This is a genomic window from Glycomyces halotolerans (genome assembly GCF_054779575.1).
Genome location: NZ_BAAGXZ010000006.1, coordinates 112,298 through 169,086, shown reverse-complemented (window position 1 = coordinate 169,086; position 56,789 = coordinate 112,298). Strand labels below are relative to the sequence as shown.

Genomic DNA, 56,789 nt, shown 5'->3' with positions numbered 1-56,789 from the left:
GACGGCGATCATCATCGCGCACCGGCTGTCGACGGTCGAGATCGCCGACCGGGTGGTGGTGCTCAGCGGCGGCCGGATCATCGAAGACGGCTCGCCCGAGTCCCTGGTCGACTCCGGCGGCGACTACGCCGAACTCCACCGCCAATGGGAGGACAGCCTCGTCTAGAGAACGCAAGCCCCACTCGGGTGCATCGTAAATCCAAGGATCTATAAGTCAACATCGGACGATCGATAGTGTCCGGAACCCGACTGAGCCGATAGCGACACACGGCCGCTGAGGGCACGCTCCGGCACAGCGTATGGCTACGTTGACGAGGTGAAAACAATGTCACGAACAGTCATCGACCTCGACGACGAGCTCGTCGCGCAAGCGGCCGAGATCCTCGGAACCAAGACGAAGGACGACACGGTCAACACCGCGCTCAAGGAAGTTGTGGCTGTCGGCGAAGCCGACTGATCCCCCGGGGGCCGCCCGAGAGCTGCGCCGCGAATCGGCCGAAGCCGGTTCGCGGAACTCGACTACAGGATTTCGAAACCGCGGGAGCGGGCCACCTCGGCCTGCTCCTTGTCGCGGGACGCGAAAGCGAACGGCTGATCACCGGCGAGTTCCGGTACGACCAGGGACGCGCACGCGAGGTGCCAGGCGTCCATCGCGCGAATGCCGTAGGTGACCACGATATCGAGCGCATCGGCTTCGACGGCCGTCTGCGGAGCGGAGAGCACGGTGACCGGGCCGTCCGGTGCGCTGTCGCGCTCCCAGGAATGCAGGAGCAGCATCTGGTCGCCGCGGTGCGCGCGGGCGGCGCGCACCAGCGCGCCCGCCACCTCGATCCGGGTCCAGGTTCCGGTGACGACGACGGTCTCCGGATCGCTCAGCAGGCCGGCGGCTCTTCGGTGGTCCCGTTCGTCCGGGAGATAGGCCCTGACGAGCAGCGATGAATCCGCATAAACGATCAAGGCGGCCCCGATCCGCGTCGAGGATCTCATCGATGATCGGACCGGCCCCGCGCATCGACTCGATCGCACGGTTCCTGAGTTCCTCGATGTCGTCTTCCTGGTCAACCGGGCGGAGCGGTGGGGCGAGCATGCCGAGCGAGGCCGCTCGGGCCTTGACCCGCTCCGTTTCGGAGCGACCGTCTTCGGCTCCCACAACGGCGAGGATCTCGTTGGCGATCGCGTTCACCGACCGGTGTTCGCGTTTCGCGCGCTCGGTGAGCCGCGCATGCAGCTCGTCGTCGACCCGAAGGAGCAGCTGTTTCATACCTCCGATTATATCGCTTACGGAAGAGTGATATCGCCGCTCTGGCGGCGGGGCATGTTGTTCAGGCCGCGTAGTCGGGCCACCGGGGCGGTGGCCCGACTACGCGGCTGCGGATTCGGGGTCAGTTCGGTTCGGAGGCGACTTCGACGCCGATGTCCCAGGAGTCACCGTCGACGCCGGTGAAGGTCACGGTGGCGTCGTACTCGTTGCCGGACGAAGGGTCGGTCAGCAGGCACTCGACTTCCTTGTCCATCGAGACGATGATCGCCTCGTCGCCGCAATCGATGTCTGGGCGCGAACCGATCTCGGCCTCCAACGCGTCCTCCGCGGCCTCGGCCAGGCTCTCACCGGAGACCGTGGGGCCGGCTTCGGCGGTGCACGCCGAGACTCCGATGAAAGCGAGAGCGAGGGGCAGCGCCGCCAGTTTTCGTGTGGGCACAGGATGGCCTTTCGTTCGGTTGACTGCGACTGCCGAGTGTATGGCCCCGCCGCAACTCGAAGGCCGGCCGGCGGTTCAGCAGGCGCAGCCGGGCGCTTCGGCCTCGCTCTTGCGGCCGATGGTCGGCATCCCGAGGCTCACGCCGGGGAGCTTCGGGGTGCGCCCGGCCTCCCAGGCGTCCCCGGCCCTGGTGCGGCGGTGGCTGCGGATCGGCGAGTCGGCCACGAGGTGGTGCGGCGCGCCGTAGGTGACGGTGGTGGTGATGACGTCGCCGGGGCGGACGCCCTCGGTGTTGTCGAGGGCGTCGCTCTCGCGCGGGGTCACCGCGAAGTGCACCAGGCGGCCGTCGCGGGCGCGGCCCGAGAGCCGGCCGGTGGCCTCGTCCTTGCGTCCCTCGCCGACGGTGACCAGCAGCTCGACCTCGGTGCCCTCGAGTTTGCGGTTCTCCTCCCAGGAGATGCGCTCCTGGAGTTCGACCAGGCGCTCATAGCGTCCCTGGACGACCGCCTTCGGGATCTGGTTCTCCATCTCGCCGGCGGGCGTGCCGGGGCGGATCGAGTACTGGAAGGTGAAGGCGCTGGAGAAGCGGGCGGCCTCGACCACGTCGAGGGTGGCCTGGAAGTCCTCCTCGGTCTCACCGGGGAAGCCGACGATGATGTCGGTGGTGATCGCCGCGTCCGGCATGGCGTCGCGGACCTTGTCGATGATCCCCAGGAACTTCGCCGAGCGGTAGGAGCGGCGCATGTCCTTGAGGATCTTGTCGGAGCCGGACTGCAGCGGCATGTGCAGCTGGTGGCAGACGTTCGGCGTCTCGGCCATCGCGGCGATGACGTCGTCGGTGAAGTTGCGCGGGTGCGGGCTGGTGAAGCGGACCCGCTCGAGGCCGTGGATCTCGCCGCAGGCGCGCAGGAGCTTGCCGAAGGCGTACTTGTCGCCGAACTCGACGCCGTAGGTGTTCACGTTCTGGCCCAGGAGCGTGATCTCGGAGACGCCTTCGTCGACCAGCGCCTGGACTTCGGCGAGGATCTCGCCGGGGCGGCGGTCCTTCTCTTTGCCGCGCAGTGCGGGCACGATGCAGAAGGTGCAGGTGTTGTTGCAGCCCACGGAGATCGACACCCAACCTGAGTAGGTGGACTCGCGCTTGGTCGGCAGCGTGGACGGGAAGGTCTCCAGGGCCTCGAGGATCTCGACCTCGGCGGAGCGGTTGTGCCGGGCGCGCTCCAGCAGGGTCGGCAGCGAGCCGATGTTGTGGGTGCCGAAGACCGCGTCGACCCAGGGGGCGCGGTCCACGATCTCGCCGCGGTCCTTCTGGGCCAGGCAGCCGCCGACGGCGATCTGCATGTCGGGGTTCCGCCGCTTGGCCCCTCGCAGGTGGCCGAGGTTGCCGTAGAGCTTGTTGTCGGCGTTCTCGCGGACGGCGCAGGTGTTGAACACGACCAGGTCGGGCGCCTCGGATTCGCCCGCGGGGACATAGCCGGCCTGCTCGAGCAGGCCGCCGATCCTCTCGGAGTCGTGGACGTTCATCTGGCACCCGAACGTCTGGACCCTGTAGGTCCGCGCACTGTCGACGTCAACCACTGAACCAGCATAGCCACCGGCGGATTCGGGCCGATCGGGCGCGGTCGGCGAGTAGCCCCGCCCACCGCGACGCGACCGGACGGCGAATTCTCGGACGTGATTCACGTCATTCGAATTGCTCGTCGATCGTCCCAAATGATCGATCACATACGTTCTAGTTGGGCTTGCAGGTAAAACTCCGGATGGCCGCTCGACCGACGATTACGACCATTCCAATGCCTTTTCGAGATATCGAGAGGTTCGCTCTTGTGTCAGTTGATCCGTCCCGATAAGGTGTGCTCCGTGCCGCCAGCGGGACCCCCACCGTCCGATCCGCGGGCGGACCCGCTGTCGCCCCCATCCGTCAGTGACACAAGGAAGAACATGCGTTTCTACAGAACCTCAGGCACCCTTGCGGCCGCCGCCGCCCTGCTCACCTCGGCCGCCTGCGTCTCCGAGGACTCATCGGCGGACCAAGCCGACGACTCCCTGGTCGGCACCGGCACCGGGCCCGAATGCGCCATCGAGGAGACCGTCAAGATCGGCGCCGTCCTCAGCCTCACCGAAGGCGCGGCGTTCGCCGGCGAATACCAGCGCGAAGGCATCGAAATGGCCTTCGAAGAGCTCAACGCCGAAGAGGGCGTCGAGTACGAGGTGATCTTCGAGGACGACAAGACCAGCGTCGAAGACAGCGTCGCGGCCTTCGAGAAGGTCATCGACCGCGACAAGGTCAGCGCCATCATCGGCCCGACCCTCTCCAACATGGCCTTCACGACCTACACCGACGCCCACAGCGCCGGTGTGCCGGCCGTCGGCATCTCCACCACCGCCGAAGGCATTCCCGAGATCGGCGACTACATCTTCCGGGCCTCGCTGCCCGAGGAGGTCGCGCTCGCCGCGAGCATCCCGGCCGCCAAGGAGTCGCTCGGCATCGAGAACGTCGCCGTGCTCCACGACAGCGCCGACGACTTCACCGCCTCGGCCTACAACACGATGATGGACGTCCTCGCCGACGAGGGCGTCGAAGTGGTCGTCGACGAGAGCTTCGAGACGGCCGACACCGACTTCAGCGCCCAGCTGAGCAAGGTCCAGGAGACCGAAGTGGACGCCGTCATCCTCTCGGCGCTCCCCGGCGCGACCGTCCCGCTGGTCAAGCAGGCCCGCGACCTCGGCATCGAGGCGCCGATCGTCGGCGGCAACGCCTTCAACTCCCCCGTGCTGGTCGGCGCCCTCGAGGACGCGGCCGAAGGCCTCATCGTCGGCGGCGCCTGGAGCGCCGCGGCCGAGACGACCGGCAACGCCGAGTTCATCGCCGCCTACACCGAGAAGTACGAGCGCGCTCCCGACCAGTTCGCCGCCCAGGCCTACACCGCGGCCCACCTCATCGACGAGGCCGTGCGCGCCGACTGCGACGCCAACCGCGAGGCCATCAAGGACAACCTCGGCCAGATCCTGGAGTTCGACTCGATCCTCGGGCCCATCTCGCTCGACGAGAGCGGCGAGGTGACCCAGGAGCCGTTCGTCCAGATCATCGAGAACGGCCAATTCGTCCTCCTGGAGAACTGACCGAGCCGCTCGGTCGGATTCCCCTCAACCTCCGTCAGGGAACCCCCAATGGTGCAGCAACTGGCCAACGGCGTCTTCGCCGGATCGATTTACGCGCTCTTCGCGATCGGTTTCACGCTGGTGTTCGGGATCCTCCGACACCTGAATCTCGCCCACGCCGCGATCTTCACCGCCGGCGCCTTCGCCGGCATCGAGCTCGCGGCGCGGTTCGACATCCCGGTGTGGGCGCTCCTGCCGATCGTGGCCGCATTGGGGGCGATCATGGGAGCGCTTCTCGAGCGAACGGCGTTCCGCCCTCTCGCGGGCCGCGACGACGAGCACTTCGCCGGACTGATCTCATCGGTCGCGTTCGGCGGCGTGCTCATCGCACTCCTCCACGCCCGCTACGGCACTGAACCGCAGAGCTTCCCGCGGGAGTACTTCCCCAACCGGCTCTACGAGATCGCCGGAGTGCGCGTGACCCTGACGCAGATCGTGACGCTGGTGCTCGCACTGGCGCTCATGCTCGGACTCGCATGGCTCGTCTCATCGACCCCGATGGGAAGGGCCATGCGGGCCGTCGCCGAGAACCCGCAGGCCGCCAAGGTCCTCGGCGTCAACGTCTCACTGGTGACCGTCGGGACCTACGCGCTGTCCTCGGCCCTCGGCGCCGTCGCCGGAGCGCTGCTGGCGCTCAACCTCGGCCAGACCGACCGCGGCCTGGGCGCCTCGGTCGAACTCATCGGCTTCGCGGTCATCATCCTCGGCGGCCTCGGATCGCTGTGGGGCGCGATGGCCGCCGGACTGATCCTCGGACTGGCCGAGGCCATGACCGTCCACTGGTTCGACTCCACCTGGAAGGGCATGGTCGCCTTCGCCCTGCTGTTCGCGGTCCTGGTCCTGCGCCCGCGCGGCCTGTTCGGCCACGTCAAGGTCAGGGAGGTCTGATGCTCGCCGGATACGACACGCTCATCACCACCATCGCGCTCGGCGCGATCCTGGCCTACTCCTTCCACGTGGTCCTCATGGCCGGGCAGCTGAGCCTCGGCCAGGCCGGCTTCGCCTCCCTGGCCGCCTACGTCTCCACGCTCGTCGTACCCGTCGAGCCGCTGTTCGGCTCGCTGTCGCCGGTCCTGGTAGGACTGCCCGTCGGCGCGGCCGTCGGCGCCGCCGCGGCGTTCGTGCTCGGACTGCCGGTCCTGCGGCTGCGCGGAGTCTTCCTCGCGATCGCCACCATCGCCTTCGGCGAGATGGTGCGGGTGGTCATGACCAACTCCGAATGGACCGGCGGCGCCCTCGGACTCCGGGTCGAGAAATGGGTGACCGTCGACTTCGCCTGGATCATCGTCGCGGTCCTGGCGTACCTGTTCTGGCGGCTCGGACCCTCCCGGGCCGGCCGCGCCTTCGCGGCCGTCCGCGAAGACGAACTCGCCGCGGGCTCCATGGGCGTCAACGTCGTCCGCACCCGGATGACCTCCTTCATCGCCTCCGGCGCCATCGCCGGGGTCTACGGGGTCCTGTTCGCCTACTTCTTCGGCCGCATCACCCCGGGCGCCTTCGACTTCACGCTCATGCTCGACGGCCTGGTCACCGCCGTCCTCGGCGGCTACCTCGTGTTCTTCGGGCCCGTCCTCGGCAGCGGCTTCCTCACCGCCGTCCCCGAGCTCCAAGAGGCCCTCGGCCTCGAGGCCGGCTGGATCCACCCGCTGGTCACCGGACTGCTCCTGCTCGCGGTCGTCATCTTCCTGCCCGGCGGCCTCTCCAGCCTCGTCGCCCGCGCCCGCCGCCGGCCCCGGCCGATCGACCCCGACACCGCCGACCTCGAAGCACTGCCGCCCCTGCCGGAGGCCGGCACCCGCATCGCGCGGCTGCGCGGCCTCAGCAAGGACTACGGCGCCGTCCGCGCCGTCCACGGCGTCGACCTCGAGATCCGCTCCGGCGAGATCCTCGGCGTCATCGGACCCAACGGCGCCGGCAAGACCACCCTGGTCAACATGATCAGCGGCCTCGAGACGCCCACCGGCGGCGAGGCCGACGTGCTCGGCGTCAAGCCCGGCCCCGCCGGCGCCCACCGCTTCGCGACAGCCGGCGTCAGCCGCACCTTCCAGCACTCCAAACTGTTCGACCGGCTCAGCGTCCTCGACAACGTCCTGGTCGGCGCGCACGTGGTCAGCCGCCCCACCTACCTGCGGCGGCTGCTGTGGCTGCCCTCGGCCCGCCGCGACGAGCGCCGCGCGCTCGCCTTCGCCTGGTCACAGCTGCGCCGCGTCGGCCTCGAGGACCGGGCGCACCTGCGGCCCGGCGCGCTGTCCTACGGCGACCAGCGCCGCCTCGAGATCGCCCGCGCGCTGGCCGCCCACCCCACGCTCCTCATCCTCGACGAACCGGCCGCCGGCATGAACCACGTCGAGGCCGCCGACCTGGCCGACCTCATCCGCGACCTGGCCGCCGACGGCATCACCGTCCTGCTCATCGAGCACAACGTCCGCATGGTCCTGGACACCTGCACCCGCCTGGTCGTCATGAACTTCGGCGAGGTCATCGCCGAGGGCGAGCCGCGCGAAGTGGCCGCCGACCCGAAGGTCGTCGAGGCCTACCTGGGCGCCGGAGACAGCGGGGAGAGCGAATATGTCTGATCCGATCCTCTCGATCGAGTCCGCGCACGTCTCCTACGGCCGCGTCGACGCGGTCCGCGACGTGTCCCTGGAAGTGCCCGAAGGCGGCCTGGTGGCCCTCATCGGCGCCAACGGCGCCGGAAAGAGCTCGGTCCTCGCCGCCGTCGCCGGACTCGTGCGGCCCAGATCCGGGACCGTCCGCCTCGACGGGCGCGACATCACCCGCTGGCCGACGCACCGCCGCGTCGCCGCCGGACTGGTACTCGTCCCGGAGGGACGCCAGATCCTGGGGTCCCTGACCGTCTCGGAGAACCTCCGCCTCGGCGCCCACCGCAGGCGCGCCGGCGCCGCACCCGAATCCGAGATGTACGACCTGTTCCCCGTGCTGCGGGAACGACGCTCGCTGCCGGCCGGTTCGCTGTCCGGCGGCGAGCAGCAGATGCTCGCCATCGCGCGGGCCATGATCGCCAGGCCGCGCGTCGTGCTCCTCGACGAGCCGTCGATGGGCCTGGCGCCCAAAGTCGTCGACGAAGTGTTCGCGGTGATCGAGCGGATCCGCTCGACGGGGGTCACCGTGGTGCTGGTCGAGCAGAACGCGCGCCGGGCGCTGCGCGTGGCCGAGACCGGATACGTCCTGGAAACCGGCGAGATCGCCCACAGCGGTCCCGCCGCGGCGCTGCTGTCCGACCCCAGAGTCGTCAAGGCCTACCTGGGGGTCGAGTGACACCGCCGCCCCGAGAACCCGAAGGAGCCCCCGCCATGGTGGAGGAGACCCCCGCTCCCGCCGAGCCCTCCCCGGGCCGCGACCGACGATGGTGGTCGTCGATGCGGATCCGGACCAAGCTCGCGATCATGCTGCTGATCCCCGCGCTGACGCTCACCGGCATGGTCGGCGTCCGGCTGGCCGAGTCGGCCGCCGAGGCCCGCGTCGTCGGCGACACCGCCGAAGTCGTCGGACTGGTCGGCACCGTCAACGACGTCGTCCAAGCAGTGCAGGCCGAGCGCTTCGCCGCGGCCATGCTGGTGTTCCAGGAGAACAGCGGCCTGGCCGACCCCGAGACGCTCGTGACCGAATTCGACCAGATCGAAGCCGGAGCCGACGCCGCGCTCGAACGCCTCGACGCGGCCAGGTCCGCGCTGGACCGGGACCTCGACTCGGAGGTCTTCGCCCTGCTCGACCGGGCCGACAAACCGCTCGACCGGTTGGGGACGGCGCGGCGGGCCGTCCACAACGGCACCGTCGCCGAAGTGCACCTGACGGTCTACAACTCGATCATCACCAGGCTCTCGGCGGTCCTCGACCGGGCCGTGGACGTCGCCGGAACCGCCGACCTGAGCCGCGAACTGCGCAGCGGCAGCCTCCTGCTGGACATCGACGAGTACTCCGAGCAGCTGCGGATCCTCGTCCTCGGCTTGGCGGACGGCAAACCGCTCGCCGGGGACTACCGGCCGTTCATGCGCCTCGCCGCCGCGCGCGAGGAGGCGCTCGGCGAGTACCGGCGCGTCACCGCCCACACCGACCCCGACGCCGCTGTGTTCAAAGTGGGCGGACTCGGCGCCGGCGAGGCCCGCCCGGCCAACCGGCTCGAAAGCGAGGTCGCCGGATCCCGCTCCGACGACGAGCAGGAGATCGACCACGAAGCGCTGATGGCCGCCTATGACGCCCGGCACGCGGCCACCGCCGACCTGGTCGACGAATCCCTGGCCGAGACCGAGGCCATGGCCGACGGCATCCGCGAGGCCGCCGTCCAGCGGCTCCTGCTCGAAAGCGCCATCGCCATCGCGGCGCTGGCGATCACGGTCCTCATCGCCTTCGGCATCGGCCGCTCGGTCACCCGAGGCCTGCGGCGGCTGTCCGGATCGGCCCGCCGCATCGCCATGGTCGACCTGCCGCGCGCGGTCAAGCACGTCGACGAGCAGGAGGGCCTCGGCGGCCTGACCCCGTTCGAATTCGCCGCCCGGACCACTCCCCCGCTCAGCACCAAGGGCACCGACGAGCTCGCCGAGGTCGGCGAGGCGTTCAACATCGTCCACCGCGAAGCCATCCGCATCTCCGCGCAGCAGGCGCTGCTGCGCTACCACGTCGGAGCGATCTTCGTGCGGCTGGCGCGGCGGGGCCACTCGCTGACCGGCCGCCTCACCTCCGAACTCGACGAGGCCGAACGCAACGAGCAGGACCCCGAACGCCTCCAGCGGCTCTTCCGCCTCGACCACCTCATCTCCCTCATCGGCCGCACCAACGACAGCCTCCTGGTCCTCGGCGGCTCCTCGGCCGCGAAGGTCCGCACCACCGACGCGAAGATCTCCGACGTCCTCACCGCCGCGCAGAGCCGCATCGAGTACTACACGCGGATCGAGCTGGCCGCCGACGACGGCGCGTGGGTCAACGCCGACGCCGTCGACGACGTCGTCCAGCTCCTCGCCGAGCTGATGGACAACGCGACCCGCTACTCCGAGACCACCGCCGAGGTCATGGCCCGCGTCCTCACCGGCCGCGTCGTCGTCCAGATCCGCGACCACGGCATCGGCATCGAGCCCGACCGCATGTCCCACCTCAACGACCGCCTGCGCCGCCGCGTCCCGGTCGACCTCGAGGCGATGCAGGCGATGGGCCTGACCGTCGTCGGGCACCTGGCCGTGCGGCACGGCATCGAAGTCGAACTGCGGCCCTCCATCGGCAGCGGCACCATCGCCGAGGTGGCCATCCCCGGCAGCGTCCTGTCGTTCACCGAACCGAAGCCGAAACCCAGGACCGCGGAACCGGCCGCCATCGCCTCCGGCGCGGCGCCGCCGCCACCCGACCCGGTGAACCAGCGTCGCAACGCCCCGCTGTTCGAGCAGACCGCCGCCGGGCAACCGGCCGCCCCAGCGGGCGCCCCGGCCCGAGGCGTCGCCACGGTCGGCGCTCACCGGACGCCCGCCATCGACGCCCCCACCGAGATGCTCACGCAACTGCCCGAACTCAAGTTCGACGTGCGGTACGTCCACGCCGAGCCGTCCCTGCGGGCCGGGCATCCGCTCCCGCAGGCCGAGCCGGCGGAACCGGCCTTCACCGAGCAAGGGCTCCCGATGCGGCAGCCGATGGACAACCTCGTCCCCGGCGCGATCGCGCCGACCCGCGAACGCGCCGGCGAGCCGATCCACCGCGACCCCAAGACCATCGGCGCCACCTACTCGGCCTACGCTCGCGGCCTCTCAGGCAGCAGAACCCAAACCAGCCCCAGCAACTGAAGGACAAGTCAATGACCAGCGCGCAATTGGACTTCCTGCTCAACGACTTCGTCGGCCGCGTGCCGCACGTGACGCACGTGATCGCCGTGGCCGCCGACGGACTGCTGATCGCCTCCAACGACACGCTGCCGCGCGACGAGGCGGAGCGGCTGTCGGCCATCGCCTCGGGCTTGACGAGCCTGCTCGCGGGAGCGGCCCGGTCGCTCCAGGCCGACCCGGTCATCAGCAACCTCACCGAGATGAACGGCGGCTACATGTTCTCCATGTCCGTCTCCGGCGGCGCCAGCCTGCTGGCGCTGGCGGGCCTGCACTGCGACATCGGCCAGGTCGGCCACGAACTGGCGAACCTCATCAACCAGGTCGGCCCGGCGCTCACACCGGCCGCGCGCCAGGTCGCCGCCGCCCGGCCGCAGTAGCCGCGAGCGGCTCAGCCCGGCCCGTCCGGCTCGTAGTCGATGCGGATCGCGCGGTCGAGGTGGCGGTGGAACCGCTCGGCCTCCTCGTCGGAGGCGTGCGACGAGAGCACGAAGGCCGGGTAGCCGGTGAAGTCCGGGTAGGGGCGGACGACGTCGCCGGGGTGGAGCATCTGGACGAGGTGGTCCACTTCGGGCCGGGCCCGGACCTCGTCGAGTCCGCCGATCGCGCGGATCCGGCCCGATCCTCCGCAGGGGACGATGTAGTTGGCCGCCGCGCCCGCCGCTCCGGCGCGGCGATGGGGCGGTTCGGGCTCGAGGCCCACCGCGAGACGCAGCGCGTCGGCGGCCAGGTCGGCGCCGACGGCGTGGTGCGCGATGTAGTGCGAGACGCCCGATCCGCCGACGCGGGCGCCGATCTCGAGCAGGTGCGGGCGGCCGTCGCGCAGGCGCAGCTCGGTGTGGGCCGGTCCTTCGGTCAGCCCGAGAGCGGCGTGGCCGGCGGCGACTTCGCGTTCGATCGCGGCGACCGTCTCGGCCGGCAGCCGGGCCGGAGCGCGGTAGACGGTCTCCTCGAAGTAGGGGCCCTTCGGCTCGCCCTTGTAGCCGACGGTGAGGACCTCGACCTCCCCGCGGTGGGCGAGCGACTCGACGGCGTACTCGGGTCCGTCGAGGTACTCCTCGACGACCAGTTCGGCGGCCCGGTCGAGCTTGTCGCGGCAGACGCGGCGGACTTCGGCGACGGCCGAGTCGAGTCCGGCGGGGTCGTCGACGCGGACGACACCGAGACTCGAGTAGCCGTGCGCGGGTTTGACCACCACCGGGTAGGCCAGGTCGCCGGTGTCGGCCGGCGCCTCGGGGCCGTCGAGGCGGACGAAGCGCGGCACGTTGAGTCCGGCGGCGGCGAAGCGTTCGCGCATGACGCGCTTGTCCTGGGCGGCGCGGGCGGTCGCGGCGCCGATGCCGGGCAGACCGAGCGCTTCGGCGGCTTCGGCGACGAACGGCACGGCCGGGTCGTAGAGGGTCACGATGCCGTCGAAGTGCCGCCGGTGGCGGCGCAGCCGTTCGACGGCGTCGGCGCCGTCGTCGAGATCGAGGCGGAGCACGTCGACCACGGCCGGCGGCAGCCGGTCGGGAACGCGCTCGTCGGGCCTGGGGACCAGGACCAGGTCGATTCCGGCGCGGTCGGCGGCCTCGAAGATCCACGGCAGCGAGACGCGCTGGTAGACGAGGACGGCGGTGGGTCTGGCGGCGGTCATGGAGTTCCTTGTTCGGTGGTGACGGTGCCGACCGGCCTCGCGGGCGCGGGCCGGCCGGCGCGGACGGTGAGCCACACGCCCGCCGCGCACACGGCGAGCAGCGCGATCGGGGCGGGCCCCGGAGCCGGTGCCTGGCCGAGCGCCCACTCCCCCAGGCGGACCAGGAACGGCACCAGGAGCGCGACGGCGGAGGTGTAGAGCGGCCCGCGACGCAGGATCAGCTCGTGGGCGATGACGAAGACCGGGGCGGTGAGGACCGCGCCGAGCACGGCGATGCCCGCCCAGTCGGCGCCGGACAGGTCCCCGAGGGGCACGGCGACGGCCGCGACGACGCCCAAGGCGACGGTGGCGACGCCGGTGACCGCGGGCAGCGCCGCCAGCGGCGAGAGGTCGCCGAGCCGGGTGCGGTAGACGTACCCGTAGAGCGCGTAGGCGACGGTGCCGCCGAAGGCCAGCAGGGAGCCGGTGGCGATCGCGCCGCCGGTCGCGTCCTGGCCCGCGCCGATGGCGGCGTATCCGATGGCGGCGGCCACGGCCAGACCGGTCCCGAGCGTCTTGCGGGCCGTGGCGCGCTCGCCGAACGCGAGGATGCCGATGGCGAAGGTGATGCACGGCAGCAGCGAGACGATGAGGCCGACCCTGGAGGCGCCGATCCGGTCGACGCCGAGCAGCGTCCCGATGTAGTAGGCGACGAAGCCCAGCAGCGCGAGGTAGACCACGGCCCATGGCCGCGACGAGCCGGCGCGCAGGCCGACCCTGACCGCCGGGAGCGCGGCGGCGATCGCGGCCAGGACCACGAACGCGGCGGCGGTGCGGCCGGCGGCGACGGCCAGCGGATGGACGCCGTCGACCAAGTGCCCTGAGAGGAGCCACCCGGCCGCGAGCAGGAGCACCATGAGGGCGGACAGGACCGTCGTCCGCCCTCCCGAGGCCGGGTGCCGGTTCACCATTCGGCCGGGGCGAAGCGCAGCGGCGGGAGCCGGTCGAGTCCGCCTTTGGCGCGCAGGAGCACCGACTGGTCGTCGGTGAAGGCGAAACGCTGCCGCTCCGTGCCGGGCTCGAGGTGCTCGCGGACGAGTTCCCTCGCCTGCGACCGGTAGTCGTCTTCGTCGGCGACGCGTTCCTCCAGCGCCTCGATGGTGTCGACGTAGTCGCGCAGCGCGGCGACGGCGGCGTCGCGGTCCAGTCGCAGGCGGCCGTCGGCGGCGTCGGTGAGCGCGCCGCGGTCGCGCAGCCAGCTGTAGAGGAACACGCCGGTGCCGGAGTCGAAGTTGCGGGTCGCGTCGTCGGCCAGCGGGTAGCGGAAGACCCGCTCCAGCAGGATCATGTCGATCTGCTCATCGGCGTGCGGGACCCCTTCGTCGACGCAGGCCAGCACGGTCTTGGCGTCCACCTTGATCTCCTCGAGCAGACCGACGAACCAGTTCATCTTGAGTCGGATGTGCCGGTCGAACGGCCATCTGCCCCGGAAGTGCATGGAGTCGTGGAGGTAGCCCCAGGTCGACCGCGCCTCGTAGCACTCCTCGGGCTTGAGTCCGGACGAGGCGCGCGGCAGGCTGTCGCCGGTGAGCACGGCCTCGGCCGCGGGGATCGCGTAGGTCTGGTGGATCTTGCGGAACTTGCTGAAGAAGAACATGGCGTACGCCTGCTCGCGGACCGGTTCGCGCGCGGCCACGTTCTCGGGGAAGAACACCAGGCAGTTGCCTTGGGCGAGGCCGGCGCTGGCGGCCAGGACGATCAGGGACTGGCAGTTGTTCTTCGGGTGCGGGTGGCTGCGGGCCAGTTCCGTGAGGGCGTCGGGCTCCTTGCGGAGGCCGAAGAAGCATTCGAGGCGTTTGCCGACCGGCGGCGCGCTGTTGGTGCTCTGGAGCGGCGCGAGGAACAGCACGGTGTCGCCGTCGTCGGGCGCTTCGAGCGCGTCGCGCGAGCGCGCGAAGTCCGGGGCGGTGTCGAGGCCGGCGCCGAGCCAGTCGTCGATGTCGGCGACGAGGGCTTCGGCTTGGGCGTCGCGGCCGGCGCGGCGGTAGCGGTCGCGGGCTTCGTCGCGGATGGAGCGGAGCAGGTCGGTCTCGGCGTCGGTGGGCGCCGGGACGGTGCCGTCGCCGTCCTGCCGGGACCGGAACCGGTCCACTTTCGGCAGCAGCGAGCACTGTACGGCGCCGGCTTCGGCTTCCAGGTCGGGCGGCAGCGGGATGATCTCGGTCATGAGAGCGCTCCCGGTTCGAACGGGCCGACCCGGTGGACGGTGAACGCCATCGGGACGGGCCCGAAGTCGCGCAGGATCCGCAGCCCGTGCCGCCGCGCGGCCACGAGCGTGGTCACGCAGCCGTCGGCGCGGCCCTCGGCGCACTCGATCGCGGCCTGGGCGTTGCTGTGGGACTCGACGGCCTCGGCGCCGGCGGGCACCAGGCCCTTGGGGGCCGGGTGGGAGGCGACACGGGCGGGCGCGTCGCTCCCGGCGCTGGCCAGGACCATGCTGTGGGTCGGCATGATGAAGGTGTCGACCATGCGCAGGCGGTGGAGGTTGGCGAAGACGAGCGTGTGGAGGGCGGGGTAGACCGCGCAGGCGGTGATGGCGTTCCGGCCGTCGGCCGGGACGGTCTCCAGTGCGGACTCGATGGTCTCGTGCAAGTCGACGGTTCCATCGATACCGTTGCGGCGCAGCCATTCGTGGGAGGCGGCTTCGAGGTTGGTGCCGGTCGGTCCGAGCGTGTGCAGGTGGCGGATGTCGGGTGGTCCGGCGTGGGTGGCGGCCAAGTTCGGCTTCCTTTCTCTGGGTTCCGGCGGGGACCGGGTCAGATGTTCGCGAAGGCGCGCTCGAGATCGTCCAGCAGGTCGTCGTGGTCTTCGATGCCGACCGAGAGCCGGATGAGGCCCGGCGGGGTCTCCAGCGCGGTGCGGTTGGCGGAGGCGTGGGTCATGCTGTGCGGGTGCTCGATGAGCGATTCGACGCCGCCGAGCGATTCGCCGAGCGTGAAGTAGGAGGTGGCCTCGCAGAATTTGCGGGCGGCCCCGGCGTCGCCCAGGTCGAAGGCGACCATGCCGCCGAAGCGGCGCATCTGCTTGGCGGCGACCGCGTGGCCGGGGTGGTCGGCCAGTCCCGGGTAGCGGACCGCGGCGACCTCGCTGCGCGAGCACAGGTACTCGGCGACGGCTTCGGCGTTGTCGCAGTGGCGTTCCATGCGGACCGGGAGGGTCTTGACGCCGCGGTCGGTCAGGTAGCAGTCGAGCGGGCCGGGCACGGCCCCGGCGGCGTTCTGCAGGTACTTGCAGGCCGCGTGGAGCTCGGCGTCGTCGGTGATCAGGGCGCCGCCGAGGACGTCGGAGTGGCCGCCGAGGTACTTGGTGGTCGAGTGGATCACGAGATCGGCGCCGAGCGCGAGAGGCCGTTGCAGGTAGGGCGAGGCGAAGGTGTTGTCGACCGCGACGCGGGCGCCGCGGGAGCGGGCGGACTCGGCGGCCGCCTCGATGTCGAGGATCGACAGCGAAGGATTGGTGGGGCTCTCGAGCCAGACCAGGCGGGTGCGTTCCCCGACGGCGGAAGCCAGCGCCTCCAGGTCGCCGGCGGGCACGGCGGTGTGGTCGATGCGCCAGTCGGTGAGGACGCCGCGCAGCAGGCGGAAGGTGCCGCTGTAGGCGTCGTCGGGGATCACGACGTGGTCGCCGGGGCGCAGGAGGGCGCGCAGCGCGCAGTCGACGGCCGCGAGCCCGGAGGCGAACGCCAGTCCGTGGCGTCCGCCTTCCAGGGCCGCGAGCTTGGCTTCGAGGGCGGCGCGGGTGGGATTGCCGGTGCGGGCGTAGTCGTATCCGCCGCGCGGGACGCCGCAGCCGTCCTGGGCGAACGTCGAGGACAGGTAGATGGGGACGTTGACCGCGCCGGTCGATTCGTCGGGGCGGTGTCCGGCGTGGATGGCGGCGGTGGCGAAGCGGGGTGCGTCCATGGCTCTCCTAGGGGGACGGCGGCGCGTCCCGGTCGAGGGTGACGGTCATGCGGATCTTGCCGCGGCCTTTGGTGCGGCGCTTGACGTCGACGCGGCCGGTGATCTCGGTGAGGTCGTTGACGTGGGTGCCGCCGCAGGGGATGGAGATGTCCTCCAGCTGCCACAGCAGGGCGTCGTCGGCCCCTTCGATCGGGGTGACGGTCGCGGTGCCGCCCTTGGCGAGGCGGTCGTTGATCCATTCGAGGACCACCGGGACGTCCTCGGGGGTGATCTCGTTGTAGAAGTCGAAGCGCGCGCGCTCGCCTTCGATGAAGCAGCCGAGGGTGTGGCGTTCGGCTCCGCGCTGGGCGAGCACCTCGCCGACGGCGGTGAACAGCAGGTGGGCGAGGGTGTGCATCTGCATGTTGCGGAACCGGCGGTCCCAGTCGAGGTGGCAGGTGACCTGCCGGCCCTCCTCGAGCGCGATCTCGTCCTCGGGGTGGTCGAGGGTGTGGACGAAGACGGTGTCGACGTTGACGATCTCGCCGTTGGGCAGCTGGAAGGGGCGTCCGCCGACCTTCTTGACGTCGACGACCCGGTAGTCGTCGATCCGGCCGTGGTCGGCGACCTGGCCGCCGGATTCGGCGTAGAACAGGGTCCGGTCGAGTGCGACGAGGTTCCCGCGGCGGCGGACGACCGTGGCCTCGCATTCGGTCGCCCTCGGCTCGTGGTGATAGAGCTTCTCGGTGCGGGACAGGGCGGTGAAAGCGGCGATCTGCGATTCAGGCTGCGTCATCGGGAATCTCCAATAGCTCCGGTCCATAGAGCTCGCCCCGGTCGGGAAAGAAAGTGAGAATTCTTCCTTCATTGAGCGTGTCCGCGAGTTCGAATGCGCCGCTCCAGCAGACTCCCGAGGAAGGACCGACGTGGACTCCTCGTCGCGCCAGATCGCGAACGGCCGCGTACGCGTCGACCTCGGCGACCTCGAATACGCCCTTCACCCTACCCATGGCCGCGGCGATCACCCCCGGCACCCCGTGCTGGTTGCCGGAGCCGCGAATCCGGCTCGGAGCGGGCTCGCCGCCGAACGTGGTCGAGCCGGCCCGGTCGGCGACATAGGAGGGAATGCCGAGCGAATCGAGCACTGCTGAGAAAGCTGAGAAATGGCCGCCGCTGCCGACGCAGAATATGCCGGCCGAATAGTCGCGCGCGACGATTTTCGGCAGCAGTCGCGGCACCAGGAATCGCCGATAGGTCTCCGGATTGAGCGGCGAGTCGTTCTGGCGCGTCCAATACCAGTCGGGGTGTTCGTCGAGGAGCGACCGGACCTTCTCGTCGCGCGACAATTGGAAGCCGCCGTCGGGGTGCGGCCGGTCGACCAGGTGCAGCCGGGCTCCCAGCAGCTCGATCTTGCGCTGCGTGATCGGAGGCATGTTCACGTCCGAGACGAGGACGATCGGATGCCCCAGCAGCCGGCCGGCCGCCGACAGGCCCACCCCGAGCGAACCCGAGGTCGACTCGATCACCGTCTGGCCCTCGGACAGCTCGCCGCGCTCCCGCGCCAGGAGCAGCAGGCCGAGCCCGAGGATCGACTTGAAGCTCGACTCGGTGGCCGGCGAGCCGAAGACCGCGTCGACCTCGACCCCGCCGGAGCCGATGGGGCCCAGGGCGATCACGTCGAGATCGCAGAGGCGCTCCATGACCGCCGCCGCGCGCGCCGGTCCGGTCGGCGGCCCGTCGAGGGCGACCGCGCCGCCCGGACCGGTGGTTTCGATGCCCGTCACTTCGATTGACCCTCCAGGATCAGGCGGACCCAGTAGATCGAGACCAGGACCGCGGCCATGCCGAGGATTTGCAGGGCGGAGAGCGTCTCTCCGAAGAACGCCAGTCCGTAGAGCGAGGCGATGACCGGCTGCAGCAGCACCAGCACGACCGCGACCGGCAGCCGCAGGTCCACGATGGCGTGCGCCATGAGCGACTGGCCCATGACCTGCGCGGTGAAGGCCAGGACCACCAGGACGCCGACCCCGGCCAGGCTCGTCGGGAGCAGCGGCTCGCCGAGCACCAGGCCCGCGGCCAGACACGTCAGGCCGGTGAAGACGCTGCCGCGCATCATGATGTACGTCGAGTCCAGGCGCCGGCGAAGGTGCTTGACCGACAGCAGGAACGCCGCGTAGAAGAACGCGGTCAGCATCGCCAGCAGGTTGCCGAAGAAGTGGTCGCCTTCGAAGCCGCTGCCGCCGAGCAGCAGCACGTAGAGTCCGCCGCAGGCGATGAGGGCCGGCCACAGGACCCGCGCGGGGATGCGCTCGCCGAACAGCAGCACGCTCAGCGGCGCGGCGATGAACGGCACCAGGTTCGCCAGCAGGTTCGACTCCCCCAGCGAGGTGTAGTCGAACGAGATGTGCCACAGGATCAGGTCGGCGCCGAGGAAGACGCCGGACAGGACGATCCACAGGTTGTCGGCCCCGGTCGCCCTGGCCTTCGCCGCGGGCTCCTCGCCGTCGCGGCGCCGCCCGGCGATGATCGCGGTGACCCACAGGATCGGGATCGCCAGAAGCGCGCGCCAACCGCCGGTGGCCGCCGGACCCACCTCGCTCCAGCGCACCAGCACGCCGCTGAGGGCGAGGAAGGCCACCGCGACCACGACCAGGGTCGAGGCGCGCAGCCGCCGGGTGCGGTCAGGAGCGATGCTGACGGCCTGAGCCACCGGGGCCTCCATCGGCGATCGAGAACAGGTTGACGGGGAACTGCTCGGCGGCCAGCGCCCGCGAGGCCGAGACGATCTTGCGCGCGTGGTCGGGGTCGTGGCCGGTGAACAGCAGGCCGATGACCGAGCCCGAGTGCGCGGCGACGATGCCGAGGGACTCCGAGGCCGCGCCGATCTCGGTCATCATCGACCAGGTCTTCTTGGGGTTGACGTCGTTGAACAGCTCGGCGCTGCGGGTGGCGACCCGGCCGACCGCGGCGGGGTCGCTCTCGCGCAGCGCGGTGTCGATCTCGTCCCACAGGCGGGCGTATTCGAGGGCGTGGATCTCCACTTCGGTGAGCTGCTCGTGGAGCAGGTCGGTGCTGACCTCGTAGCCTTCGTCGATGCCGAGGACCAGAAGGCGCAGGTCCGTCTCGTAGGTGCGGACGCGCTCGTGCTCGCGTTGGTGGCAGGAGCTGATGCCGAACGAGAGCACCTCGTCGCCGTATTCGATCTCGCGGGCGCAGGCGCGGATGTCGGCCTCGTCGATCCGGCCGGGGAAGGCCAGCTGGAGGGCCCGGGCGGTGGCCATGACGTCGGCGGTCGAGGAGGCCATGCCGCGCCCGACCGGGATGGTGCTCTCGATGGTCAGCCGCGCCCCGGCCGCATCCAGTCCGGCGCGGTCGCACAGGGCGGCGAGCATGCGCAGCGCGAGGGTCCGATCGGGAGGGTCGACGGTGGGCTCGCCGCCGCGTCCGAACTCGACGCGCGCGCGGGCCCACTTCTCGGTGACCGGGGCGGTCACGAGGAAGTGCCGCCAGGTCTCCCGTTCGCCCACATAGCCTTGCAGCAGTTCTCCGAAGGTGCCGTGAATCCTGGGGCCCCAGCTCGTGCCGGGGGTTCCCGTGACTGACATCGGCCGTTCCTCAACCTGGGTGGAGGGCCCTGGGGCCCGGAGCCGCGGCGGGATGCCGGGTCCGCCACCTACAGTACGAAACGCCGGAGTTGTCGCCAATGCGCGAGGGTTGTTGCGCGACAACTCCCCGGGCGGCGCCGGCCGATCCGGTCGCGGCGGGCCCTTGACTTGTCGGAAAAAGATTGGCAAACTTCGATATGAAGAGTGGGAGCGTTCCCCTCGTCGAGACCGACCCGACACCGATGCTCGAACGAGCGCAACAGAACCTCGCCCCGACAGCCGCTGGACCGGCTGGCAACCGAGAAGAACGAAGGCTAACGAATGACGCAAGCAACTCGAAGGCGGCGCCTGGCGGTCGCGGGCGCGGCAGTCGCCGCGCTCGGCGCCGGCGCGCTGACGATCGTCGCCGCTGGCAGCGCGAACGCCGAGCCCGGCTGCGAAGTCGACTACAACGTCGTCAACGACTGGGGCTCGGGCTTCCAGGCGAACATCAGCATCACCGCCGGAGACCCGATCGACGGCTGGACGATCGAGTGGGACTTCACCGGCGACGTCTCCAGCGTCAGCGCCTGGAACGTCTCGGACCAGTCGCTCAACGGCTCGCACTTCACCGCCAGCGACACGGGCTGGAACGGGTCGGTCTCCTCCGGCCAGACCCGTGAGGTGTTCGGCTTCACCGCGAACGGCAGCTCCGGCGACATCACCAACGTCACCATCAACGGTGTCGCCTGCGACGGCCAGGTCGACCCGGATCCGACCGAGCCCGACCCGACGGAACCCGAGCCGACAGAGCCGGAACCGACCGACCCGGCCCCGTCCGGCACGCCGGTCGAACAGCACGGTCAGCTCCACGTCTGCGGCACCAACATGTGCGACCAGCACAACAACCAAGTCCAGCTCAAGGGCATCTCGAGCATGTGGCTGCACTGGCAGACCCAGCCGTACGCCCAGAACCGGTCCGCACTGGAGTGGATGCGCGACAACTGGAACATCGACGTCTTCCGGGCCGCCATGGGCGTCGAGCCCGAAGGCGCCTACCTCTCCGACCCGGCCTGGTCGCGCCAGCAGGTCGAGACCATCATCAACAACGCGGTGGACGCCGGCGTCTACGTCATCGTCGACTTCCACGCGCACGAGGCGCACCACCACCAGGCCGAGGCGGTGAACTTCTTCTCCGACCTCGCGAGCCGCTACGGCCACCTGCCGAACGTCATCTGGGAGCCCTACAACGAACCGGAGCAGGCCTCCTGGGACAACGACGTCAAGCCCTACCACGAGGCCGTCGTCTCCTCGATCAGGTCCCAGGACCCCGACAACATCATCGTGCTCGGCTCCCCGACCTGGTCGCAGGACGTCGACGTCGCCGCCCGCAACCCGGTCTCGGGCACGAACCTGATGTACACGCTGCACTTCTACTCGTGCACCCACGACCAGTACCTGCGCGACAAGGCCGACACCGCCATCAACGCCGGCCTGGCCCTGTTCGTCACCGAGTGGGGCGCCAGCCACGCCGACGGCGGCCTCGACGGCCGGGCCTGCTACGACGAGGCCCAGCGCTGGATCGACTGGATGAGCGCCAACGGCGTCTCCTGGACGGCCTGGAAGCTCGACGTCGGCTCCGACACGACCAACCTCCTGTCCAGCGGTGCGCCCGTCACCGGCGGATGGGACGACTACCTCCACGGCCACGCGCCATTCGTCGTGGAGAACCTGAGGTAACACCCGCGGGCCGGGGAGTCGTTCGACTCCCCGGCCCGCTCGCGTGCCACCCGTACGGACGACTCACCCGTAGAGGTCGGTCAGTTCGACCAGTCGGAGATCGTCCCGTTCCGCGGCAAGCCCGGTCAGACGATCGCTGAAACCGGATCCGGACAGGCACAGCAGCCGCGTCGAGGTGGTGTCGAACCTTCCCGAGGCCCGCAGCAGAGCCCGGACGTGTTCGAGCCGTTCGAGGTGCGCCCGCCCCATCACGTCCTGCCATTTCGACTCGCCGATCGCGAGCAGACGCGGGCGGGCGCCGTCAGCCGCGGCGATCACGGCCACGTCCACTTCGTGCGAGGTCTTGGCGGCCGGATCGTTGACCACACCGCTGGCCACGGTCGTGGGCAGGCCGCCGAACAGCTCGGGGTCGGCGTGGTACAGCGCCCAATCGCGGCAGAGCTGTTCGAAATGCGGTCCCAGGATCTTGCTCGCGAACCGGTGCCGGCTCGCGCCCCAGACCCGCTCCGCCATGCCGGGCCGCTGCAACTGGTCCCATTGGGGCCGCATGATCCCGGCGTAGAAGGCGATCAGCGGCTCCGCGATGCGGTATGCGGAGCGGTTCTTCCTGAAGGCGTCGGCGTCACGGCGCAGGAGTCCTATGTCCTCCAGCACTTGGAGCGGGTGGGCGATGTCCACGGCTTTGCGTGCGAGGTAGGCGGCGATGCCGTTGCGAGTGGCGTTGCCGTCGGCCACGGCCGAGAGCACCGAGAGGTAGAGTGCCGGGTCCCGCACGTCGGCCTCTTCGGCGAGCAGGTAGCGGCCTTCTCGAAACAGCGGCGTCTGGGGATTGAGCACCGTCCGCACCACCCAGTCGTCGAAGTCGTCGAGGCCGCGCGGGGCGTCGCCGCGCAGGAACTCGTTGGGGTAGGCCGGCGTTCCGCCGACGATCGCGTGGGCGCGCACCGCGAGCGCGGGCTCGTCGATCTGCCAGAACTCGGCCGCCAGGCGGTAGTCGAGCGGCTGCACGAGCAATTCGAGGCCGGCTCTGCCGCGCAGGGGAGCGCCACCCGACAGGAGTCGGCCCATGAACGACATCGCCGAGCCGCACAGCAGCAGTCGGGTCTGAGACTGCGTCCGTTCCGGGCGCAGCGGACCGAACGCCTGCTGAAGGATCGACGGCAGTTCGGAGTTGGCGCGGACCAGATAGGGAAACTCGTCGATGACCACGGGCACCGGGCGCTCGCGTCCGAGGGCGAGCACCGCATCGATCGCCTCGAACCAATCCGCGAAATGGAAGGCGGTCATCGGCCTCGCGAAGCGGGTGAGCGAATCGCCGAACCGGCGAAGCGACTCGGCGTCGGCGGCCTCGGTGGCCCCGAAGTAGAAGCCCCCGGCCGCCCGCACCACGGCATCGAGCAGGAACGTCTTGCCCTGGCGCCTGCGGCCCGAAACCACACCGAGCGTCGCGCCCGGACGGTCGTCGGAGACGAATCGGTCCAACGCCGCCCACTCGGACTCGCGGTCGAACATCTCCGGTGGTTTCTCCACGCGGCCCTCCAGATTTATAGGACTACAGTTTATAAAACTATACCCCTACAAATCCGATCCGAGCAGCGAAATGCCCCCGCCCTCGAAGGGCGGGGGCAGTCGTTTTCGGAGCCGGCCGGTCCGGCTATGCGGTTTCGGTGATCTTCCGCTGCACCCACGGCATCAAGTCGCGCATCTTCTTGCCGACCTCTTCGAGCTCGCTTTCGGTCTGAGCCGCCTGGAGCTTCTTGAAGTTCTCGCGCTTCTCGGACTCGGCGACCCACTCCTTGGCGAAGGAGCCGTCCTGGATCTCGCCCAGGATGCGCTTCATCTCGGCGCGGGTCTGGTCGTTGATGATGCGCGAGCCGCGCGAGACGCCGCCGTACTCGGCGGTGTCCGACACGGAGTACCACATGTTGGTCAGGCCGCCCTCGTAGATCATGTCCACGATCAGCTTGAGCTCGTGCAGGCACTCGAAGTACGCCGCCTCCGGCGCGTAACCGGCCTCCACGAGCGTCTCGAAGCCGGCGCGGATGAGCTCGGCGGTGCCGCCGCACAGGACGACCTGCTCACCGAACAGGTCGGTCTCGGTCTCCTCCTTGAAGGTCGTCTTCAGCACGCCGGCGCGGGTGCCGCCGATGGCCTTGGCGTAGGCCAGCGCCACCGCCTGGGTGTCACCGCTCGGGTCCTGCTCGACGGCGACCAGCGCGGGCACGCCCTTGCCGTCGACGAACTGGCGGCGGACCATGTGGCCGGGTCCCTTCGGCGCCACCATGGCGACGTTGACGTCGGCCGGGGGCTGGATCAGCTCGTAGCGGATGTTGAAGCCGTGACCGAAGAACAGGCTCATGCCCGAGCTCAGGTTGGGGGCGATCTCGTCGGCGTAGAGTTTGGCCTGGACGGTGTCGGGGACCAGGATCATGACGATGTCGGCCCACGCGGTGGCCTCGGCCGGAGTCAGCACCTTCAGGCCCGCCTCCTCGGCCTTCGGACGCGACTTGGAGCCTTCCTGGAGGCCGATGGCGACCTCGACGCCGGAATCGCGGAGGCTCAGGGAGTGGGCGTGGCCCTGCGAGCCGTAGCCGAGGACGGCGACCTTCTTGCCCTGGATCAGGGCGAGGTCGGCGTCGTCGTCGTAGAACACTTCAGCGGACATTGATTCTCTATCTTCCTTACTTGACTAGCTCGGTGAGACGAAGCGGGACAGCGAGGCCATCGATTTGGCCCCGCGCCCGAGCGCGACGGTCCCCGACTGGACGAGCTCTTTGATCCCGAACGGTTCGAGGACTTCGAGGAACGACTCGATCTTGTCGGAGTTCCCGGTGACCTCGAAGGTGACCGTGTCGGGTGTGACGTCGACCGAGCGGGCCTTGAACAGGCCGGCGGCGGCGATCACCTGGCCGCGGGTGGCGGCGTCGGCGCGGACCTTCACCAGCAGCAGTTCGCGCTGCACGGAGGCGTCCGGTTCGAGCTCCACGATCTTGAGCACGTGAATGAGCTTGTTGAGCTGCTTGGTGACCTGCTCGAGGAAGCCGGCCTCGACGTCGACCACGATGGTGATGCGGCTGACGCCCGGGTGCTCGGTCTCGCCGACGGCCAGCGAGTCGATGTTGAAGCCGCGCCGCGAGAACAGCGCCGACACGCGGGCCAGGACGCCGGGCTTGTTCTCGACGAGCACCGAGAGGGTGTGCTTGCTCATCAGATCTCTCCCTCGTCGTCGAAGTTGGGCCGCACGTCGCGGGCGTAGAGGATCTCGTCGTTGGAGACCCCCGCCGGGACCATGGGCCACACCATGGCGTCGGGGCCGACGACGAAGTCGACGACCACGGGCCGGTCGTTGATGGCGTTGGCCTGCTTGATGATCTCGTCGACCTCGTCGGCGCGCTCGCAGCGCAGGCCCACGCAGCCGAGGGCCTCGGCGAGCTTCACGAAGTCCGGCACCCGCGGCGAGGCGTCGCTGTGGTGGGTCGACAGGTTCGTGTTGGAGTAGCGCTTGTCGTAGAACAGGGTCTGCCACTGGCGGACCATGCCGAGGTTGCCGTTGTTGATGACGGCGACCTTGATCGGGATGCCCTCGACGGCGCAGGTGGCCAGCTCCTGGTTGGTCATCTGGAAGCAGCCGTCGCCGTCGATGGCCCACACGGTCGTCTCGGGGCGGCCGAGCTTGGCGCCCATGGCCGCCGGGACGGCGAATCCCATGGTGCCCAGGCCGCCCGAGTTGAGGAAGGTGCCGGGCCGGTCGTAGGTGATGAACTGGCTGGCCCACATCTGGTGCTGGCCGACGCCGGTGGTCCACACCGTCTCGTCGTCGGCGAGCTCGCCGAGCCGCTGGATGACGTGCTGCGGCGCGAGCAGCTGCTCGGGGCCGTGCTCCTCGTAGCCGAGCGGGTAGCGCCCGCGCAGGTCGTCGAGCGTCTCCCACCAGGCCTTCAGGCGCTCCTTGCCGGGATCGGCGTAGGAGTCGGTCATGGCGGCGATGGCGGCCTTGCAGTCGCCGACGATCGGCACGTCCGCCTCGCGGTTCTTGCCGATCTCGGCGGGGTCGATGTCGACGTGGACGATCTTGGCCTCGGGCGCGAAGCTCGAGAGCTTCCCGGTGACGCGGTCGTCGAAGCGGGCGCCGAGGGCGACGATGAGGTCGGCCTTCTGCAGCGCGTGAACGGCCGGGACGGTGCCGTGCATGCCCGGCATGCCCAGATGCTGGTGGTGCGAGTCGGGGAAGGCGCCGCGGGCCATGAGCGTGGTGACCACCGGCGCGCCGGTCAGCTCGGCGAGCTCGAGCAGTTCGGTGTGCGCCTCGGCCTTGATGACGCCGCCGCCGACGTAGAGCACGGGGCGGCGCGAGGCGGCGATGAGCGCGGCGGCCTCGCGGATCTGCTTGCCGTGCGGTTGCGTGGTCGGCCGGTAGCCGGGCAGGTCCATGCGCGGGGGCCACACGAACGGGGCCCGCGCGTTGAGGATGTCCTTGGGGACGTCGACCAGGACCGGGCCGGGACGGCCGGTCGCGGCGACGTGGAAGGCCTCGGCCAGGACCCGCGGGATGTCGGCGGCGTCGGTGACCAGGTAGGAGTGCTTGGTGATGGGCATCGTGATGCCCTGGATGTCGGCCTCCTGGAACGCGTCGGTGCCGATGGCGGTCGAGGCGACCTGGCCGGTGATGGCGACCATCGGGACGGAGTCCATGTGGGCGTCGGCCAGCGGCGTGACCAGGTTGGTCGCGCCGGGGCCGGAGGTGGCCATGCAGACGCCGACCTTGCCGGTGGCCAGCGCGTATCCGGCGGCGGCGTGTCCGGCGCCCTGCTCGTGGCGGACGAGGACGTGGCGGACCTTGACCGAGTCCAGGAGCGGATCGTAGGCGGGGAGGATCGCGCCGCCGGGAATACCGAAGACGGCTTCGACCTCGAGCTCCTCCAAGGCGCGCACGACGGCCTGCGCGCCGGTGACGACGGGCGCGGCTGCGGGAGCGCTCTGCGGCGGGCCGGGCTTGGGAGCCTTCGGCCTGGCGGGCCCTGCGCTCGAGGGCTGCGGCCCTGGCTTCGGTGCCTTCACTGGTGTGCTCATGTCCTTCGTCCAAATTGGGAGTAGTCGCTGACTGTCGACACTGGGACGTCGTTCCCCGGGCAGAAAAAATCGCCCGCGTGCTAAGACGCACGGGGCGAGCGCACCGACGGAGAAACGACGGTGCGCTAGATAAGTACTACGACGAGCAGCCGCGCGCGAATGGCGGCGGCTGGCTTGAGGTAGTTCTGCTTCGGCACGTCCCCAGCATGCATCATTCCGGCCCGTGAGTCAACTTTTCTCACAGTCCGAGACGTCGTGTCGCGCCCTCAGGCCGCGGTGATGGCGGACGGGCCCTCGGGGCCCTCCCGGAGGCGGGCGGTGAGTTCGTCGGCGGGCATCGGCTTGGCCAGCAGGTAGCCCTGGACGAGCGGCGCCTCGGCCTTGATCATGGCCTCCAACTGCGTGTCGGTCTCGACCCCTTCGGCGATGACGTCCATGCCGAGGCGGCGGCCGAGCTCGACGGTGACCTCGGCGAGCGGACCGACGCCGCCGTCGTCCTTGGCGATCAGGTCGCGGTCGATCTTGATGATGTCGATCGGGAGCCGGTCGAGCTGACCCAGCGAGGAATAGCCGGACCCGAAGTCGTCCAAGGCGATCCGCACGCCGGCCCCGCGCAGGGCCTTCAACTGGGCGACCAAGGTGTTCAGCTGGTGGGAGAAGTCGTGCTCGGTCACCTCCAGCACCAGCCTGGACGGTGAGACGCCGGCGGCGAACAGCGCCGTGGTGACCTCGGTGGCGAACCGGTGCGTGTGCAGCTCCTTGACCGACACGTTCACCGAGATCCACGTCTTGATGCCCTCGGAATGCCACGCGGCCAGCTGCTCGGCGACGCGGCCGACCGCCCACACCGCGAGGTCCTGCGTCAGCCCGGCCTCGGTCGCGGCGGGAATGAACTCGCCGGGACTGACCTTGCCGAGCCTCGGGTTGGTCCAGCGCAGGAGCGCCTCGGCGCCGACGATGGACCGATCCGCCAGCGCGAACACCGGCTGCAGCTCCAGGCGCAGCTCGTCGCGGGCGATCGCGCCGCGCAACTCCTGCGTCAGCTCGTCGCGGCGCCGGACCCGGCGGTCGAACTCGGCGTCGTAGGTCTCGTAGCGGTTCTTGCCGGCCTGCTTGGCGGCCCGCAGCGCCAGGTCGGCGTTGCGCAGGAGGATCTCGGGCTCCTCGATCCCGTAGGAGGCGGTGGCGATGCCGACCGAGCCGGTGGTGACCGTACTGGAGCCGTCGTGGAACTCGTACGGCTCGGCGAGCTTGCGGACCAGGTCGCCGGCCATGGCCACGGCCTCGGAGCGGTCGGCGCGCAGCAGGATCGCGAACTCGTCGCCGCCGAGGCGCGCCCCGACGTCGGTGGGGCGCAGCAGCTCGCGGACGCGCCGGGAGACCTCCACGAGCAGCTCGTCACCGAAGTCGTGGCCGCGGGTGTCGTTGACGTTCTTGAACCCGTCGAGGTCGAGCAGGAGCAGCGCGGTCTGGTGCTCCTCGGCGGCGACGCCGTCCTCGAGGTTCTGCAGCAGGGCCCGGCGGTTGGCCATGCCGGTGAGCGGGTCGCTGTAGGCCATGCGGGCCAGCTCGGCCTCGAGGGTGCGGCGGGCGCCGACGTCCTCCATGCGGGCGACGAGGCCGCGCACCTGGGGCTGTCCGCGCAGGTCGGTCACGATCGTCTCGGTGTGCCGCCAGCGGCGGGCCGAGTCGCGGATGCGGACCTTGAGGGCCGTCCGGCCGGTGGCGTTGGCGCCGTCGAGGAGGTCGCGCAGGTGGTCGGCGGCGCCGCGGCGGTCGTCGGGGTGGACCAGGTCGAGGAAGTCGGCGCCGAAGCAGCGGCCGGCCTCGCAGGCGGGCGTCCAGGCCGAGTCCTCGGGATGCCAGGTGACGACGAGGTCGGGGGTGAGGACCAGGACGGTGTCGGAGGCGACGCCGACGATGGCGCTGAGGCGGCGCTGGCGGTCGGCGGCCTCGGCGGTGACGCGGCGGACGTCGAAGTGGGTGAGGACGAGCCGGGCGGCCAGGGCTCCGGCGGCGGCGAGCGCGAGCAGGGCCGCGTCGAGCGGCAGCGCTCCCTCGGTGGCGCCGTTCTGGAGGAACACGAACACGACCATGGCGGCGGCGCCGCCCATGACCGCGTAGTGGACCGAGGGGTAGTTGGGCTTCTCGATGGCGGGCTTCTGGCGCATGACCAGGTAGGTGACGCCGAGGAGGGCCGCGCAGGAGGCGACCCAGGCGACCGACCACCACAGGGTGGCCACGGCCGGGCGTCCCCACTGCCAGGTGGTGAACAGCGCCATCGAGCCGGTGTGGATGCCGGCGACGGCCATGTAGGCGAAGGCGTGGCGGCGGCGCCAGCGGTTGAGCCGGAAGGTGGTGGTCAGGCCGATGCCGAACAGGACCAGGCCGAGCATGCCGGGGATGATGATGGCCAGGTCGCCGTTGGTCAGGTGGCCGCGGAAGTCCGACAGCCAGGGCCGGGCTACCAGGACCCAGACGGCGAACAGCAGGCACAGGCCCACGAAGGCGCCGTCGATCAGTCGGCGTTGGACGGCTGCGGCGTCCCAGCGGTCGTCGGGCAGGCGCAGCAGGGCCAGGCCGTAGAGCACGATGGCGACGGTGAAGCCGATGCCGGCGGCCAGCGAGGCCGACGCGGACGGCATCCAGCAGGAGGCGGCGACGGTGCCGGCGGTGACCTGCATGCCGGCGGACATGATCTGGTAGGGGACGCGACGGATCGCCGGCAGGCTCGCGGCGGTGCGCCACATGAGCAGGCCGGCGCAGGCGGCGCCGAGGCTGCCGAGGCTGGCGGCGGTCGCCTGGTGGAGGCCCTCAGGGGAAGATCGCAGTCCTGTAACGATGGCGGCCGATATGACAGAGCACCATACGGCCGTGGCCGCGATCCACGACATGACCAGTCGAGTGCGGCGGGGTGATGGCGACATGCACAGAGCCCAATCCTAGAAACCCTCGTGCTCTACAGGATGCCGTATAAGTCGACAAAAGGAAACCTGGGCTCGAGAGGCCGCGATCGAGCGTCCACCTCCCTTGTGTCCTCCGGCCGCGGCGAGGTGACCGCCGAACCACGATGCGTCACAGGCAGAACCGCAAATGCCGCAATTCACCTGCGACTTTGCGGCTCTCAGTACTTTGAGTGACGGAATGGTGGCGATGGATGCGCGTTGCGCGCCGGACGGGCGTGGAGAACCGGATGTGCCAATTTTCCGGGGCCCGGACGCAGCGCGGCCGGGTCCCCGCGGAGGAGGACCCGGCCTCGGTGCGTCGTGTGCGGTCTCAGTCGACCTTGCGGACGGCGCCGTCGCTGGCCGGGGTGGCCATGGAGGCGTAGGCGCGCAGCGCGGCCGAGACGGCCCGGTCGCGTCCGGCCGGACTGTAGGGCCGGTCGCGCTTCTCCTGGGCGACGCGACGCTCGGTGAGGGTCGCGTCGTCGACCTTGAGCTCGATGCGGCGGGCCGGGATGTCGATGTCGATGACGTCGCCGTCCTCGACCAGCGCGATCAGGCCGCCGCCGGCGGCCTCGGGGCTGATGTGGCCGATCGACAGGCCGGAGGTGCCGCCGGAGAAGCGGCCGTCGGTGATGAGCGCGCACTTGCGGCCCATGCCGCGGCCCTTGAGGAACGAGGTCGGGTAGAGCATCTCCTGCATGCCCGGGCCGCCCTTGGGGCCCTCGTAGCGGATGACGACGACCTCGCCCTCCTTGACGGTCTTGTCGAGGATGCCCTGGACGGCGTCGTCCTGGGACTCGAAGACCCGGGCGGGACCGGAGAAGGTCAGGCAGTCCTCGGAGACGCCGGCGGTCTTGACCACGCAGCCGTCCTCGGCGAGGTTGCCGAACAGGACCGCCAGGCCGCCGTCGGCGGTGTAGGCGTGCTCGACCGAGCGGATGCAGCCGTTCTCGGCGTCGGTGTCCAGGCTCGCCCAGCGGTTCTCGGTGGAGAACGGCTCGGTGGTGCGGACGTTGCCGGGAGCGGCGTGGAACAGCTCGATCGCCTCGGGGGACGCACTGCCGGAACGGATGTCCCATTTGGAGAGCCACTCGTCGAGGCTCGCGGAGTGGACGGCGCGGACGTCGTCGTGGAGCAGGCCGCCGCGGTGGAGCTCGCCGAGGATCGCGGGGATGCCGCCGGCGCGGTGGACGTCCTCCATGTGGAACTGCTGCGAGTTCGGGGCGACCTTGCACACGCACGGGACGCGGCGGGAGACCGCGTCGATGTCGGACACCGAGAACTCGAGGCCGGCCTCGCGGGCGGCCGCGAGCAGGTGCAGGACGGTGTTGGTCGACCCGCCCATGGCCACGTCGAGGGCCATGGCGTTCTCGAACGCGGCGTGGCCGGCGATGCTGCGCGGCAGGACCGACTCGTCGTCGTCCTCGTAGTACTTGCGGGCCAGGTCCATCACCACGCGACCGGCCTCGCTGAAGAGGGCCTTGCGGGCGGCGTGGGTGGCCAGGGTCGAGCCGTTGCCCGGCAGCGACAGGCCGATGGCCTCGGTCAGGCAGTTCATGGAGTTGGCCGTGAACATGCCCGAGCAGGACCCGCAGGTGGGGCAGGCGTCGGCTTCGAGGCGGCCGATCTCGGCGTCGGAGACCGACTCGTCGGCGGTGGCGACCATCGCGTCGATGAGGTCGAGCTTGCGGGTGACCACGCCGTTCTCGTCGACGGTCTTGCCGGCCTCCATGGGCCCGCCGGAGACGAAGACGACCGGGATGTTCAGCCGCATCGCGGCCATGAGCATGCCCGGGGTGATCTTGTCGCAGTTGGAGATGCAGACCAGGGCGTCGGCGCAGTGGGCGTTGACCATGTACTCGACCGAGTCGGCGATGATCTCACGGCTGGGCAGCGAGTAGAGCATGCCGCCGTGGCCCATGGCGATGCCGTCGTCGACGGCGATGGTGTGGAACTCGCGGGCGACGCCGCCGGCCTCGGCGACGGCGTCGGCGACGATGCCGCCGAGCTCCTTGAGGTGGACGTGCCCGGGCACGAACTGCGTGTAGGAGTTGGCCACGGCCACGATCGGTTTGCCGAAATCGGAGTCGGTCATGCCGGTGGCGCGCCACAGCGCGCGGGCGCCGGCCATCTGACGGCCGTGTGTGGAGGTGCGAGATCGAAGCACTGGCATCCTGCAAGTCTGCCACGTCCCGGTGGCTGGGAGCCACCGCCCACCCGCCGGGATCTCGGCGGGTTCAGAACTTTCGGATCATGACACCGGCGACGAGGTTCGCCGGGCAGGGGCCGTGGCGGCGGGAGTCGTCGCCGGCGGGATTGTCGCTGAGCAGGAAATAGTGGCCCGCCGGCACCCGGTCGTTCGAGCCCGGCACCTGCTCCCCCGGCCCCGCGGCCACGCGCTTGACCCACCACGGGCCGCGCGGCCGCTTCCGCGCCTCGGCCCAGCCCAGTTCCGGGTCGGGGGCCGCGGCCACGACGATCTGGCCGGTCGCGATCCGGCGGGTGCGGCGGGCCAGCACCTCGTCGCCGTCGTGGAGCTCGGGCTCCATGCTGGCGCCCTCGACGTTCACCAGCATCCACTGCCGCCGCAGCCAGCGCACCCCTTCGACCAGCAGCGCCACCGCGGCCAGGACGGCGAGGGCGCTGAGCCACCAGTTGCCCTCCACCGGTCAGGGGAGGTCGTCGACGAGGTCGGCGACACCGCGGCGCCGGCCGGTGAAGAACGGGATCTCCTCGCGCACGTGCCGCCGGGCGCGGGAGGCGCGCAGCTCGCGCATGAGGTCGACGATGCGGTGGAGCTCGTCGGCCTCGAAGGCCAGGATCCACTCGTAGTCGCCCAGGCCGAACGAGGCGACCGTGTTGGCCCGCACGTCCGGGTAGTCGCGGGCCTGCTGGCCGTGCTCGCGGAGCATGTCGCGGCGCTCCTCGTCGGGCAGCAGGTACCACTCGTAGGAGCGCACGAACGGGTACACGCACAGGTAGTCGCGCGGCTGCTCGTCGGCGAGGAACGCGGGGATGTGGCTGCGGTTGAACTCGGCGGGGCGGTGCACGGCCATGTTCGACCACACCGGGGCGAGGTGTCGGCCGAAGGCGGTTCGGCGCAGCCCCGAGTAGGCCTTCTGCAGCAGGTCGGGGGACTCGGCGTGCCACCACACCATCAGGTCGGCGTCGGCGCGCATCCCGGTCAGGTCGTAGGTGCCGCGCACGGTGACGCCGAGGTCGGCGCAGTGCTTGTCGAAGTACGACTCGGTCTCGTGGATCAGGTCGGTCCTGATCGACGGGAACGGCTCGGCGACGCGGAAGACCGACCACAGCGTGTAGCGGATGGTCGAGTTCAGCTCCTTGATGCGCTGGGCATTCGGATTGTTCGACTGCTCTGTCACTTTGCGGCCCTTCAAATCTCTTTCGATTCGGCAAGTTGCGCCGCGATCTGGTCGGCGGCGGTCCGGCCCGAGGCGACGCACGCGGCGATGCCGACCCCGTCGACCGCGGCCCCGGCGATCGCGATGCCGCGGTGGACGCCCAGCGCCTCGCGCGCGGAGGCGACGCGGTCGACATGGCCCGGCGTGTACTGCGGCAGCGACCCGCCCCACCGGTCGACGCGCTGGGCGACCGGTTCGGGCAGCCGCTCGCCGAGGTGGTCGCCGAGCTCGCGCAGCGCGGTCCTGGCGAGGGACTCGTCGTCGCACTGGAGGAGCGCCTCCTCGCCGAGCCGTCCCATCGAGACGCGGACGATGGCGCGGCGGCGGCCCAGATGCGGCCACTTGCGGGTCAGGAACGTGGCGGCCTTGACGGTCTTGCCGCCCCCCGCCGGGGTCAAGAACCCCGACCGCTCCGGCAGGTCGATGCGGTCGAACGCGAACGACGCCAGCGCGACCGAGGCGTAGCCGACGCTGCTGAGCGCCGCGGCGGCCTGCGGTTCGACCCCGCGCAGGAGCCGGGCCGCCGGTGAGGCGGGGAGGGCGAGGATGACCGCGTCGGCGCTGAACCGCATCGGGTCGGGGACGGGCCCGGCGACCGCCTCCCAGCCGTAAGGGGTCTGGCGCAGCTCGCGGACGGTCATGCCGATGCGCACGTCGGCGCGCGCGGCGGCGGAGGTGGCGGTCACCAGCCGACCCAAGCCGCCGTCCACAGTGGCGAACACGGGCTTGCCGGTGGAGGGCCGCTTGGCCTCGGCGACCGCCTCGGTCAACCGGGAGTGGCGGCGCAGCGCGGCGGCGAGCTGCGGCATGACGGCGTTGACCGAGAGCCGGTCGACGTCCCCCGCGTAGACGCCGGCGAGCATCGGGGAGACGAGGCGGTCGAGGACCTCGCCGCCCAGGCGCGAGCGGACCAGCTCGCCGACCGACATGTCCTCCCCGGGGCCGAGTATCGGCCGGTCGGCGCCCTCGGACTCCTTCACCTCGGCGATCGCGGCCACGTCGGCCGGATCGGCGGGGATGCCCATCAGCGTGCCGGTCGGGAAGTCGCGCAGGCGACCGTCCAGACTCAGCGCGGGCTTGAGACCGACCGGGTAGACCAGGTCGTCGCCGAGCCCGACCGCTTCGGCCAGCTCGATCGCCTCCGGGCGCGCGGCCAGCAGCGATTCGGCGCCGGTCTCGACCGGCCGGCCGGCGAAATCGACGGTGTGGATCTTGCCGCCGAGGCGCTTGGAGCGCTCGGCCACGATGATCGTGGCCTCCTCGCCGAGCAGATCCCTCAGGCGGTGGGCCGCCGACAACCCGGTGATGCCGCCGCCGACGATGAGGACCCTCACGCGCCGGTCACCTCGTGGACGCGGTCGACCACCCGCTTGAGCTGGTCCGGATCCGAGTCCGGCAGCACGCCGTGGCCGAGGTTGAAGATGTGGCCGCGGGCGGCGCGACCGGCCCGGAGCACCTCGTCGGTCTCGGCCAGGAGCGGCTCGGGGTCGGCCATGACGGCGGCCGGATCGAGGTTGCCTTGAAGGGTCTTGCCGGGCAGGCGGCGCGCGGCCTCGTCCAGCGGAATGCGGAAGTCGACACCGATCACCTCGGCGCCGGTCTCGGCCATCGCCTCGAGCAGGTGGCCGGTGCCGACGCCGAAGTGGATGCGCGGGACCGACTCGGCCACGCCCATCAGCGCGGCGGTCGAATGCGGCAGGGCGTAGCGGCGGTAATCGGCCTCGGACAGGGCCCCGGCCCAGGAGTCGAACAACTGCACCGCGCTCGCGCCGGCCTCGACCTGGACGCGCAGGAACTCGCCGCAGATCGCGGCCAGCCGGGAGGCGATGGAGTGCCACAGGTCCGGCCGGGAGCGCATCAGGGCCTTGGTCTTGGCGTGGTCGCGGGAGGGGCCGCCCTCGATCAGATAGGACGCGAGGGTGAACGGGGCGCCTGCGAAACCGATCAGCGGCGTGTCGCCCAGTTCCTTGGTGAGCAGGCCGACCGCCTCGGTGATGTACGGGACGTCGCACGGATCCAGGTTGCGCAGGCGCTCGGCGTCGGCCTCGGTTCGCAGCGGCTCGGCCACGACCGGACCGACCCCCGGCTGGATCTCGATGTCGACGCCGATGGCCGCCAGGGGCACCACGATGTCGGAGAAGAAGATCGCCGCGTCGGTCTCGTACCGGCGGACCGGCTGCATGGTGATCTCGCAGACCAGCTCGGGAGTGCGGCAGGCCTCCAGCATGGACGTCCCGGCCCGCGCGCGGCGGTACTCGGGCAGCGACCGCCCCGCCTGGCGCATGAACCACACCGGTACTCGCTCGGGCTCCTCTCCGCGGCAGGCGGCAAGGAACGGGGACGTCGCTGGCAGGGCCGGATCGGTTCGCACCTGTTCATCTTGGCACGCGGACCGGGCCCTCGCCCGGAACACCGAGTGCGATGTGGCCCGCATCGTCCCGCCAAATGGGGCCTATCTCACCCTTGCGGGCGACCGGAAATCATGCTATAGCACCTCGTTCGGGTGTATATCACTCGGCGGTGCGGCGAGGCAGTGGCAGGGCCAAGCTACCGGGCCGTACCTTGAACAGGTGACCGATCCCCAGCCCGACACCGAGTCCGAACTGCTGACCGAGCCACGCGACGGCATGCCCCCGCTCATCCAGAACTCGACCGATCTCGCCCAGGCCGCCGAGCGCATCGAAGCCGGTTCCGGACCCATCGCCATCGACACCGAGCGAGCCTCGGGATTCCGCTACTCCGGCCGCGCCTACCTGCTGCAACTGCGGCGCGAGGGCGCCGGCACCATCCTGATCGACCCCATCCCGATCGAGGACCTCGGCCCGCTGCGGCGCGCGCTGGCAGGACACGAGTGGATCCTGCACGCCGCCAGCCAGGACCTGCCCTGCCTGGCCGAGCTCGAACTGCTACCCGAGCGCCTGTTCGACACCGAGCTGGCCGCGCGCCTGTGCAACTTCGAGAAAGTGGGTCTGGCCTCGATCACCGAGCAGCTGCTCGGATTCCGACTCGAGAAGCAGCATTCGGCGGCCGACTGGTCATCGCGCCCGCTCCCCCGCGACTGGCTCGCCTACGCCGCTCTCGACGTCGAGCTGCTGCTCGACCTGCGCGACCGGCTCTCCGAAGAACTGGACTCCCAAGGCAAGAGCGCCTGGGCCGAGGCCGAGTTCGAACACGTGCGCACCGCTCCCCCGCCCAAGCCCCGCAAGGAGCCGTGGCGTCGCACCAGTGGCATCCACAAGGTGCGCGGAGCCAAGGCGCTCGCCCGAGTCCGCGCCGTCTGGGAGGCGCGGGATCAGCTCGCCCGCGAGCTCGACCGCGCCCCCGGCAAGGTGCTGCCGGACGCCGCGATCGTCGAGGCCGCCACGAACGACCCCACCGACTTCGCCGAGCTGATGAGCCTGCCGGGCTTCCGGCGCCGAGGCGGGCGGAGCAACGCTCGGCTGTGGCTGTCGGCGCTGGCCGAGGCCCGGAAGCTGCAGGGCTCTGAACTGCCGTCGACGACGCCGCCGCACGAGGGGCCGCCGGCGACGCACCGTTGGGCCGACCGCGACCCGGACGCCGCGGCGCGTCTGGCCGCCGCCCGCGAAGTGGTGTCGGAAGTAGCCGGTGAACACAATCTGCCGACCGAGAACCTCATTACGCCAGCGATCGTTCGGGGTCTGGCGTGGGAGCCGCCGAAGAAGATCGGCGAGAAGCAAGTGCGCGCCCACTTGCTCGAGGCAGGCGCACGCCCTTGGCAGGTTGCGCTCTTGGCCGAAGGCTTGGCCAAGGCACTGGGCTAGCGTCCTTCTTCTGGTGGCCGCCCTGGAGTTGGTGCTGGGATCGGTCGTGCCTTTGAGTTGCCGGTGGTGGGGTGGTCGCGGTCTTTGGCGGCGACGACAAGGTAGGAGCATGGCCCCGGTCCTGTCTTCGGCTGTCGGGTGTGTGGGTGGTGCGGGTGTCTTGGCGGCGACAAAGCGGTAGCGGGGTCGTTGGGGTCGTGTCGTCGTGGCCGGGACCGGCGGCGGGCGGGGCCTGTTTGGAGTGTCGCTCGGCTTTCCGTTTGGGCCGCAGGCGGTTCGGGTCCGGAACGTGAAAGCATTCGCACCCTAAGAGTGACGACAAACCAGCCCTGACCTGGGATCATTGAGGTATCAGGCGAACAAGCCACCGGAAACCGGCAGCACGATCGAACACCGGACACCGCGAGAGAGGGGTGTGGCACATGGCAGGCAACCGGCCCAGCAGCGAAGAGCGATCGGTCAAGTCCGAGGCCATCCACACCAACCTCGACCAGGCCGCCGCCCTGATCAATTCGGTGCACGCTCGTGTGCTGGCCGAGGTGATCGAGGCCCAAGCCTGGCGGATCCACCGCGAAGTCGACGGCTACTCTGCGGTCCGGGCCTGGCTGGTCGCGAAGTTCGACTTCACCGACAAAACCGCCGCCGACATCGCCGCCATCGCCCGCACCGCTAAGAAGTTCACGCACTTGACCGAGACCGCGGTCTCTGGGCGCGCCCGGATCGATGCGGTCGCCGCCGCGGCCCGCAGGCTCGAACAGACCAAGGCGATGCGCGACTACGCCACCGCCCCGTACGGCGAGCCGGTCCCCTCCCCCTTCAACCCCGAGATCCGGTGCGCTTCTCCTGAGGTGTTGATCGCCCAGTACTGCGCGCACACCAGCGTCCAAGCCGTCCACGCCCTCCTCGACCAGATTCAAGCGGCCCTGGATTCGGGTGAGGAGGTCTTGGACGGGCTGGCTGAGCAGTCGCTGCAGCGCCTGGACCTGGCCCCTGTCGGCAACGGCATGTGGGACCTGCGAGCCACCCTCACCGGCGAGACCGGCCAGATGCTCGCCAAAGCCCTCAACACCGCCGTACCACCACCCCGCCAAGACGAGACCGACCAGACCACCGGGCTGCTGCCCCCAGCGGCCAACCGGCGCGCTGAGGCATTGCATCAGATCCTGGCCGTCTACGGAGCCGACCCCAAAGCCCACACCCGGCACGGCCACACCACCGGGCTCCACCTGACGGTCGACATCGACACCCTCCGCGGCGAGGACACCGGCCGAGTCCCCCTCCTCGAAGGCACACCGATCAGCCTCGCGAAGGCGCGGCTGCTGGCCTGCGATGCCGGAATCATCGTCCCCAGCGTGTTCGACTACACCACCGGCGAAGCCGTCGAACTCGGCCGGGCCGAACGACTCCCCACCACCGCACTGCGCCGCAAACTCGAGCTCGAGCAGCCCTACGGGTGCGCCTGGCACGGCTGCGACGCACCTTTGGCGTGGACTGAGGCCCACCACATCCGGCACTGGGCCGACGGCGGCGAAACAGTCGCCGAGAACCTGATCCTGCTGTGCCGGTTCCACCACGGCCGCCTCCACACCCCCGGCTGGACCATCACCAAAACCGGACCGGGCAAGGCGTTGATCGTCCACCACGACCGGCACGATGACACCGACCCCGACCTGAAGTGCGGGTGCGCCGACTGGCGCACGGCCGAGGACCTGGACACGGAGTTCGCCGCCGATGTGGCGAACGTGTTCCCCACCGGCCTCTACCCCGACGAATGGGGCCCGGCCCTCCGCGACGAACTCGACCGCTGGGCCCAGCACATCGGCCTCGACCGCGACATGAAGGCCGCACGCGAAGCACGAGCCAAAGCACGAGCCCGCTTCAGAAACGACACCGGCCAGCCGAAACCGACACCCCCGCAGGCGAGGGAACCCGAACCATCCCCGGCTCCGACCACCCCACCCCCATGCCGCGAACCCGAGACCGCCTCCCGAACCGTCCCTGCCCCCACACCAGCAACCCCAGCAGCATCAATGCCGCCGCCGGGCATCAAAGGTGAACGCGACTCAGCACACGAACCCATTCCCTTTTTAGACCGCCCGTCGCGGGAAGGCTCCTGCGGCGGGGGACGCGATACGACATCGCAGCCCGAACCCACAAACCGGCTCGGGCCCTTCCCCATGCCCATCCCCCCTAATAGGACACACCGCCCCGGCCACGAACACACGCCCCGCCCACCCCACTACCTCTTCGTCGCCGCCAAGACACCGCCACCATCCAGCGGCCCGCAACCCGAAGACACCTGCACAACGGGATTCCTGCCTCGTTGTCGCCGCTTAATGACCTGGCCGTACACACCACCGGCAACCGAATGCCTGCCCCCACCCGGCCGAGCAGAACCCGCGCTCGCTCGAAGGCGGCCCCAAACCGGTCGGAGCCCGGTACACCGTGGCCGCACCGGCTCCGAACACCAGCTGGCCACCGACGCGAACGGACGCCGCTGGCGGTGATCCTGATCAGCGGGAAAAGTCTCTCTTACGAGCGTTGCCGGCGTCCTTCACTTCTGCCGAACACTTCAAGCGCTTCTGCGTCGGAGGCACGAGCTTGGAGGAAGTAGTCCGCCCACCACTCGATCTTCGGATGATCGCATTCCCTGATCACCCGAGCGACGGCCGCCTCGATGTCAAATTCGGTCACGCGTAGGTCTACCCCGTCGGCGAGCATCGCCCAGTGCGCGCCGGCACGCCCGTAGGGCATGCCGATGCTGCCGGGATTGATGACAAGACGACCGTCCACCATGCGGACGAAAGGCATGTGTGTATGTCCGCAGACGACGGTCCGAATCTCCTCGTCGAGGCCCTCGAACACCTCGGCCCATCGTTCCAACGACGAGTCGACGAGCACCACTTCTTCGTCGTCGCGAGGCGTGGCGTGACAGAACAAGGTCGTGCCGAACGTCGGAAGCTCGCGCGTGATGGTCTTGGGCAGGCCCTCCAGGAAATCGACTTGGTCATCACGGAGCTGCTCGGCGGACCACGACTCGAGCGGATCGGGAATCGTCCTCCCGCCCTCGCGACGGTGTCCGACCATATCTCGCTCGGCATTGCCGGAGATCCACAGCAGCCGGTCGCCCAGCTCGGCGAGCATGTCAAGCGTCTGCACCGGCTGTGGCCCGAGGGCGATGTCGCCGGTGGCCACGATGCGATCGGCTGACCGCACGTCAGGCTCTTCGAGCACGGCCTCGAGTGCGGGTAGGACTCCGTGGATATCCGAGAGCACCGCTACGCGAGCATCCATGTTCCTCAGTGTCGACCGGTTTCGGTCCGAGCGCAATCCGCGTTCACTCGTTGCGAACTCGGTCGAGGGCTCCTCAGCGCGGATCACCGATCATAAATGTGAGCACTGATCTTGACAGTGGCACTTCAGCGTGGGATCGTTGATCCATACCGAGAGCACCGCTCTCGAATGTTGAAGGGAACCCCGCCATGACCGACCACGTCGTCCTCGGCAAGGGCCAGATCGGCTCCACCGTCGCCGCCATCCTCGCCGAACGCGGCGAACGCGTCCGGGTCCTCAGCCGCTCCGGCGGCGCGAGCACCGACCACATCACCCACGTCAAAGTCGACGCCCGCGACAGCGAGGCGCTCATCGCCGCCACCGCGGGCGCCGACGTCGTCTACAACTGCGCCAACCCCGCCGGCTACCACCAGTGGGCCGAGGAGTGGCCGCCCATGTTCGCCGCCATCCTCGCCGCCGCCAGCGCCCACGGCGCGAGCCTGGTCAACACCGGCAACCTCTACGTCTACGGGCCGGTCACCGAGCCCATGACCGAGCGGAGCCCGCTGCGCTCCCCCGGACACAAGGGCCGCATCCGCATCCAGATGTGGAACGACGCGATGGCGCTCCACGAGTCCGGCGACATCAGGTTCACCGAGGCCCGCGCCTCCGACTACTTCGGGCCGGGTGCGCTCGCCGACGCCATGCTCGGCGAGCGGATCGTCCGCCCCGTCGTCGAAGGCAAGAGCGTCGCGGTGCTGGGCGACCCCGACGCGCCCCACAGCTTCACCTACATCCCCGACGTCGCGAGCGCGCTGGTGCGCCTCGGCGGCGACGACAGGGCCTGGGGCCGCCCCTGGCACGTCCCCACCGCGCCCGCGAGGTCGCAGCGGGAGATGATCGCGACCATGGCCGCCATCGTCGGACACGGCCCCGTGGCCGTCAGGCGGGTGCCGTGGTGGGTCATCATCCGGCTCGTCGGCGCGTTCCAGCCGGCCATGCGCGGCCTCACCGAGACCCGCCACCAGTGGGACGGGCCCTACGTGATGGAGTCCGAAGACTTCACCTCCGTGTTCGGCGACGAGCCGACCGGCACCGAGACGGCGCTGACGGAGACCGTCGAGTGGTGGCGGCGGAGGCTGGCGATCGCTTAGGGCGATCCGCTGCTCTAATGGCGGTCATGCGCGAAATACGACAGGGCCGGTTCGGCGAACTCGACGGCGCGACGGTGTTCGGCCTGGCCAAGCTCAGGCAGGACGTGTTCGTGGTCGAGCAGGACTGCCCCTACCCCGACCTCGACGGTCACGACACGGCCCCGGACACCGTGCACTTCTGGGCGGGCGAGGGCACCGACGTCGTCGCCTGCCTCCGGGTGCTCGGCGACGGCGAGGGACGCCGGATCGGCCGCGTCTGCTGCACGCCGGCCGAACGGGGCCGGGGACTCGCGAGCAGGCTGCTGTCCGCGGCGCTCGACGCGGCCGGTCCCGAGGTCGACGTCGTGCTCGACTCCCAGACGTACGCGGCCGGGTTCTACCGCCGCCACGGATTCGAGGTGGTGGGCGCGGAGTTCCTCGAGGACGGCATCCCGCATCTGCCCATGCGGCGGCCCGGGAAGTAGACGGGGCGGAGCGTCCCGGCTCGGACGCCCCGCCCCCATATCCCTCATCTCAGAAAGTCACTCCAGGATCTCCGCATCCCGGAAGTTTCAGGCTCACGCTGAGCTCGTATTGCGCGTCGACCCCGACGTGGTCGGGCCGCGGTCCGGGGCGAGGGGCCGCCGATTCGCGGGACGGAGCCGGCTCCGAAAAGAGTCCGGACTGAAAGTTTCGCGAAACTTTCATTCAAAGTATCGATATGTTACGATCCTCTCGTCGGCGCTGTCAAGACCAGCGACGGCATACCACTGTGGTGGAGATGTGAGGGGCTCTACCGCAACAGAAGAGGGGACCGGCAAGCCGGTCCCCTCTTCCATGTGAGCACTGGGCGGCCGCACCGCCGCGCCGGTCCCCTACTCGCCGGGCTGCTCGATGAGCGACTGGATGTACAGCTCCTCACCGATCTTCTCGATGATGTCGAGCTGCGTGTCCAGGTAGTCGATGTGGTGCTCCTCGTCTTTGAGGATGTCCTCGAAGAGGTCCCGGGAGACGTAGTCCTTGACCGACTCCATGTACTCGATGCCGCGCTTGAGCCGGTCGATCGCCTCGACTTCGATCTCGCGGTCGCACCGGAAGATCTCGGGCACCGACTGGCCGATCCGCAGCGGGAAGAGCCGCTGATAGTTCGGCAGCCCCTCGAGGAAGAGGATGCGGTCGGTGAGCACCTCGGCGTGGCGCATCTCGTCGAGCGACTCGGCGCGGGTGTACTTGGCGAGCTTGGTGTAACCCCAGTTCTCCTGCATCTTGGCGTGAAGGAAGTACTGGTTGATGGCGGTGAGCTCGGCGCTCAGCTGCTCGTTGAGGAATTCGATGACTCTCTCGTCGCCCTGCATGTCGCTGCGTCCTTCCCAACGTCGTGTGCGGTCGGTCGAACAGACCGACGGATCCAGCGTAGGACGATGGCGGGCGCTATTTCCAGCCAGGAATGCCTAAAATAGGACAACCTAGCCTAACCAAGCGCAGTGATGCGCAGTGACAAGAGCCGCCCCAGAGGACGACTCAGGCGGGAGCCGGGACCGCTTCCCCGGCGAAGTAGTTCTCGATCATGTCGGTCAGGCGCTCGCGGCAGTTGCCGCAGCCGGTGCCGGCCTCGCAGGCGTCGCCGATGGCGTCCTCGGTATGCGCGCCCGCACGGATGCACTCACGGACCTCGTGGTCGTGAACTCCGTAGCAGATGCAGGCGTACATGCGGCGCCCTCCGAGATTAGGCCGGACTAACATAGGCATGCCTAACCTACCTTGACTCGCGAGCGATCGGCAACCTCCGGTCGGGTCGGAGCGACGGACCTATCGGACCAGTTCAGCGAGGACCTTCACGGCGTGCTCGACTCCGGCGTCGTCGACGTCCAGGTGCGTGAGCAGCCGTCCCCAGTCGGGACCGAGGACCGAGATCCGCACGCCCTGTTCCGCGGCCGCCTCGGCGACCTTGGCGATGTCGGGGATGCGCAGCAGCACCACGTTCGTCTCGACCGTGGAGGCGTCGCAGACCCCGTAGGGCTCCAGGGCCTCGGCCAGGCGCCGGGCGCGGGCGTGGTCGTCGGCGAGGCGCTCGATGTGGTGGGCGATCGCGTGGCGTCCCGCCGCGGCGAGGTAGCCGACCTGCCGCATGCCGCCGCCGAGGCGCTTGCGGAGGACGCGGGCGCGCTGCGCGCGCTCGGCGTCGGTGATGACGAGCGAGCCGACCGGCGCGCCGAGGCCTTTGGACAGGCACACCGAGACGGTGTCGAAGAGCCGGCCGTACTGCTCGAGCGACACGCCGGTGGCGACGTGGGCGTTCCAGATTCGGGCGCCGTCGAGGTGCAGAGCGAGACCGTAGGCGTCGGCGAGGTCGCGGAGGGCCCGCAGCTCGTCGAACGGCTGGACCGTGCCGCCGCCGACGTTGTGGGTGTTCTCGACCTCCAGGGCCCGAGTGGTGGTGGCGTACGGGTTGGGCCGGTTGATCATCGGTTCGATCAGCGAGGTGTCGACCCGCCCGCCGGGTGGGTTCCAGGTGCGGGTGGAGACCCCGCCGAGGGCCGCGGCGGCGCCCATCTCGTAGTTGACGATGTGGGCCTTGACGTCGCACAGCAGCTCCTCGCCGGGCTTGACCAGGAGCTGGAGCGCGATCTGGTTGGCCATGGAACCGGTCGGCGTGAAGACGGCCGCCTCGTGCCCGAACATGGCGGCGACCTCGGCTTCGAGGGCGTTCACGGTCGGGTCCTCGCCGTAGACGTCGTCGCCGACTTCGGCCTCGGTCATGGCCCGCAGCATGGCCGCGGTCGGACGGGTCACCGTGTCGGAGCGCAGATCAACGATCATGTCTGAACACTAACGCGCGGCCGGTGGGACGCCCGCTGACAGGGGTCGTTGCCGTTCCCGATGCCGAGAGACAGCCGCTGACAGGGGTCGTTGCCGTTGCCGATGCCGAGAGACAGCCGCTAATAGGGATCGTTGCCGTTGCCGATGCCGAGGACCGGCAGGTACATGCGTTCGCCGTCGGCGGTGAAGCCGTCGTAGACGATGTCGAACAGGTCCTGGATGCCGAAGGCCCGCAGCGCGTCCACCATCATGTGGGCGGCCTGCGTGGTGGCGGTGCGGTCGGTCGAGGGGAAAGTGCGCGACCAGTTGGGCTGCGCGCCGCTGGGGGCCCGGTAGCCCATGCCGGGCAGGTTCGAGACGCCGGAGCGCCAAGTGCCGCTCACCGCCGCGGAGGCCTCGACGCGCAGCGTTCCGTCGACGAACGCGGCCACGTAGCGGGCGGACCAGTCGCTGGTGCGCAGCAGCACGGTCCCGGCCGTGTCGATGGTCGGCACGTCGGCGGCCATGTCGCCGAGCAGGGAGCTCAAGCGCTCGGTGAACTCCCCCATGTCGTGGCACGCCGGTTCGGGCGGGTGCTTGGACTTGCGGGCGTAGGCCTGCCAGCCGGAGACGTCGCCCTTGCCGACCGCGTGCGCGTCGAGCTGCTCGAACAGCTGCGGCGACAGCAGCCGCAGCGTGACGCCGCCGTGGAAGCGGCGCAGGTGCAGCTCGAACAGCAGGCCGTCGCGGTACCAGCGGACCCACGGGCCGCCGTCGCCACCGCGGACCTCGGGCGCGCCCAGTTCGCTCATCATGGTGCGCAGGACTTCGCGGAAGACGAGGGTGCGGTGGTTCTCCCCCTGGCGGCCGCGTTCGGCCGAGCGCAGCACCATGACCTCGATGGAGTAGAAGTCGGCGCGCCCGGTGAGCGGCGTCTGCGGCGGGATGGAGTCGGCGATGGCGTTGCCGGTGTCGTAGCCGGTCTCGGCCCGCCACATCCCGATGTCGACTTCGGCCGAGCGGACCTTCCATCCGAGACCGGCCATGGCCCGCTGCAGGTCGTCCTTGCTCCACCGCCCGAAGTCGGTCTGTCGGGCACGGCGGAGGAGCTCAACGAGCTGCGATTCGCTGATCCGATGTGTGCCGAGCATCCGGTACTGCGCCAATCCGTCCGTGGGTGGGGCCTGGCCGGGTCGAAACCCGGCGGCTCGTTTTGCTTAGGGTAGCCTTGCCTCTTGTAGCGGGTCTCCAGGGTAAAGGGCTGGCAGTTGTCTCAAGCGGCGTCCGATACTGTGCGGCAAGACACGCTTGTCAGCCTACTAGGCGGCAGGCGCGGAGCGTTCGACGCCACCGCCCCGCTCGCCGTGTTCGTGCTCACCTGGCTGCTGACCGGTAACTCGATCGCTTGGGCCGTCGCGGCTTCACTCGTTTCAGCGACGGTGATCGCCCTCGTCCGCCTCCGGCAGCGGACCCGCCCCAGGGCGGTGCTCCTCGGGCTCTTGAGCGTCTGCGTCGCCGGCATCATCGTCCTCTACACAGGACGCGCCGCCGACATCCTGCTCCCCCGCATCCTCTCCAACGCCGCCAGCGCGCTCGTGTGGGCCGGCTCGATCGCCTTCCGTCGCCCGCTGCTGGGGCTCATCGTCGGCGCGGTCCTGGGCCAGCGGACCCGCTGGCGGCGGGATCCGGCGCTGCTGCGCGCCTACGGCGCCGCCTCGTGGGTGTGGGTGGCGATGTACGTCCTGCGGGTGGCGGTGCTGACGCCGTTCTGGCTCACCGACCACGAGAGGCTCGCGCTCGTCGGCGGCGGGGCCGCGCAGATCGCGCTCTCATGGCCGCTGCTGGTGCTGTGCCTGGCGGTCTCGGGTTCGGTGATGAAGCTATCGCTGCCGAAGGACCATCCGGGCCTCCGCCGTCCCGTGGTCCCAGGAGGGGAGCAGCGGCCGGAGGACGCCCGGTAGCGCTCTGCGGGGTCGAGAACCGTCCGGGCCTCCGCCATCCCATGGTCCGCTCCGCGGCGTCCGGTCAGTGTTCGCGGATGACGGCGGGGGTGTTGCCGTGGAGGTGGGTCCTCGGGGTCCATGGTGTGCCGCTGAGGAGGTCGGTCCCCTGGGTGGGGATGGTGACCGCCTTGCGGGTGTGGTTGATGGCGAAGAGGTAGGTGCGCCCGTCCGGGTGCGTCCTGCGCACGGTCTCGACGCCGGCCGGGAGACCCGGGATCTCGGGCGTGAGGTCGAGGCGGTCGAGGAACGGGTCGAGGTCGATCGGGCGGGTGGAGAGGTACCAGACCTCGCCATTGCCGAGTTCCCGGCGGAAGATCGCTCCGGTCGAGGGGTAGTCGATGTAGCCGGCGACGACTTCGGCCTCCTGCTCGCGGGCGACCTCGGCCCATGCCTCGCCTTCGGTGCCGTCGTCGAGCGCGACCAGCTCGCCGGGTTTGAGCGGGTGGAACTCCTCGACCCGCACGCCGATGAGGTCGCGGAGTGCGCCCGGGAGTCCTTCATGGACGTGGTCGTTGCGGTCCACCACACCGGAGTAGGGGCCGACCACGAGCGTGCCGCCGTTCTCGACGTAGCGGCGGAGGTTCGCGTCGTCGTCGAGCATGTAGAGGGCCGGCGCGAAGACCACCGGCCACTGCGAGAGGTCTTCGGCCGGGTGGGCGATGTCGCAGACGATGCCGCGCCGCCACAGGGCGGCGTGCCAGCGCCGCAGTTCGGGGTAGGCGGGCATCAGGGCCGAGGGCTCGCCGGGGTTGGAGGCGGCCCAGATCGATTCGTGGTCGAGCAGGATGGCGGCCTGGCCCTTGACGGTCGAGCCCTTGACCTCGGCGAGTCGGCGCAGCCAGGATCCGAGGGTCTTGATCTCGCGCCAGGTCTTGGTCTCGGTGCCGCCGTGGGGCAGCATCGCCGAGTGCCAGCGTTCGGCGCCGTATCGGGAGGCGCGCCACTGGAAGAACATCGCGCCTTCGGAGCCGCGGGCCACGTACGACAGGGAGTGGCGCAGCTGCTCGCCGGGGGTCTTGGCGAAGTATCCCTGCCGCCAGGCCGAGGAGTTGGCCGCCTGCTCCATCAGCAGCCACGGGCCGCCTCGGGCGAGGCCGCGCGAGCGGTCGGCGGCGAAGGCCACTTGGGCCTCGGGCTCGATCGGGCCTTCGGGGATGATGTAGTGGTCGACCGCGATGAGGCGGTCGGGGCCGTTCATGTGCTCGGCCCAGCGGTGGTAGTCGAGGGCGGTGAAGTCGCCGGTGACCATGAGGTTGGTGGTGATCGGGACGCCGGGGCTGTGTCGTTCCACGGCTTCGGTCTCGGAGCGGAAGAGGCGCAGCAGCGCGTCCGAATTGAAACGTTTAAAGTCGAGGAGGTGCCCGGGGTTGGGCGTCTCCGCGGAGATCCGCGGCGGCAGCACCTGCTCCCAGTCGCTGAAGGTCTGCGACCAGAACGTCGTGCCCCAGGCGTGGTTGAGAGATTCCAGGTCGCCGTAGCGGTCCCGCAGCCAGGAGCGGAACGCCTCGGCGGCGGCGTCGCAGTAGCACGACCGGTAGTACTCGTTGCCGATGTGCCACATGGCCAGCGCCGGATGCCCGGCGTAGCGCTCGGCCAGGCGGGAGGCCATCTCGACGACCGCCTCCTGGAAGACCGGCGAGGACGGGCAGTACTCGGCCCGGGCGCCGAAGTGCAATCGACGCCCGTCGGCGTCGACCGGGAGCGTCTCGGGATGGGCCTGGGAGAACCACGGCGGCGGGGACGCCGTGGAGGTGGCCAGGTCGGCCTTGATGCCGTTGTCGGCCAGCAGGTCCATGATCCGGTCGAGCCGGTCGAAGTCCCACTTCCCCGGGCCGGGGTTGATCCCGGCCCAGGAGAAGACGTTCACGGTGACCAGGTTGACCCCGGCCTCCCGCATCAGCTTGACATCGTCGTCCCAGACTTCGCGCGGCCATTGCTCGGGGTTGTAGTCGCCGCCGAAGCAGAGGCCCTCGACTGCGGGCACGATATCGGTCATTTACACATCCGCCTTGACTATGCCTTGGAGATCGAGTTCGTCCGTGCGCACGCATCGTACGCCTTCGGAGAGCTCGACGGTTCCCTGGTCGCAGCGGCCCGCCTCGGCGTAGCGGCAGCGGCCGGCGAAGGCGCAGCCGGAAGGCGGGTCGGTGGGGTCCGGCAGGTCGTCGGGCAGGAGGATGCGGCCGCCGCGGCCTTTCCGTGACGGGTCGGGCACCGGCACGGCGGACATGAGCGCCTCGGTGTACGGGTGCGAGGGCTTCTCGTAGAGCTTCGCGGTGTCGGCCAGTTCGACGATCTTGCCGAAGTACATGACCGCGACGCGGTCGGCGATGTTCTCCACGACCGACAAGTCGTGCGAGATGAACAGGTACGTCAGCCCGTACTCGGCCTGGAGCTCGCGCATCAGGTTGAGGATCTGGGCGCGCACCGAGACGTCGAGGGCGCTGACCGGCTCGTCGGCGATGACCAGCTTCGGGTCGACGATGAGGGCGCGGGCGATGTTGACGCGCTGTCGCTGCCCGCCGGAGAAGGCGTGCGGGTAGCGGTCCATGTAGTCGGGGCTCAGACCCACCCGCTTCATCATCGTCGCGACGCGGTCGTCGAGCTCGGCGCCCTTCGCCTCGCCGGTGGCCACCAAGGGGTCGCCGATGATCTGGCGCAGCGTCATGCGCGGGTTGAGCGACGAGAACGGGTCCTGGAAGACCATCCGGATCTGGCGCCGGTACGGGCCCTTCTCGCGGTTCTTCAACTGCGTCAGGTCGCGCCCGCCGTACATGATGGAGCCGCTGGTGGCCGTCTGCGCGCCCACGATCGTGCGGCCCAGGGTGGTCTTGCCGCAGCCGGACTCCCCCACCAGGCCGAGCGTCTCGCCGCTCCTGAGCTCCAGGTCGACCCCCGAGACCGCGTGGTTCTCCACGGTGGCACGGCCGAACATGTTGCGCCGCACCGGGAAACGGACGTGCAGATCGTTGATTTCGAGGAGCGGTTCGCTCGCCTGCGCATCGCTCATGCTCGGGCTCCTTCGGACTGGTCGTAGAGGACGCACTGCGCGGTCCGGCCGTTCTCGAACGACACCTCGGGCGGGTCGTCCAGGTCGCAGCGCCCGGCGATGGCCTCGGCGCAGCGCGGATGGAACGAGCAGCCCTTCGGCCGGTACAGCGGGTTCGGCACGGTCCCGGGGATGGTGGGCAGGTCCCGGCCCCGGTCGCGACCGAGGACCGGGACCGAATCGAGCAGCGCCTTGGTGTAGGGATGCTTCGGGTCGTCGAACAGCTCTTCGACGGAGGCGCGTTCGACGACCTTGCCGAGGTACATGACGGCGACCTCGTCGGCCAGTTCCGCGACCACGCCGAGGTCGTGGGTGATGAACATGACCGCCATCTCCTGCTCAGCCTGCAGGCGGCGGATCAGATCGAGGATGCGGGCCTGCGTGGTCACGTCCAGCGCCGTGGTCGGCTCGTCTGCGATGAGCAGCGACGGGTTGGCGCACAGCGCGATCGCGATCATCACACGCTGGCACATGCCGCCGGAGAGCTGGAACGGGTAGGCATTGAGGCGCTCGGCGGGCTTGGGGATGCCGACCTGCTCGAGCAGCTCGACCGCCCGCTCCCAGGCTTGGCGCTTGTCCAGGTCCGTGTGGATCCGGATGGCCTCGACCAGCTGGGCTCCGACGCTGCGGACGGGAAGGAGCGAGGCCATCGGCTCCTGGAAGATCATGCCGACCTCGCCGCCGCGCAGCCGCTGCAGGCGCTCGTCGTCGTTGTCGAGAGAGAGCACGTCGTACGGTTCGTCGTCGCCGCGCCAGGTGATCGTGCCGCCCTCGATCCGTCCGGGAGCCTCGATCAAACGCAGGATCGAGCGCGCGGTCACCGACTTGCCGCAGCCGGACTCGCCGACCACGCACAGTGTCTTGCCCGCGTGGACGGTCAGGTCGACGCCGTCGACCGCCGCTACCTTCCCGTCGTGGGTGTCGAAGCCGGTCCGCAGCCCCGAAATCTCCAGAAGTGGTTCAGACATCTGTCACCTATTGCTTGTAAGGGTCGGCGGCATCGCGCAGACCGTCGCCGACGAAGTTGAACGCCAGGACCACGACCACCACGGCGATGCCGGGGATGAGCAGCCAGGGCGCTCCCGACAGGACGCTCCACTTGCTGGCCTCCTGGAGCTGGACGCCCCATGAGACGGCAGGGGGGCGCAGGCCCAGTCCCAGCCACGACAGCGCGGTCTCGGCGAGGATCATCGTCGGGATCGACAGGCTGAGCGCGGCGATGATGTGCGACGAGAACGAGGGCAGCATGTGCCGGAACATCACCCGCGGATGGCTGGATCCGTCCAGCATGGCGGAGGTCACGAACTCCTCCGATCTGAGGGAGAGGAACCGGCCGCGCACCTCTCTGGCCAGGCCGGTCCAGGCCACCAGCGCCAGGATCGTGGTGATGATGAAGTATCTGGCCACCGGACCCATGGTGGCCGGCAGCGCGGCGGCGAGCCCGAGCCACAGCGGGATCGAAGGCACCGCCATGACCAGCTCGATGACCCGTTGGATGGCGTTGTCGATCCAGCCTCCGAAGTAGCCGGAGGCGGCGCCGAGGACGATGCCGAGCAAGAACGCCAGCAGCACGCCGATGATGCCGACCGAGGCCGAGACGCGCGTGGCGTACGTCAGGTCGGTGAGCAGGTCCTTCCCGTCGGTGGTGGTGCCCAGCAGGTACATCGGGTCCTCGGGGTCCTTCGGCCCGATGAGGTGCCGGTCCCAGGGGATGAGGCCGAACAGCTCGTACTCCTCGCCCTTGACGAAGAAGCCGATCTCCACCCGGTCCTCCGGGTTGGTCTCATAGGTGATCCGCAGCGAGCGCGGATCCTGAGTGGAGGTGTAGCCGTCGACGTGCATGCCCCACTGGAAGCCGTCGGGGCCGTCGGTGTCCCAGAGCTTGAGGACCTGCGGCGGCGCGGTGGTGTACTCCGAGTCGCGGTGCCGGTCGTCGAAGGGCGCGAGGAACTCGGCGAAGACCACCACGATCATCATGCCGCCCAGGAGCCAGGCCGAGATCAGCGCGAGGCGGTGCTTCTTGAACGACCACCACACCAGCTGCCGCTGCGAGGCGGTGGCGCGCTCGCCGTTGCCGCCGCCGTCGGCCGGTACGCCATCGGTCTCTTTGAGAGTCATCGTCGCCTCACCTCTGGTGTCCGAGTCGGATGCGGGGGTCGAGCCAGCCCAGGAGCAGGTCGGATATCAGCGTGCCGATCACCGTGACGAGGCTGAGGACCATGATGATGGATCCGGCCAGGTACATGTCCTGTCCCTTGAGCGCGCCCAGCAGGATCGGCCCCAGGGTGGGCAGACCCAAGATCTGCCCGACCACGATGTCGCCGACCAGCAGCAGCGGCAGCACCCATCCGATCGTGGAGACGAACGGGTTGAGCGCGACGCGCAGCGGGTAGCGGCGCAGCAGCCGTCCTTCGGGGACGCCGCGGGCCCGGGCGGCGGTGACGTAGGGCCGCCGCAGCTCGTCCAGCAGGTTGTTGCGGATGATGCGGACCAGGCCGGCCACGCCCGCGGTGCCGATGACGATGATCGGGATCCACAGGTGGCCCAGCAGGTCCAGCAGTTTGCCGAAGTTCCAGGCCGCGTCGCACCATTCGGGCGAGCACAGTCCGGAGGGCACGGACCCGAACCAGCTGACGCTGAAGTAGATGAAGATCAGCGCGATCAGGAAGTTGGGGGTCGCCAGGCCCAGGAACCCGATGGTGGTGGCGGCGTAGTCGCCGATCGAGTGCTGCTTGACCGCCGAGTAGGCGCCGATGGGGAAGGCCATCGCCCACGTGGCCAGGAGGGTGGCGACCGAGACGCCGAGCGTGGCGCCCAGGCGCGCACCGATGACCTCCTTGACCGGTTTCTGATGCTCGAAGGACATCCCCAGGTCGCCGTGCAGGACGATCTGCGTGATCCAGTGCCAGTACTGCTGGAAGATGTTGCCGTCCAGTCCGTACCGCGCCCGAAGCTCTGCGACCTCTTCGGCCCCCAGCCGCTGGCCCTGCACCGCGTACCTCGCCTCGAGGGCGGTCACGAAGTCGCCGGGCGGCAGACTGATGATGACGAACACCACCAGCGAGATCGCCAGTAGCGTTGCCGCCATGTAAACCGCACGGCGACCTAGGAATCGAACCACTTTTTCCCTCGACCTACTCGTCCTCGGTGATGTACCACTGCTCGGGCGCCGCCGGTCCGGGGGTCCCGTAGCTCGGGTTCTCCGGCATGGAGCCGCCGACGTTGTGGAGCCGCTCGGAGGCGATCGCCCACGAGCCCTGGCCCTGGACGGTGCCGATCGCGTAGAACTGCTCCTTGGCGATGGCGAGGATCTGCCTGAAGATCTCGTCGCGGGCGTCCGCGTCGGGCTCGGTGAGGAACTGGTCGTACAGGTCCCACTGCTCCTCGATGTGCGCGGGCGGCTCGGCGACCAGGTCTTCCTGGGTGGTGCCGTTGGTGTAGAGCTCCGACCACTGGCGGGCGAAGAACGCGCCGCCGGCGGGGCCGGCCGCCATGTACCAGTAGACCGAGGTGGTCTCGTCGATGTGGCCGCCGTCGCCGGTCCAGACGGTGACGTCGTAGTCGAATTCGTTGACGAGGTTCTGCCAGTTCTCGCGCGGCTGGCTGTTGATGTGCATCACGACCCCGGCCTGTTCCCAGGTGCCCTTGATCATGTCGAGGGCGTCGATCCAGACCGAGCCGAGGAGGGCGTCGTCGGCGACGGCGACGGTGAACTCCAGCGGCGTGCCGTTCGGCGCCGTGCGCGTGTCGCCCGAGAGCGTGTATCCGGCGTCGTCGAGGATCTGGTTCGCCTTGTCGAGGTCGAACTCCAGGTACTGGGTGGCGAACTCCTCGTCGTAGAACCGCGATTCGGCCCTGGGCGCCGCCTGCCAGGGCTCGCCGACGCGGTTCCAGAGCACGTCGATCAGTTCCTGGCGGTCGATCGCGTGCGACATGGCGATGCGGAACTGCTTGTCCTGGAAGACTTCCCGCAGGCCCGGGTCCCGGTGGTTCATGTTGAACCCGATGTTCATGTCGCTGGAGTACGTGGACTCCAGCTCGATGACCTTGTAGCCGCCGTTTGCCTCGTTCTCGACCGCGTCGGCCCGGTGGGCGTTGTCGTTGAAGTGCCGCGAGTGGAACTCGTAGTCGCCGTTGATCGCGTGGGCGAACATCGTCTCGACGTCCGAGGTGATGTCGTAGCGAACCTCGTCGATGTACGGCAGCTGGCTGCCTTCTTCGTCGACCTTCCAGTAGTACGGGTTGCGCTCGAAGAGCGCGTGCTCGGCGTCCGAGACGGGACGCACGCACCTCCACGGCAGCAGCGTCGGCAGGTCGGGGTTCTCCCACAGGAAGTTCCACAGGTGGCCCAGGGCGGTGAACCGCGAGACCCAGCCGTCGTAGCCCTCGTCGATCGCCTCCTGCTCGGCGTTCTCGTTGTAGTCGATGTGGAACTGCTCGAGGTAGTGGCGCGGGTACATGGTGAAGCGCTGCCCGGAGACGCCGACCGCCATGTCGGCCTCGAACAGCGGCTTGGGGCTGCTGAAGCGGACGATGAAGGTGTAGTCGTCGACGATCTCGAGCTCGATCGGCGTGCCGTCGGGGCTGCTGAGCTCGCTTGGGACGGCCGTGGTCAGCTCGGTGTTGAGAGCGACGTCGTTGTAGGCGAAGTCGACGTCGGCGGTGGTGAGCGGCTTGCCGTCGGACCACTTGATGCCCTCGCGGAGGGTGATGGTGAACTCCGTGGCGTCCTCGTTGGCCTCGAAGGAGCTGGCGACGTTGGGTCGGATCTCCTGCCAGTCGCGGGAGCGCTCGAGGAGGTGCCCGTCGTTGATGGTGCGCCACAGCCAGGGGCCGTCGGAGGCGCCGGTGATGACGGTGTTCCAGGTGCCGCCGTAGACGCCCATGGACTCGGTGACGGTGACGACCTGCGGCTCCTTCGGGAGGCGCTCTTCGACCGGCGGCAGGTCGCCGGCCTCGACCTGCTCGGCGAGCATCGGGGCTTCCCTGCCCTTGGCGCCGCCGCCGCCTTCGGATTCGGGCTCGGTGGAGAACCAGCCGCAGCCGGCGGCCGAGGCCGTCAGCGCGGTGCCGCCGGCGATGACGAGTCCGCGGCGGGACAGCGTGGGGTCCGGCCACGGGACGGACCCGGGCTGCTTCCTGAAGAGGCTGGACGGGGGGTTCTGAGAGCTCATCGGTGAGCACTCCTTCCGTGGTCGGTCACGGCCGTAATGCGGCCAATAAGGGGCTGGTCACGTGCTCGGCTCGAAAGCGTCGCCGTGCCGGTGGGACCCGGCTCGACCCCACCGGCTACCGAAAGCGCTATCAAAACTTCCGGAACTAACCCGAAAACTTTCGGTAATAGCGGTGAGACTACGGCAACACCAAAACAGCGTCAAGGCAGGTGGGCCGCTCGCGAGATCACGATCCTGTCACGATCGGCAATCGCATTCCAGATGATTGCGGGCAACGCGACTCCGAAAGTTTCGGCGATACGAGGCGCCGCTTCGGCGGCCGTTTCGACTGCCCGGCGCGATGTGTCAGGATCGGTCCATGAGTCTTGCCGAGCCCGCCTCCGCCCCCCGACTGCGCGTCCGCCGCTCCGCGGCGATCACCGCGGCCGCCTTCATCGCCTGGCTCGCCGTCAGCCCGCTGGCGTTCGCCCTGATCGCCGAGCAGCCGTTCACGCCGGTGCCCTCGGTGGCCCTCGGCCTCGGGATGCTCTTCGCCCCGGTCGGCGTCTCCACCTGGGCGTGGCGCTCGGGCGTGGACGTCAACCGGCAGGGCATCACGGTCAAGGGCCTGCTCTCCGGCCGCATGATCGAATGGCGGCACATCGACGGCTTCGTCACCGACAACGACGGCGTCGCCGCGATCCTCGACGACCAGTCGCAGGTGCGGTTGGCGCCGCTGCGCGCCGAGAACCTCCCCAAAGTCCTCGAAATCGGCGGCCAGGAGCTGCTCGAGCGAGCACCGGGCGACGACGAACGCTAATAGCCGTCGGAGACGACGTTCTCCAAGGGCGCTCCGGCGGCGAAGCGGCGGATCTGCGGACCCACCGGCGCGTAAGCGCGGGGGATCATGCCGTCGACCGAGGCGCCCACATGCGGGGTGATCAACGCGCCGTCCAGATCCCAGAGCGGGTGGTCGGTCGGCAGCGGCTCGGGGTCCACCACGTCCACCGCGCAGCGAAGGCGGCCCGAGGCGACCTCCTCGGTCAACGCGTCGGTGTCGACGATCGGGCCGCGCGCGGCGTTCACCAGGAGCGCGCCGTCCTTCATCCGCGAGAGGAACTTCGCGTCCACCAGACCGGTCGTGGCGTCGGTCAGCGGGAGGATGAGCACGACGACGTCCGCCTCCGGCAGCAGCTGGTCGACCTCGCCGATGCCGTGGACGCCGGGCCGGGCCCGACGCGCGACCTTCGTGACCGCGGTGCCGAGGACGCCGAGCACCTCGGCGACCTTCTCTCCGATGTCGCCGGCCCCGACGATGAGGGCGCGTTTGTCGCAGACCGTGGTCTGCCAGCGGACCTTCCATTCATGGAGCGGCTGCCGGCGCGCGAAGTAGTCGAACCCGCGCATCGAGGCCAGGATCGCCCCGACGGTCCACTCGGCGGTCACCGCGGTGTGGACCCCGCGGGCGTCACAGAGCGCCACGCCCTCCGGCACCGCCGGTACCCACACCTCGGCGCCGGCGCTGAGCAGCTGGATCACCCGCAGCGACGTCATGTCGTTCAGCGGCGCGGTGACCTTCGATTCGGCCAGGAACGGCGGCACCCAGAACTCGACGCTCGCCGGATCGGACGGATAGTCGCCTCTGCCGGTGAACACCTCGACCTCGACGTCCTCGGGCAGACCACCGAGGTGTTCACGGCCTTCCTCATGAGCGATCCATACCTTCACCGGGCAAAGCCTAAACCACCATTAGGCTGGGGGCCATGCGCCGACCGACATCGGCGGCCCTGGCGGTCGCTGCGATCTTGACACTCGCCTCGTGCTCGTTCGGGGAACCGCCCGAGCCGACCGCGGGCGATCCGCCGAAACTGCCGACGCCCTCCGGCGGCCCGCCCGAGGAGCCCGCCGCCTTCCTCGACGTCGTGGCCGAAGACCTCGAAGTGCCGTGGGGGCTGGCGTTCCTCCCCGACGGCACGACCATCGTCGGCGAGCGCGACAGCGGGCGTCTGCTCACGATCGCGATCGCCGAGGACGGCACCACCGGCGAACCCGAGGAGATCCGGGTCATCGAGGGCATCGAGGCCGATGGCGAGGGAGGCCTGCTCGGCATCGCCGTCTCCCCGGAGTTCGAGGAGGACTCGACGGTCTACCTCTATTACACGACCGCGGAGGACAACCGGATCGCCGCTCTCGACCTCGAAGGCGAGGACGCCCCCGAGCCGATCCTCACCGGCATCCCCGCGGGCGACGGCAACAACGGCGGCGCGCTGGCCTTCGGCCCCGACGGCTACCTCTGGGCCGCCACCGGCGACGCGGGGACCCCCGAGAGCGCGCAGGACGAGCAGTCGCTGGCCGGCAAGATCCTCCGCTTCGACACCGCGGGGGCACCGGCCGAGGGCAACCCCGACCCCGAGTCGCCGGTCTACTCCGTCGGCCACCGCAACGTCCAGGGCCTGGCATGGAACGCCGACGGACAGCTGCTCGCGACCGAGTTCGGCGCCGACATGGCCGACGAGATCAACCTCATCGAACCGGGCGGCGACTACGGGTGGCCGCAGTACGAGGGCCCGTCGGGCGACGAGGACTTCGCCGA

The 56,789-nt window shown here is 69.9% G+C and carries 49 protein-coding genes and 2 pseudogenes (2 of these 51 running past the window's edge); 16 read left to right on the top strand and 35 right to left on the bottom strand.

The window, feature by feature from the left end; genetic code table 11:
* Window positions 1–166, top strand: partial view of an ABC transporter ATP-binding protein gene (locus ACYVL2_RS07925; protein ID WP_460541949.1) — the 3' end only. 1,685 nt of this gene lie to the left of the window's left edge; 166 of the gene's 1,851 nt are visible here — the last part of the coding sequence; the start codon falls outside the window, past its left edge; it ends in the stop codon at window positions 164–166.
* A 159-nt stretch (window positions 167–325) separates the two neighbouring features.
* Window positions 326–436 (top strand): annotated as a pseudogene (locus tag ACYVL2_RS07920) (type II toxin-antitoxin system VapB family antitoxin); the annotation flags it as partial.
* An 83-nt stretch (window positions 437–519) separates the two neighbouring features.
* Here ACYVL2_RS07920 and ACYVL2_RS07915 read toward each other — a convergent pair.
* From ACYVL2_RS07915 to miaB, 4 genes and pseudogenes are all read right to left on the bottom strand, one after another.
* Window positions 520–987 carry a type II toxin-antitoxin system VapC family toxin gene (locus tag ACYVL2_RS07915; RefSeq protein WP_460541947.1) on the bottom strand — a complete coding sequence of 156 codons (468 nt, stop codon included), beginning with the start codon at window positions 985–987 and terminating at the stop codon, window positions 520–522.
* A 181-nt stretch (window positions 988–1,168) separates the two neighbouring features.
* A pseudogene (locus ACYVL2_RS07910) lies at window positions 1,169–1,261 on the bottom strand (toxin-antitoxin system HicB family antitoxin); the annotation flags it as partial.
* Between the two features lie 121 nt (window positions 1,262–1,382).
* Window positions 1,383–1,700 (bottom strand): DUF4333 domain-containing protein, encoded by a 318-nt coding sequence (locus ACYVL2_RS07905; RefSeq protein ID WP_460541945.1) that lies wholly within the window; start codon window positions 1,698–1,700, stop codon window positions 1,383–1,385.
* 75 nt (window positions 1,701–1,775) lie between these two features.
* On the bottom strand, window positions 1,776–3,278 hold the full coding sequence (miaB, locus tag ACYVL2_RS07900) for a tRNA (N6-isopentenyl adenosine(37)-C2)-methylthiotransferase MiaB (RefSeq protein ID WP_460541943.1): 1,503 nt from the start codon (window positions 3,276–3,278) through the stop codon (window positions 1,776–1,778).
* A gap of 363 nt (window positions 3,279–3,641) precedes the next feature.
* On the opposite strand from miaB, the gene ACYVL2_RS07895 reads away from it, so the two are divergent.
* Genes ACYVL2_RS07895 through ACYVL2_RS07870 form a run of 6 tightly spaced genes read left to right on the top strand, consistent with a single transcriptional unit; the run spans window position 3,642 to window position 11,064 of the window.
* Entirely contained in the window at window positions 3,642–4,823 is a 1,182-nt protein-coding gene (locus ACYVL2_RS07895; RefSeq protein ID WP_460541941.1) for an ABC transporter substrate-binding protein, read from the top strand.
* 48 nt (window positions 4,824–4,871) lie between these two features.
* Window positions 4,872–5,750 (top strand): branched-chain amino acid ABC transporter permease, encoded by an 879-nt coding sequence (locus ACYVL2_RS07890; protein WP_460541939.1) that lies wholly within the window; start codon window positions 4,872–4,874, stop codon window positions 5,748–5,750.
* Window positions 5,750–7,438: a branched-chain amino acid ABC transporter ATP-binding protein/permease gene (locus ACYVL2_RS07885; protein ID WP_460541937.1), complete on the top strand. Its 1,689-nt coding sequence runs from the start codon at window positions 5,750–5,752 to the stop codon at window positions 7,436–7,438. The genes ACYVL2_RS07890 and ACYVL2_RS07885 overlap by 1 nt, the downstream gene beginning before the upstream one ends.
* Window positions 7,431–8,141 (top strand): ABC transporter ATP-binding protein, encoded by a 711-nt coding sequence (locus ACYVL2_RS07880; protein ID WP_460541935.1) that lies wholly within the window; start codon window positions 7,431–7,433, stop codon window positions 8,139–8,141. Before ACYVL2_RS07885 ends, ACYVL2_RS07880 begins: the two co-directional genes overlap by 8 nt.
* 35 nt (window positions 8,142–8,176) lie before the next feature.
* A complete protein-coding gene (locus ACYVL2_RS07875) occupies window positions 8,177–10,648 on the top strand; it encodes a sensor histidine kinase (protein WP_460541933.1) in 2,472 nt (823 codons plus the stop codon).
* A gap of 11 nt (window positions 10,649–10,659) precedes the next feature.
* Window positions 10,660–11,064, top strand: a complete 405-nt coding sequence (locus ACYVL2_RS07870) for a roadblock/LC7 domain-containing protein (RefSeq protein ID WP_460541931.1) — start codon at window positions 10,660–10,662, stop codon at window positions 11,062–11,064.
* 11 nt (window positions 11,065–11,075) lie between these two features.
* Here ACYVL2_RS07870 and ACYVL2_RS07865 read toward each other — a convergent pair whose 3' ends face one another.
* Genes ACYVL2_RS07865 through ACYVL2_RS07825 form a run of 9 tightly spaced genes read right to left on the bottom strand, consistent with a single transcriptional unit; the run spans window position 11,076 to window position 19,845 of the window.
* A complete protein-coding gene (locus tag ACYVL2_RS07865; RefSeq protein ID WP_460541929.1) occupies window positions 11,076–12,320 on the bottom strand; it encodes an ATP-grasp domain-containing protein in 1,245 nt (414 codons plus the stop codon).
* Window positions 12,317–13,270 carry an EamA family transporter gene (locus ACYVL2_RS07860; RefSeq protein ID WP_460541927.1) on the bottom strand — a complete coding sequence of 318 codons (954 nt, stop codon included), beginning with the start codon at window positions 13,268–13,270 and terminating at the stop codon, window positions 12,317–12,319. Before ACYVL2_RS07860 ends, ACYVL2_RS07865 begins: the two co-directional genes overlap by 4 nt.
* Window positions 13,264–14,526: a DUF6421 family protein gene (locus ACYVL2_RS07855; RefSeq protein WP_460541925.1), complete on the bottom strand. Its 1,263-nt coding sequence runs from the start codon at window positions 14,524–14,526 to the stop codon at window positions 13,264–13,266. Before ACYVL2_RS07855 ends, ACYVL2_RS07860 begins: the two co-directional genes overlap by 7 nt.
* Window positions 14,523–15,077 carry a type 2 periplasmic-binding domain-containing protein gene (locus tag ACYVL2_RS07850; protein ID WP_460541923.1) on the bottom strand — a complete coding sequence of 185 codons (555 nt, stop codon included), beginning with the start codon at window positions 15,075–15,077 and terminating at the stop codon, window positions 14,523–14,525. The genes ACYVL2_RS07855 and ACYVL2_RS07850 overlap by 4 nt, the downstream gene beginning before the upstream one ends.
* A 38-nt stretch (window positions 15,078–15,115) precedes the next feature.
* Window positions 15,116–16,261, bottom strand: coding sequence for a PLP-dependent aminotransferase family protein (locus tag ACYVL2_RS07845; protein WP_460541921.1), 1,146 nt, complete (start codon window positions 16,259–16,261; stop codon window positions 15,116–15,118).
* Between the two features lie 7 nt (window positions 16,262–16,268).
* A complete protein-coding gene (locus ACYVL2_RS07840; RefSeq protein WP_460541919.1) occupies window positions 16,269–17,036 on the bottom strand; it encodes an alanyl-tRNA editing protein in 768 nt (255 codons plus the stop codon).
* Window positions 17,023–18,024: a pyridoxal-phosphate dependent enzyme gene (locus ACYVL2_RS07835; protein WP_460541917.1), complete on the bottom strand. Its 1,002-nt coding sequence runs from the start codon at window positions 18,022–18,024 to the stop codon at window positions 17,023–17,025. Before ACYVL2_RS07835 ends, ACYVL2_RS07840 begins: the two co-directional genes overlap by 14 nt.
* Entirely contained in the window at window positions 18,021–18,950 is a 930-nt protein-coding gene (locus ACYVL2_RS07830) for a DMT family transporter (protein ID WP_460541915.1), read from the bottom strand. Before ACYVL2_RS07830 ends, ACYVL2_RS07835 begins: the two co-directional genes overlap by 4 nt.
* A complete protein-coding gene (locus ACYVL2_RS07825) occupies window positions 18,922–19,845 on the bottom strand; it encodes a GHMP family kinase ATP-binding protein (protein WP_460541913.1) in 924 nt (307 codons plus the stop codon). The genes ACYVL2_RS07830 and ACYVL2_RS07825 overlap by 29 nt, the downstream gene beginning before the upstream one ends.
* A 321-nt stretch (window positions 19,846–20,166) precedes the next feature.
* On the opposite strand from ACYVL2_RS07825, the gene ACYVL2_RS07820 reads away from it, so the two are divergent.
* Window positions 20,167–21,564, top strand: coding sequence for a cellulase family glycosylhydrolase (locus ACYVL2_RS07820; protein ID WP_460541911.1), 1,398 nt, complete (start codon window positions 20,167–20,169; stop codon window positions 21,562–21,564).
* 63 nt (window positions 21,565–21,627) lie between these two features.
* Here the strand turns inward: ACYVL2_RS07820 and ACYVL2_RS07815 are convergent, their stop codons facing one another.
* The 10 genes from ACYVL2_RS07815 to hemE all read right to left on the bottom strand — a co-directional run bounded on the left by ACYVL2_RS07815 (window position 21,628) and on the right by hemE (window position 35,438).
* Window positions 21,628–23,094, bottom strand: a complete 1,467-nt coding sequence (locus ACYVL2_RS07815; RefSeq protein WP_460541909.1) for an AAA family ATPase — start codon at window positions 23,092–23,094, stop codon at window positions 21,628–21,630.
* 124 nt (window positions 23,095–23,218) lie between these two features.
* Window positions 23,219–24,229, bottom strand: coding sequence for an NADP-dependent ketol-acid reductoisomerase (gene ilvC, locus ACYVL2_RS07810; RefSeq protein WP_460541907.1), 1,011 nt, complete (start codon window positions 24,227–24,229; stop codon window positions 23,219–23,221).
* 24 nt (window positions 24,230–24,253) lie between these two features.
* Window positions 24,254–24,772 carry an acetolactate synthase small subunit gene (gene ilvN, locus ACYVL2_RS07805; protein ID WP_460541905.1) on the bottom strand — a complete coding sequence of 173 codons (519 nt, stop codon included), beginning with the start codon at window positions 24,770–24,772 and terminating at the stop codon, window positions 24,254–24,256.
* Window positions 24,772–26,634 (bottom strand): acetolactate synthase large subunit, encoded by a 1,863-nt coding sequence (locus tag ACYVL2_RS07800; RefSeq protein ID WP_460541903.1) that lies wholly within the window; start codon window positions 26,632–26,634, stop codon window positions 24,772–24,774. The genes ilvN and ACYVL2_RS07800 overlap by 1 nt, the downstream gene beginning before the upstream one ends.
* A 266-nt stretch (window positions 26,635–26,900) precedes the next feature.
* Window positions 26,901–29,561, bottom strand: a complete 2,661-nt coding sequence (locus ACYVL2_RS07795) for a putative bifunctional diguanylate cyclase/phosphodiesterase (RefSeq protein WP_460541901.1) — start codon at window positions 29,559–29,561, stop codon at window positions 26,901–26,903.
* Between the two features lie 349 nt (window positions 29,562–29,910).
* The gene (gene ilvD, locus ACYVL2_RS07790) at window positions 29,911–31,755 is read right to left on the bottom strand and encodes a dihydroxy-acid dehydratase (protein WP_460541899.1); all 1,845 of its coding nucleotides are present in this window, start codon (window positions 31,753–31,755) and stop codon (window positions 29,911–29,913) included.
* A 64-nt stretch (window positions 31,756–31,819) separates the two neighbouring features.
* Entirely contained in the window at window positions 31,820–32,248 is a 429-nt protein-coding gene (locus ACYVL2_RS07785) for a S24/S26 family peptidase (RefSeq protein ID WP_460541898.1), read from the bottom strand.
* Window positions 32,249–32,251: 3 nt separating this feature from the next.
* Window positions 32,252–32,965: a hydrogen peroxide-dependent heme synthase gene (gene hemQ, locus ACYVL2_RS07780; protein WP_460541896.1), complete on the bottom strand. Its 714-nt coding sequence runs from the start codon at window positions 32,963–32,965 to the stop codon at window positions 32,252–32,254.
* Window positions 32,966–32,976: 11 nt separating this feature from the next.
* Complete coding sequence (gene hemG, locus ACYVL2_RS07775; protein ID WP_460541894.1) at window positions 32,977–34,338, bottom strand: protoporphyrinogen/coproporphyrinogen oxidase; 1,362 nt, start codon at window positions 34,336–34,338, stop codon at window positions 32,977–32,979.
* On the bottom strand, window positions 34,335–35,438 hold the full coding sequence (hemE, locus tag ACYVL2_RS07770) for a uroporphyrinogen decarboxylase (RefSeq protein WP_460541892.1): 1,104 nt from the start codon (window positions 35,436–35,438) through the stop codon (window positions 34,335–34,337). The genes hemG and hemE overlap by 4 nt, the downstream gene beginning before the upstream one ends.
* Before the next feature lie 136 nt (window positions 35,439–35,574).
* Here hemE and ACYVL2_RS07765 point away from each other — a divergent pair, with 136 nt between their 5' ends.
* A complete protein-coding gene (locus ACYVL2_RS07765; protein WP_460541890.1) occupies window positions 35,575–36,786 on the top strand; it encodes a ribonuclease D in 1,212 nt (403 codons plus the stop codon).
* A gap of 422 nt (window positions 36,787–37,208) precedes the next feature.
* On the top strand, window positions 37,209–39,293 hold the full coding sequence (locus ACYVL2_RS07760; RefSeq protein WP_460541888.1) for an HNH endonuclease signature motif containing protein: 2,085 nt from the start codon (window positions 37,209–37,211) through the stop codon (window positions 39,291–39,293).
* 25 nt (window positions 39,294–39,318) lie between these two features.
* Here ACYVL2_RS07760 and ACYVL2_RS07755 read toward each other — a convergent pair whose 3' ends face one another.
* Window positions 39,319–40,080 (bottom strand): metallophosphoesterase family protein, encoded by a 762-nt coding sequence (locus tag ACYVL2_RS07755; RefSeq protein ID WP_460541886.1) that lies wholly within the window; start codon window positions 40,078–40,080, stop codon window positions 39,319–39,321.
* A gap of 188 nt (window positions 40,081–40,268) precedes the next feature.
* On the opposite strand from ACYVL2_RS07755, the gene ACYVL2_RS07750 reads away from it, so the two are divergent.
* Both ACYVL2_RS07750 and ACYVL2_RS07745 read left to right on the top strand, forming a co-directional pair.
* Window positions 40,269–41,213 (top strand): Rossmann-fold NAD(P)-binding domain-containing protein, encoded by a 945-nt coding sequence (locus tag ACYVL2_RS07750; protein WP_460541884.1) that lies wholly within the window; start codon window positions 40,269–40,271, stop codon window positions 41,211–41,213.
* 26 nt (window positions 41,214–41,239) lie between these two features.
* A complete protein-coding gene (locus ACYVL2_RS07745; RefSeq protein ID WP_460541882.1) occupies window positions 41,240–41,677 on the top strand; it encodes a GNAT family N-acetyltransferase in 438 nt (145 codons plus the stop codon).
* A 390-nt stretch (window positions 41,678–42,067) separates the two neighbouring features.
* Here the strand turns inward: ACYVL2_RS07745 and bfr are convergent, their stop codons facing one another.
* From bfr to ACYVL2_RS07725, 4 genes are all read right to left on the bottom strand, one after another.
* Window positions 42,068–42,547: a bacterioferritin gene (gene bfr, locus ACYVL2_RS07740; protein WP_460541880.1), complete on the bottom strand. Its 480-nt coding sequence runs from the start codon at window positions 42,545–42,547 to the stop codon at window positions 42,068–42,070.
* Window positions 42,548–42,713: 166 nt separating this feature from the next.
* Window positions 42,714–42,902 carry a (2Fe-2S)-binding protein gene (locus ACYVL2_RS07735; protein WP_460541878.1) on the bottom strand — a complete coding sequence of 63 codons (189 nt, stop codon included), beginning with the start codon at window positions 42,900–42,902 and terminating at the stop codon, window positions 42,714–42,716.
* Window positions 42,903–43,001: 99 nt separating this feature from the next.
* Window positions 43,002–44,012 carry a threonine aldolase family protein gene (locus ACYVL2_RS07730; RefSeq protein ID WP_460541876.1) on the bottom strand — a complete coding sequence of 337 codons (1,011 nt, stop codon included), beginning with the start codon at window positions 44,010–44,012 and terminating at the stop codon, window positions 43,002–43,004.
* Window positions 44,013–44,131: 119 nt separating this feature from the next.
* Complete coding sequence (locus tag ACYVL2_RS07725) at window positions 44,132–45,142, bottom strand: DUF6301 family protein (RefSeq protein ID WP_460541874.1); 1,011 nt, start codon at window positions 45,140–45,142, stop codon at window positions 44,132–44,134.
* A 141-nt stretch (window positions 45,143–45,283) separates the two neighbouring features.
* Between ACYVL2_RS07725 and ACYVL2_RS07720 the strand changes: the two genes are divergently transcribed.
* A complete protein-coding gene (locus ACYVL2_RS07720; RefSeq protein WP_460541872.1) occupies window positions 45,284–45,952 on the top strand; it encodes a DUF3159 domain-containing protein in 669 nt (222 codons plus the stop codon).
* 64 nt (window positions 45,953–46,016) lie between these two features.
* On the opposite strand, the gene ACYVL2_RS07715 is transcribed toward ACYVL2_RS07720, so the two are convergent.
* Genes ACYVL2_RS07715 through ACYVL2_RS07690 form a run of 6 tightly spaced genes read right to left on the bottom strand, consistent with a single transcriptional unit; the run spans window position 46,017 to window position 54,217 of the window.
* Complete coding sequence (locus ACYVL2_RS07715) at window positions 46,017–47,990, bottom strand: beta-galactosidase (protein WP_460541870.1); 1,974 nt, start codon at window positions 47,988–47,990, stop codon at window positions 46,017–46,019.
* Entirely contained in the window at window positions 47,991–49,004 is a 1,014-nt protein-coding gene (locus tag ACYVL2_RS07710; protein WP_460541868.1) for an ABC transporter ATP-binding protein, read from the bottom strand. It lies immediately after the preceding gene.
* Window positions 49,001–50,011: an ABC transporter ATP-binding protein gene (locus ACYVL2_RS07705; RefSeq protein ID WP_460541866.1), complete on the bottom strand. Its 1,011-nt coding sequence runs from the start codon at window positions 50,009–50,011 to the stop codon at window positions 49,001–49,003. The genes ACYVL2_RS07710 and ACYVL2_RS07705 overlap by 4 nt, the downstream gene beginning before the upstream one ends.
* 7 nt (window positions 50,012–50,018) lie before the next feature.
* Window positions 50,019–51,161 (bottom strand): ABC transporter permease, encoded by a 1,143-nt coding sequence (locus tag ACYVL2_RS07700; RefSeq protein ID WP_460541865.1) that lies wholly within the window; start codon window positions 51,159–51,161, stop codon window positions 50,019–50,021.
* A gap of 7 nt (window positions 51,162–51,168) precedes the next feature.
* The gene (locus tag ACYVL2_RS07695) at window positions 51,169–52,164 is read right to left on the bottom strand and encodes an ABC transporter permease (RefSeq protein WP_460541863.1); all 996 of its coding nucleotides are present in this window, start codon (window positions 52,162–52,164) and stop codon (window positions 51,169–51,171) included.
* A gap of 13 nt (window positions 52,165–52,177) precedes the next feature.
* Entirely contained in the window at window positions 52,178–54,217 is a 2,040-nt protein-coding gene (locus ACYVL2_RS07690) for an ABC transporter substrate-binding protein (protein ID WP_460541861.1), read from the bottom strand.
* Between the two features lie 358 nt (window positions 54,218–54,575).
* Between ACYVL2_RS07690 and ACYVL2_RS07685 the strand changes: the two genes are divergently transcribed.
* Entirely contained in the window at window positions 54,576–55,016 is a 441-nt protein-coding gene (locus ACYVL2_RS07685) for a hypothetical protein (RefSeq protein ID WP_460541859.1), read from the top strand.
* Here ACYVL2_RS07685 and ACYVL2_RS07680 read toward each other — a convergent pair.
* Complete coding sequence (locus ACYVL2_RS07680) at window positions 55,013–55,924, bottom strand: 2-hydroxyacid dehydrogenase (protein WP_460541857.1); 912 nt, start codon at window positions 55,922–55,924, stop codon at window positions 55,013–55,015. The genes ACYVL2_RS07685 and ACYVL2_RS07680 overlap by 4 nt on opposite strands.
* A gap of 35 nt (window positions 55,925–55,959) precedes the next feature.
* On the opposite strand from ACYVL2_RS07680, the gene ACYVL2_RS07675 reads away from it, so the two are divergent.
* Window positions 55,960–56,789, top strand: the 5' portion of a protein-coding gene (locus ACYVL2_RS07675; RefSeq protein WP_460541855.1) for a PQQ-dependent sugar dehydrogenase. 328 nt of this gene lie beyond the right edge of the window; 830 of the gene's 1,158 nt are visible here — the first part of the coding sequence; it begins with the start codon at window positions 55,960–55,962; its stop codon lies beyond the right edge, outside the window.

Excerpts from the sequence above, each read along its gene's own strand:
- ACYVL2_RS07800 (WP_460541903.1), bottom strand. The coding sequence starts at position 26,634 with ATGAGCACACCAGTGAAGGCACCGAAGCCAGGGCCGCAGCCCTCGAGC.
- ilvD (WP_460541899.1), bottom strand. The coding sequence starts at position 31,755 with ATGCCAGTGCTTCGATCTCGCACCTCCACACACGGCCGTCAGATGGCC.
- ACYVL2_RS07915 (WP_460541947.1), bottom strand. The coding sequence starts at position 987 with ATGAGATCCTCGACGCGGATCGGGGCCGCCTTGATCGTTTATGCGGAT.
- ilvN (WP_460541905.1), bottom strand. The coding sequence starts at position 24,772 with ATGAGCAAGCACACCCTCTCGGTGCTCGTCGAGAACAAGCCCGGCGTC.
- ACYVL2_RS07750 (WP_460541884.1), top strand. The coding sequence starts at position 40,269 with ATGACCGACCACGTCGTCCTCGGCAAGGGCCAGATCGGCTCCACCGTC.
- ACYVL2_RS07705 (WP_460541866.1), bottom strand. The coding sequence starts at position 50,011 with ATGTCTGAACCACTTCTGGAGATTTCGGGGCTGCGGACCGGCTTCGAC.
- ACYVL2_RS07865 (WP_460541929.1), bottom strand. The coding sequence starts at position 12,320 with ATGACCGCCGCCAGACCCACCGCCGTCCTCGTCTACCAGCGCGTCTCG.
- ACYVL2_RS07875 (WP_460541933.1), top strand. The coding sequence starts at position 8,177 with ATGGTGGAGGAGACCCCCGCTCCCGCCGAGCCCTCCCCGGGCCGCGAC.
- ACYVL2_RS07885 (WP_460541937.1), top strand. The coding sequence starts at position 5,750 with ATGCTCGCCGGATACGACACGCTCATCACCACCATCGCGCTCGGCGCG.
- ACYVL2_RS07725 (WP_460541874.1), bottom strand. The coding sequence starts at position 45,142 with ATGCTCGGCACACATCGGATCAGCGAATCGCAGCTCGTTGAGCTCCTC.
- ilvC (WP_460541907.1), bottom strand. The coding sequence starts at position 24,229 with ATGTCCGCTGAAGTGTTCTACGACGACGACGCCGACCTCGCCCTGATC.
- ACYVL2_RS07825 (WP_460541913.1), bottom strand. The coding sequence starts at position 19,845 with ATGTCAGTCACGGGAACCCCCGGCACGAGCTGGGGCCCCAGGATTCAC.
- ACYVL2_RS07855 (WP_460541925.1), bottom strand. The coding sequence starts at position 14,526 with ATGACCGAGATCATCCCGCTGCCGCCCGACCTGGAAGCCGAAGCCGGC.
- ACYVL2_RS07730 (WP_460541876.1), bottom strand. The coding sequence starts at position 44,012 with ATGATCGTTGATCTGCGCTCCGACACGGTGACCCGTCCGACCGCGGCC.
- ACYVL2_RS07840 (WP_460541919.1), bottom strand. The coding sequence starts at position 17,036 with ATGACGCAGCCTGAATCGCAGATCGCCGCTTTCACCGCCCTGTCCCGC.
- ACYVL2_RS07760 (WP_460541888.1), top strand. The coding sequence starts at position 37,209 with ATGGCAGGCAACCGGCCCAGCAGCGAAGAGCGATCGGTCAAGTCCGAG.
- bfr (WP_460541880.1), bottom strand. The coding sequence starts at position 42,547 with ATGCAGGGCGACGAGAGAGTCATCGAATTCCTCAACGAGCAGCTGAGC.
- ACYVL2_RS07755 (WP_460541886.1), bottom strand. The coding sequence starts at position 40,080 with ATGGATGCTCGCGTAGCGGTGCTCTCGGATATCCACGGAGTCCTACCC.
- ACYVL2_RS07795 (WP_460541901.1), bottom strand. The coding sequence starts at position 29,561 with ATGTCGCCATCACCCCGCCGCACTCGACTGGTCATGTCGTGGATCGCG.
- ACYVL2_RS07715 (WP_460541870.1), bottom strand. The coding sequence starts at position 47,990 with ATGACCGATATCGTGCCCGCAGTCGAGGGCCTCTGCTTCGGCGGCGAC.
- ACYVL2_RS07820 (WP_460541911.1), top strand. The coding sequence starts at position 20,167 with ATGACGCAAGCAACTCGAAGGCGGCGCCTGGCGGTCGCGGGCGCGGCA.
- ACYVL2_RS07735 (WP_460541878.1), bottom strand. The coding sequence starts at position 42,902 with ATGTACGCCTGCATCTGCTACGGAGTTCACGACCACGAGGTCCGTGAG.
- ACYVL2_RS07870 (WP_460541931.1), top strand. The coding sequence starts at position 10,660 with ATGACCAGCGCGCAATTGGACTTCCTGCTCAACGACTTCGTCGGCCGC.
- ACYVL2_RS07890 (WP_460541939.1), top strand. The coding sequence starts at position 4,872 with ATGGTGCAGCAACTGGCCAACGGCGTCTTCGCCGGATCGATTTACGCG.
- ACYVL2_RS07700 (WP_460541865.1), bottom strand. The coding sequence starts at position 51,161 with ATGACTCTCAAAGAGACCGATGGCGTACCGGCCGACGGCGGCGGCAAC.
- ACYVL2_RS07845 (WP_460541921.1), bottom strand. The coding sequence starts at position 16,261 with ATGGACGCACCCCGCTTCGCCACCGCCGCCATCCACGCCGGACACCGC.
- ACYVL2_RS07895 (WP_460541941.1), top strand. The coding sequence starts at position 3,642 with ATGCGTTTCTACAGAACCTCAGGCACCCTTGCGGCCGCCGCCGCCCTG.
- ACYVL2_RS07745 (WP_460541882.1), top strand. The coding sequence starts at position 41,240 with ATGCGCGAAATACGACAGGGCCGGTTCGGCGAACTCGACGGCGCGACG.
- ACYVL2_RS07690 (WP_460541861.1), bottom strand. The coding sequence starts at position 54,217 with ATGAGCTCTCAGAACCCCCCGTCCAGCCTCTTCAGGAAGCAGCCCGGG.
- ACYVL2_RS07685 (WP_460541859.1), top strand. The coding sequence starts at position 54,576 with ATGAGTCTTGCCGAGCCCGCCTCCGCCCCCCGACTGCGCGTCCGCCGC.
- ACYVL2_RS07860 (WP_460541927.1), bottom strand. The coding sequence starts at position 13,270 with ATGGTGAACCGGCACCCGGCCTCGGGAGGGCGGACGACGGTCCTGTCC.
- hemE (WP_460541892.1), bottom strand. The coding sequence starts at position 35,438 with ATGCGGGCCACATCGCACTCGGTGTTCCGGGCGAGGGCCCGGTCCGCG.
- ACYVL2_RS07880 (WP_460541935.1), top strand. The coding sequence starts at position 7,431 with ATGTCTGATCCGATCCTCTCGATCGAGTCCGCGCACGTCTCCTACGGC.
- ACYVL2_RS07710 (WP_460541868.1), bottom strand. The coding sequence starts at position 49,004 with ATGAGCGATGCGCAGGCGAGCGAACCGCTCCTCGAAATCAACGATCTG.